The sequence below is a fragment of the Microbacterium sp. NPDC079356 genome, assembly GCF_049545465.1.
Classification (GTDB): Bacteria; Actinomycetota; Actinomycetes; order Actinomycetales; family Microbacteriaceae; genus Microbacterium; species Microbacterium gawkjiense.
In genome coordinates this window covers 725,829-781,693 of record NZ_JBMWDN010000001.1, presented here as the reverse complement: position 1 = coordinate 781,693, position 55,865 = coordinate 725,829, and the positions used below count along the sequence as shown (strand labels likewise).

General features: G+C 70.4%; 51 protein-coding genes, 1 tRNA gene and 1 pseudogene (2 of these 53 cut by a window edge). 35 read left to right on the top strand and 18 right to left on the bottom strand.

Going from position 1 to position 55,865, the window contains the following annotated elements; all coding sequences use genetic code 11:
* The 4 genes and pseudogenes from ACPEH0_RS03955 to ACPEH0_RS03940 all read left to right on the top strand — a co-directional run.
* Positions 1 to 354 (top strand): annotated as a pseudogene (locus tag ACPEH0_RS03955) (ATP-dependent Clp protease proteolytic subunit) (its annotated part extends 243 nt beyond the left edge of the window); the annotation flags it as partial.
* 20 nt (positions 355 to 374) lie between these two features.
* Positions 375 to 1,040 (top strand): ATP-dependent Clp protease proteolytic subunit, encoded by a 666-nt coding sequence (locus tag ACPEH0_RS03950; RefSeq protein WP_366212957.1) that lies wholly within the window; start codon positions 375 to 377, stop codon positions 1,038 to 1,040.
* Positions 1,041 to 1,169: 129 nt separating this feature from the next.
* Positions 1,170 to 2,438 (top strand): ATP-dependent Clp protease ATP-binding subunit ClpX, encoded by a 1,269-nt coding sequence (gene clpX / locus ACPEH0_RS03945; protein WP_366212958.1) that lies wholly within the window; start codon positions 1,170 to 1,172, stop codon positions 2,436 to 2,438.
* 39 nt (positions 2,439 to 2,477) lie between these two features.
* Positions 2,478 to 3,041 carry a dihydrofolate reductase family protein gene (locus ACPEH0_RS03940; RefSeq protein ID WP_366212959.1) on the top strand — a complete coding sequence of 188 codons (564 nt, stop codon included), beginning with the start codon at positions 2,478 to 2,480 and terminating at the stop codon, positions 3,039 to 3,041.
* Between the two features lie 6 nt (positions 3,042 to 3,047).
* Here the strand turns inward: ACPEH0_RS03940 and ACPEH0_RS03935 are convergent, their stop codons facing one another.
* Complete coding sequence (locus ACPEH0_RS03935; RefSeq protein WP_366212960.1) at positions 3,048 to 5,105, bottom strand: M3 family metallopeptidase; 2,058 nt, start codon at positions 5,103 to 5,105, stop codon at positions 3,048 to 3,050.
* 97 nt (positions 5,106 to 5,202) lie between these two features.
* On the opposite strand from ACPEH0_RS03935, the gene ACPEH0_RS03930 reads away from it, so the two are divergent.
* Entirely contained in the window at positions 5,203 to 5,802 is a 600-nt protein-coding gene (locus ACPEH0_RS03930) for an ArsR/SmtB family transcription factor (protein WP_217531503.1), read from the top strand.
* On the top strand, positions 5,799 to 6,014 hold the full coding sequence (locus tag ACPEH0_RS03925; RefSeq protein ID WP_217531502.1) for a hypothetical protein: 216 nt from the start codon (positions 5,799 to 5,801) through the stop codon (positions 6,012 to 6,014). Before ACPEH0_RS03930 ends, ACPEH0_RS03925 begins: the two co-directional genes overlap by 4 nt.
* Positions 6,015 to 6,021: 7 nt before the next feature.
* On the opposite strand, the gene ACPEH0_RS03920 is transcribed toward ACPEH0_RS03925, so the two are convergent.
* Both ACPEH0_RS03920 and valS read right to left on the bottom strand, forming a co-directional pair.
* A complete protein-coding gene (locus ACPEH0_RS03920; protein ID WP_217531501.1) occupies positions 6,022 to 6,270 on the bottom strand; it encodes a hypothetical protein in 249 nt (82 codons plus the stop codon).
* Position 6,271: 1 nt separating this feature from the next.
* The gene (gene valS, locus ACPEH0_RS03915) at positions 6,272 to 8,848 is read right to left on the bottom strand and encodes a valine--tRNA ligase (RefSeq protein WP_366212961.1); all 2,577 of its coding nucleotides are present in this window, start codon (positions 8,846 to 8,848) and stop codon (positions 6,272 to 6,274) included.
* A gap of 273 nt (positions 8,849 to 9,121) precedes the next feature.
* Here valS and ACPEH0_RS03910 point away from each other — a divergent pair, with 273 nt between their 5' ends.
* Positions 9,122 to 9,955 (top strand): type IV toxin-antitoxin system AbiEi family antitoxin domain-containing protein, encoded by an 834-nt coding sequence (locus ACPEH0_RS03910; RefSeq protein ID WP_366212962.1) that lies wholly within the window; start codon positions 9,122 to 9,124, stop codon positions 9,953 to 9,955.
* A 140-nt stretch (positions 9,956 to 10,095) separates the two neighbouring features.
* On the opposite strand, the gene ACPEH0_RS03905 is transcribed toward ACPEH0_RS03910, so the two are convergent.
* From ACPEH0_RS03905 to ACPEH0_RS03895, 3 genes are read right to left on the bottom strand one after another with little or no spacing between them, the layout of a single operon-like run.
* Positions 10,096 to 10,905 (bottom strand): MetQ/NlpA family ABC transporter substrate-binding protein, encoded by an 810-nt coding sequence (locus ACPEH0_RS03905; protein ID WP_366212964.1) that lies wholly within the window; start codon positions 10,903 to 10,905, stop codon positions 10,096 to 10,098.
* Between the two features lie 45 nt (positions 10,906 to 10,950).
* On the bottom strand, positions 10,951 to 11,643 hold the full coding sequence (locus ACPEH0_RS03900; RefSeq protein ID WP_366212965.1) for a methionine ABC transporter permease: 693 nt from the start codon (positions 11,641 to 11,643) through the stop codon (positions 10,951 to 10,953).
* A complete protein-coding gene (locus ACPEH0_RS03895; RefSeq protein WP_217531496.1) occupies positions 11,640 to 12,383 on the bottom strand; it encodes a methionine ABC transporter ATP-binding protein in 744 nt (247 codons plus the stop codon). Before ACPEH0_RS03895 ends, ACPEH0_RS03900 begins: the two co-directional genes overlap by 4 nt.
* 48 nt (positions 12,384 to 12,431) lie before the next feature.
* Here ACPEH0_RS03895 and ACPEH0_RS03890 point away from each other — a divergent pair, with 48 nt between their 5' ends.
* Positions 12,432 to 12,845, top strand: a complete 414-nt coding sequence (locus ACPEH0_RS03890; RefSeq protein WP_217531495.1) for an OsmC family protein — start codon at positions 12,432 to 12,434, stop codon at positions 12,843 to 12,845.
* Here ACPEH0_RS03890 and ACPEH0_RS03885 read toward each other — a convergent pair.
* Entirely contained in the window at positions 12,842 to 13,354 is a 513-nt protein-coding gene (locus tag ACPEH0_RS03885) for a GNAT family N-acetyltransferase (protein ID WP_217531494.1), read from the bottom strand. The genes ACPEH0_RS03890 and ACPEH0_RS03885 overlap by 4 nt on opposite strands.
* Positions 13,351 to 14,013: a hypothetical protein gene (locus tag ACPEH0_RS03880; RefSeq protein WP_217531493.1), complete on the bottom strand. Its 663-nt coding sequence runs from the start codon at positions 14,011 to 14,013 to the stop codon at positions 13,351 to 13,353. The genes ACPEH0_RS03885 and ACPEH0_RS03880 overlap by 4 nt, the downstream gene beginning before the upstream one ends.
* 221 nt (positions 14,014 to 14,234) lie before the next feature.
* On the opposite strand from ACPEH0_RS03880, the gene ileS reads away from it, so the two are divergent.
* The 4 genes from ileS to ndk are packed head-to-tail and all read left to right on the top strand — an operon-like array spanning position 14,235 to position 19,771.
* The gene (ileS, locus tag ACPEH0_RS03875) at positions 14,235 to 17,612 is read left to right on the top strand and encodes an isoleucine--tRNA ligase (RefSeq protein WP_366212967.1); all 3,378 of its coding nucleotides are present in this window, start codon (positions 14,235 to 14,237) and stop codon (positions 17,610 to 17,612) included.
* A complete protein-coding gene (locus ACPEH0_RS03870) occupies positions 17,609 to 18,961 on the top strand; it encodes a bifunctional folylpolyglutamate synthase/dihydrofolate synthase (protein WP_366212968.1) in 1,353 nt (450 codons plus the stop codon). Before ileS ends, ACPEH0_RS03870 begins: the two co-directional genes overlap by 4 nt.
* Positions 18,958 to 19,353 (top strand): DUF4233 domain-containing protein, encoded by a 396-nt coding sequence (locus ACPEH0_RS03865; protein ID WP_366212969.1) that lies wholly within the window; start codon positions 18,958 to 18,960, stop codon positions 19,351 to 19,353. Before ACPEH0_RS03870 ends, ACPEH0_RS03865 begins: the two co-directional genes overlap by 4 nt.
* 1 nt (position 19,354) lies before the next feature.
* A complete protein-coding gene (gene ndk / locus ACPEH0_RS03860) occupies positions 19,355 to 19,771 on the top strand; it encodes a nucleoside-diphosphate kinase (protein WP_064002219.1) in 417 nt (138 codons plus the stop codon).
* A gap of 53 nt (positions 19,772 to 19,824) precedes the next feature.
* Here ndk and ACPEH0_RS03855 read toward each other — a convergent pair whose 3' ends face one another.
* Complete coding sequence (locus ACPEH0_RS03855) at positions 19,825 to 20,430, bottom strand: vitamin K epoxide reductase family protein (RefSeq protein ID WP_366212971.1); 606 nt, start codon at positions 20,428 to 20,430, stop codon at positions 19,825 to 19,827.
* Positions 20,431 to 20,732: 302 nt separating this feature from the next.
* On the opposite strand from ACPEH0_RS03855, the gene ACPEH0_RS03850 reads away from it, so the two are divergent.
* Positions 20,733 to 23,006, top strand: a complete 2,274-nt coding sequence (locus ACPEH0_RS03850; protein ID WP_366212972.1) for an Rne/Rng family ribonuclease — start codon at positions 20,733 to 20,735, stop codon at positions 23,004 to 23,006.
* A 9-nt stretch (positions 23,007 to 23,015) separates the two neighbouring features.
* Here ACPEH0_RS03850 and ACPEH0_RS03845 read toward each other — a convergent pair whose 3' ends face one another.
* Positions 23,016 to 23,288 (bottom strand): DUF4031 domain-containing protein, encoded by a 273-nt coding sequence (locus ACPEH0_RS03845; RefSeq protein WP_217531489.1) that lies wholly within the window; start codon positions 23,286 to 23,288, stop codon positions 23,016 to 23,018.
* Positions 23,289 to 23,499: 211 nt separating this feature from the next.
* Between ACPEH0_RS03845 and rplU the strand changes: the two genes are divergently transcribed.
* The 12 genes from rplU (at position 23,500) to ACPEH0_RS03785 (ending at position 31,386) form a co-directional block, all read left to right on the top strand.
* Positions 23,500 to 23,808: a 50S ribosomal protein L21 gene (gene rplU, locus ACPEH0_RS03840; protein WP_064002215.1), complete on the top strand. Its 309-nt coding sequence runs from the start codon at positions 23,500 to 23,502 to the stop codon at positions 23,806 to 23,808.
* Between the two features lie 21 nt (positions 23,809 to 23,829).
* A complete protein-coding gene (gene rpmA / locus ACPEH0_RS03835) occupies positions 23,830 to 24,087 on the top strand; it encodes a 50S ribosomal protein L27 (RefSeq protein ID WP_064002214.1) in 258 nt (85 codons plus the stop codon).
* Positions 24,088 to 24,158: 71 nt separating this feature from the next.
* Complete coding sequence (obgE, locus tag ACPEH0_RS03830; protein WP_217531488.1) at positions 24,159 to 25,664, top strand: GTPase ObgE; 1,506 nt, start codon at positions 24,159 to 24,161, stop codon at positions 25,662 to 25,664.
* On the top strand, positions 25,661 to 26,491 hold the full coding sequence (gene proB / locus ACPEH0_RS03825; RefSeq protein WP_064002212.1) for a glutamate 5-kinase: 831 nt from the start codon (positions 25,661 to 25,663) through the stop codon (positions 26,489 to 26,491). Before obgE ends, proB begins: the two co-directional genes overlap by 4 nt.
* A gap of 42 nt (positions 26,492 to 26,533) precedes the next feature.
* Entirely contained in the window at positions 26,534 to 27,793 is a 1,260-nt protein-coding gene (locus ACPEH0_RS03820; RefSeq protein WP_217531487.1) for a glutamate-5-semialdehyde dehydrogenase, read from the top strand.
* 44 nt (positions 27,794 to 27,837) lie between these two features.
* On the top strand, positions 27,838 to 28,062 hold the full coding sequence (locus ACPEH0_RS03815) for a hypothetical protein (RefSeq protein WP_217531486.1): 225 nt from the start codon (positions 27,838 to 27,840) through the stop codon (positions 28,060 to 28,062).
* 10 nt (positions 28,063 to 28,072) lie between these two features.
* Complete coding sequence (nadD, locus tag ACPEH0_RS03810; protein ID WP_064002209.1) at positions 28,073 to 28,669, top strand: nicotinate-nucleotide adenylyltransferase; 597 nt, start codon at positions 28,073 to 28,075, stop codon at positions 28,667 to 28,669.
* The gene (locus ACPEH0_RS03805; RefSeq protein WP_366212973.1) at positions 28,666 to 29,898 is read left to right on the top strand and encodes a hypothetical protein; all 1,233 of its coding nucleotides are present in this window, start codon (positions 28,666 to 28,668) and stop codon (positions 29,896 to 29,898) included. Before nadD ends, ACPEH0_RS03805 begins: the two co-directional genes overlap by 4 nt.
* A complete protein-coding gene (gene rsfS, locus ACPEH0_RS03800) occupies positions 29,898 to 30,275 on the top strand; it encodes a ribosome silencing factor (RefSeq protein WP_366212974.1) in 378 nt (125 codons plus the stop codon). Before ACPEH0_RS03805 ends, rsfS begins: the two co-directional genes overlap by 1 nt.
* Positions 30,276 to 30,347: 72 nt before the next feature.
* Positions 30,348 to 30,423, top strand: a tRNA-Ala gene (locus tag ACPEH0_RS03795).
* Positions 30,424 to 30,523: 100 nt separating this feature from the next.
* Positions 30,524 to 30,937 carry a hypothetical protein gene (locus ACPEH0_RS03790; protein WP_366212975.1) on the top strand — a complete coding sequence of 138 codons (414 nt, stop codon included), beginning with the start codon at positions 30,524 to 30,526 and terminating at the stop codon, positions 30,935 to 30,937.
* A gap of 125 nt (positions 30,938 to 31,062) precedes the next feature.
* Complete coding sequence (locus ACPEH0_RS03785) at positions 31,063 to 31,386, top strand: hypothetical protein (protein ID WP_254632211.1); 324 nt, start codon at positions 31,063 to 31,065, stop codon at positions 31,384 to 31,386.
* Here ACPEH0_RS03785 and ACPEH0_RS03780 read toward each other — a convergent pair.
* Entirely contained in the window at positions 31,369 to 31,575 is a 207-nt protein-coding gene (locus tag ACPEH0_RS03780) for a hypothetical protein (RefSeq protein WP_217531482.1), read from the bottom strand. The genes ACPEH0_RS03785 and ACPEH0_RS03780 overlap by 18 nt on opposite strands.
* Before the next feature lie 159 nt (positions 31,576 to 31,734).
* Between ACPEH0_RS03780 and nagE the strand changes: the two genes are divergently transcribed.
* On the top strand, positions 31,735 to 33,654 hold the full coding sequence (gene nagE / locus ACPEH0_RS03775) for an N-acetylglucosamine-specific PTS transporter subunit IIBC (RefSeq protein WP_366212976.1): 1,920 nt from the start codon (positions 31,735 to 31,737) through the stop codon (positions 33,652 to 33,654).
* 8 nt (positions 33,655 to 33,662) lie between these two features.
* On the opposite strand, the gene ACPEH0_RS03770 is transcribed toward nagE, so the two are convergent.
* From ACPEH0_RS03770 to ACPEH0_RS03755, 4 genes are read right to left on the bottom strand one after another with little or no spacing between them, the layout of a single operon-like run.
* Positions 33,663 to 34,469, bottom strand: a complete 807-nt coding sequence (locus ACPEH0_RS03770) for a 3-methyladenine DNA glycosylase (RefSeq protein ID WP_254632219.1) — start codon at positions 34,467 to 34,469, stop codon at positions 33,663 to 33,665.
* Positions 34,470 to 34,527: 58 nt separating this feature from the next.
* Complete coding sequence (locus ACPEH0_RS03765; RefSeq protein ID WP_366212977.1) at positions 34,528 to 35,235, bottom strand: SOS response-associated peptidase; 708 nt, start codon at positions 35,233 to 35,235, stop codon at positions 34,528 to 34,530.
* 10 nt (positions 35,236 to 35,245) lie between these two features.
* Positions 35,246 to 36,292, bottom strand: coding sequence for an App1 family protein (locus ACPEH0_RS03760; protein ID WP_359918883.1), 1,047 nt, complete (start codon positions 36,290 to 36,292; stop codon positions 35,246 to 35,248).
* A gap of 4 nt (positions 36,293 to 36,296) precedes the next feature.
* Positions 36,297 to 36,974, bottom strand: coding sequence for a DedA family protein (locus ACPEH0_RS03755; protein ID WP_366212978.1), 678 nt, complete (start codon positions 36,972 to 36,974; stop codon positions 36,297 to 36,299).
* Between the two features lie 33 nt (positions 36,975 to 37,007).
* On the opposite strand from ACPEH0_RS03755, the gene ACPEH0_RS03750 reads away from it, so the two are divergent.
* From ACPEH0_RS03750 to holA, 5 genes are all read left to right on the top strand, one after another.
* A complete protein-coding gene (locus ACPEH0_RS03750; RefSeq protein ID WP_217531476.1) occupies positions 37,008 to 38,291 on the top strand; it encodes an anthranilate synthase component I family protein in 1,284 nt (427 codons plus the stop codon).
* 68 nt (positions 38,292 to 38,359) lie between these two features.
* Entirely contained in the window at positions 38,360 to 40,939 is a 2,580-nt protein-coding gene (gene leuS / locus ACPEH0_RS03745; protein ID WP_366212979.1) for a leucine--tRNA ligase, read from the top strand.
* A gap of 171 nt (positions 40,940 to 41,110) precedes the next feature.
* Positions 41,111 to 41,701 (top strand): ComEA family DNA-binding protein, encoded by a 591-nt coding sequence (locus ACPEH0_RS03740; protein ID WP_217531539.1) that lies wholly within the window; start codon positions 41,111 to 41,113, stop codon positions 41,699 to 41,701.
* Positions 41,698 to 43,995, top strand: a complete 2,298-nt coding sequence (locus ACPEH0_RS03735) for a ComEC/Rec2 family competence protein (protein ID WP_366212980.1) — start codon at positions 41,698 to 41,700, stop codon at positions 43,993 to 43,995. Before ACPEH0_RS03740 ends, ACPEH0_RS03735 begins: the two co-directional genes overlap by 4 nt.
* A gap of 41 nt (positions 43,996 to 44,036) precedes the next feature.
* Complete coding sequence (gene holA, locus ACPEH0_RS03730) at positions 44,037 to 45,071, top strand: DNA polymerase III subunit delta (protein WP_217531473.1); 1,035 nt, start codon at positions 44,037 to 44,039, stop codon at positions 45,069 to 45,071.
* Between the two features lie 63 nt (positions 45,072 to 45,134).
* Here holA and rpsT read toward each other — a convergent pair whose 3' ends face one another.
* The 3 genes from rpsT to ACPEH0_RS03715 form a co-directional block, all read right to left on the bottom strand.
* Entirely contained in the window at positions 45,135 to 45,395 is a 261-nt protein-coding gene (gene rpsT / locus ACPEH0_RS03725) for a 30S ribosomal protein S20 (protein WP_064002194.1), read from the bottom strand.
* 128 nt (positions 45,396 to 45,523) lie between these two features.
* Positions 45,524 to 46,258: an alpha/beta fold hydrolase gene (locus tag ACPEH0_RS03720; protein ID WP_217531472.1), complete on the bottom strand. Its 735-nt coding sequence runs from the start codon at positions 46,256 to 46,258 to the stop codon at positions 45,524 to 45,526.
* 83 nt (positions 46,259 to 46,341) lie between these two features.
* A complete protein-coding gene (locus tag ACPEH0_RS03715) occupies positions 46,342 to 51,072 on the bottom strand; it encodes an ExeM/NucH family extracellular endonuclease (RefSeq protein WP_366212981.1) in 4,731 nt (1,576 codons plus the stop codon).
* A gap of 213 nt (positions 51,073 to 51,285) precedes the next feature.
* On the opposite strand from ACPEH0_RS03715, the gene lepA reads away from it, so the two are divergent.
* The 4 genes from lepA to hrcA form a co-directional block, all read left to right on the top strand.
* On the top strand, positions 51,286 to 53,136 hold the full coding sequence (gene lepA, locus ACPEH0_RS03710) for a translation elongation factor 4 (protein ID WP_064002191.1): 1,851 nt from the start codon (positions 51,286 to 51,288) through the stop codon (positions 53,134 to 53,136).
* Positions 53,137 to 53,145: 9 nt separating this feature from the next.
* Positions 53,146 to 53,796 (top strand): DUF1990 family protein, encoded by a 651-nt coding sequence (locus ACPEH0_RS03705; protein WP_363380194.1) that lies wholly within the window; start codon positions 53,146 to 53,148, stop codon positions 53,794 to 53,796.
* Entirely contained in the window at positions 53,796 to 55,013 is a 1,218-nt protein-coding gene (gene hemW / locus ACPEH0_RS03700) for a radical SAM family heme chaperone HemW (RefSeq protein ID WP_363380197.1), read from the top strand. The genes ACPEH0_RS03705 and hemW overlap by 1 nt, the downstream gene beginning before the upstream one ends.
* A 70-nt stretch (positions 55,014 to 55,083) precedes the next feature.
* A protein-coding gene (gene hrcA / locus ACPEH0_RS03695; protein ID WP_253034724.1) for a heat-inducible transcriptional repressor HrcA crosses the window boundary here: on the top strand, positions 55,084 to 55,865 show its 5' portion. The gene runs 253 nt beyond the window's last position; only the first 782 of its 1,035 coding nucleotides appear in the window; the start codon lies at positions 55,084 to 55,086; the stop codon falls past the right edge of the window.

The window sequence follows — 55,865 nt, the reverse complement described above, 5'->3', positions numbered from 1 at the left end:
ATCGTCACCGTCGGCATCGGCATGGCCGCCTCGATGGGTCAGCTCCTGCTGACCAGCGGCACGAAGGGCAAGCGCTACATCACGCCCAACGCCCGTGTGCTGCTGCACCAGCCCCACGGTGGCTTCGGCGGCACGGCCAGCGACATCCAGACCCAGGCCCAGCTGATCATCTCGATGAAGAACCGTCTCGCGGAGATCACGTCCGCGCAGACCGGCAAGTCCGTCGAGCAGATCAACGCCGACGGCGACCGCGACCGCTGGTTCACGGCAGAGGAAGCCCTCGAGTACGGCTTCGTCGACCACATCCGCGAACACGCCGCCGACGTCGCCGGCGGTGGCGGGACCGAGAACTGATCGCCCGGAGGACGAAGAGAATGCACACCCCCACTTTCGGTCGCCCGCAGGGCGTCGCCATGCCCTCGAGCCGCTACATCCTGCCGCAGTTCGAAGAGCGCACCGCGTACGGCTACAAGCGCCAGGACCCGTACAACAAGCTGTTCGAGGACCGCGTCATCTTCCTGGGCGTCCAGGTCGACGACGCATCCGCGGACGACGTGATGGCGCAGCTGCTGGTCCTCGAGTCGATGGACCCCGACCGCGACATCATCATGTACATCAACTCGCCCGGTGGCTCGTTCACGGCCATGACGGCGATCTACGACACGATGCAGTACATCTCGCCCCAGGTGTCGACGGTCGTCCTCGGACAGGCGGCCTCGGCGGCATCCGTCCTGCTGGCCGCGGGTGCCACCGGCAAGCGTCTCGCGCTGCCGAACGCCCGGATCCTCATGCACCAGCCGGCCGTCGGCGAGTCCGGTCACGGGCAGGCGTCGGACATCGAGATCCAGGCGGCGGAGATCCTCCGCATGCGCACCTGGCTCGAGGAGACGATGGCCCGTCACACCAACCGCACCGTCGAGCAGGTCAACAAGGACATCGACCGCGACAAGATCCTCTCGGCCCAGGAGGCGCTCGAGTACGGCATCGTCGACCAGGTCCTGACCTCGCGCAAGCGCACCCCCGCCGCCATCACCGCGTGATGCCGGCACCCGACGCCCCGCCGATCCGTCGGCGGGGCGTCGTCGTCCACACTCGCGTCGCAATCCACCCCGTGCCCGGATCTGCGATTAGGCTCGTCTCCACCGGCACGAGATCCTGAGGGGGACACCATGGCACGCATCGGTGAGAGCGCCGACCTGTTCAAGTGTTCCTTCTGCGGCAAGAGCCAGAAGCAGGTCCAGCAGCTGATCGCCGGCCCCGGCGTCTACATCTGCGACGAGTGCGTCGAGCTCTGCAACGAGATCATCGAAGAGCGCATGGCCGAGTCCGGCGACGGTGAGGTCAAGGACTTCGACCTTCCCAAGCCGCGCGAGATCTTCAGCTTCCTCGAGGAGTACGTCGTCGGTCAGGACTCCGCCAAGCGCGCCCTCGCCGTCGCCGTCTACAACCACTACAAGCGCGTCCGCGCCCGCAGCACGATCCAGTCCGCCGAGCAGCGCGCCGACGAGGTCGAGATCGCCAAGAGCAACATCCTGCTGCTGGGACCGAGTGGATGCGGCAAGACGTACCTCGCGCAGACGCTCGCCAAGCGGCTGAACGTCCCCTTCGCGGTGGCGGATGCGACGGCCCTCACCGAGGCCGGCTACGTCGGCGAGGACGTCGAGAACATCCTCCTCAAGCTGCTGCAGGCCGCCGACTTCGACGTCAAGCGCGCCGAGACGGGCATCATCTACATCGACGAGGTCGACAAGATCGCCCGCAAGGCCGAGAATCCGTCGATCACCCGTGACGTCTCGGGTGAGGGTGTCCAGCAGGCACTGCTGAAGATCCTCGAGGGCACCGTCGCCTCGGTGCCGCCGCAGGGCGGCCGCAAGCACCCGCACCAGGAGTTCATCCAGATCGACACGACGAACGTCCTGTTCATCGTGGCGGGCGCGTTCGCGGGGCTCGAGGACATCATCTCGTCGCGTGTCGGCAAGCACGGCGTCGGCTTCGGCGCTCCGCTGCAGGACAAGGAGCAGGAGCTGGACGTCTTCCGCGACGTCCTCCCCGAGGACCTGCACAAGTTCGGTCTCATCCCCGAGTTCATCGGCCGTCTGCCCGTCGTCACGACGGTGTCGCCGCTCGACCAGACCGCGCTGATCGAGATCCTCACCGGTCCGAAGAACGCGTTCGTCAAGCAGTACCAGCGGATGTTCGAGCTGGACGGTGTCGAGCTCGAGTTCGAGGATGACGCCCTCCGCGCCATCGCCGATCTCGCCGTCGCCCGCAAGACCGGCGCCCGCGGACTCCGGGCCATCCTCGAGGACGTCCTCGGTCCGATCATGTTCGAGATCCCCTCCGCGGAGGACGTCGACAAGGTCGTGGTCACCCGCGCCGCCGTCCAGGACGGCGCGCCCCCCACCCTCGTGCTGCGCCAGAAGCGCAAGAGCGCCTGACGCCCGCGGATGTCGTAGGCCGGGGGTAGCGTCCCCGTCATGGGACGCATCCTCTACGACACCGCCACGACGGCCAACGGATTCATCGCCGACGAGGAGAACTCCCTCGCCTGGCTGTTCGCCGTCGAGGACGGCGACACTCCGGACGACGCCCTCCTGCCGTCCGGGGCGACCGTGCTCGTCGAAGGATCGACGACCTACGAGTGGGTGCTGGCGGAGTCCGACATCCTCGCCCACCCCGAGCGGTGGACGCAGTTCCACGGCGACCGTCCGACGTTCGTGTTCACGACGCGGGACCTGCCGAGACCCGCGGGCGCCGACATCCGCTTCGTCCGGGGACCGGTGGCATCCGTCCTTCCCGACATCCGTGAGGCCGCCGGCGACGGCGACGTCTGGATCGTCGGCGGGGGAGACCTCGCCGGTCAGTTCCTCGACGTCGGCGCGCTCGACGAGATCGCCGTGTCGGTCGCGCCCGTCTTCCTCACCGGCGGCGCACCGCTGTTGCCGCGTCGACTCGAGTCCGACCGCCTGCGGCTCGTGTCGGCCGAGGCGGTCGGACAGTTCGCGCGACTCGTCTACCCCGTCGGCTCGGCGGCGGGCTGAGCCCGGTCAGCCCGTGAGACCGCGGCGCTCGAGCAGCGGCTCGATCCGCGCGTCGCGACCGCGGAAGTCGCGGTAGGCCTCGAGCGGGTCCTTCGACCCGCCCACACCGAGCAGGCGATCGCGGAACCGGTCGCCGTTCGCACGGGTGAGGCCGCCGTTCTCGCGGAACCATTCGACGGTGTCAGCGTCGAGGACCTCGCTCCAGATGTAGGAGTAGTAGCCCGCGCTGTACCCGCCAGAGAAGATGTGGGCGAAGTAGGTCGACGAGTAGCGGGTCGGAACAGCGGGATTGTCGAGGCCGATGTCGGCGAGTGCTGTCGCCTCGAGGGAGTCGACGTCGATCTCGGATGCCGTGTCCTCGACATCGAGGCTGTGCCACGCCTGATCGATCCAGGATGCGGCCAGGTACTCGCTGGTGGCGAAGCCCTGGTTGAAGGCCTCCGATTCGCGCAGCTTCGCCACGACCTCCGCCGGGAGCGGCTCATCAGTGTCGATGTGGCGGGCGTACGAGGCCAGGATCTCAGGCCAGAAGATCCACATCTCGTTGACCTGGCTCGGGAACTCCACGAAGTCGCGGAAGACCGCCGTGCCGGCGAAGTGCGGGTAGGTCACCGTCGCGAACAGTCCGTGCAGCGCGTGACCGAATTCGTGGAAGAGCGTCGTGACCTCGTCGAGGGTCAGCAGCGTGGGGCTGCCGGGCGCGGGCTGCGGCACGTTGAGGTTGTTCACGACGATCGGCGCCGTGCCGCGCAGGGCGGACTGCGAGAGGATGGAGTTCATCCACGCCCCGCCGCGCTTCGAGTCGCGGGTGTAGAGGTCGAGGATGTAGAGCCCGAGATGCGAGCCGTCCTCGTTCCGGACCTCGAACACGCGCGCCTCGGGGTGGTAGGCGGGCAGATCGGGGCGCTCGGTGAAGGTGATGCCGTACAGGTCGGTCGCCGCGCGGAACACACCGTCGACGAGCACGCGCTCGGCCTCGAACCAGGGCCGCAGCGCGGTGCGGTCGAGGTCGTACCGTGCGGCGCGGACCCGCTCGGTGTAGAACGCCCAGTCGTGCGCCGCCAGGTCGAACCCACCGCCGTCGCGGTCGATGATCTCCTGCAGTGCCGCCTGCTCCTGCCGGGCGTTCTCCGCCGCCGGCACCGCGAGGCGGCGCAGCAGCGCGTGCACCGCCTCGGGCGAACCGGCCGTCTCGTCCGCGGTGACGTACGCCGCGTGCGAGTCGTACCCCAGCACCCGGGCGCGCTCCGCGCGCAGCCGGACGATCTCGGTGAGGACCGCGCGGTTGTCGTTCTCGTTGCCGCGTCGCCCTCGCGAGCGGGAGGCGGTCATCAGCTTCTCGCGGCTCGCGCGGGACGTGAGCGAGGAGAGGTAGGGATGCCCCGTGAACAGCGTCAGCGTGACGACGAACTTTCCGTCGAGGCCGCGATCGGCGGCGTTGCGTGCCGCGGCCGACAGCTCGCCGCCGGTGAGGCCGTCGAGTTCCGCGGCGTCGTCGAACACGACAGCGAGCTCGTTGGTGTCTGCGAGGAGGTTCTTCTCGAAAGTCGTCGTCAGCACGGAGAGCTGCTGGTTGAGCTCCGTGAGGACGGTCTTGTCGGCCTCGTCGAGTCCGGCACCTGCGTTCGTCATCTCGCGGTGGGTGCGCTCCACGAGGTAGCGGTCCTCCCCGGTGAGGCCGAGGTCGTCCAGCTGCGCGTGGACGGCGGCGACCCGCGCGTACAAGCGGGCGTCGAGGGTGACGGCGTCGTGGTGCGCGGCCATGAGCGGCGCGAGCTGCTCATCGATCTCCTGAATCTCGGCCGTCGCGTCGGCGGAGCTGACGGTGTAGAAGGTGCGTGCGACGCGTCCCAGCAGCTCGCCGGAGCGCTCGAGGGCGACGAGCGTGTTCTCGAACGTGGGCTCCTCCGTCGAGGCGGCGATGGCCTCGATCTCCGCGCGGTGAGCCGCGAACGCCTGCTCGAAAGCGGGCAGGTAGTGCTCAGGGCGGATGCGGGGGTAATCCGGCAGATCGAACGGGAGAGGGGAGGGCGAGAGGAGCGGGTTGGCAGCGGCATCCGGCATCGTTCCAGCGTACGTCGCGGCCGGGAACCGCGGCGTGCAAAGGAACCGTTGCAAAGAAAAACTTGCAAAGCTAGCCATGCAAAGGTATCTTTGCATCATGATCGAACAGCGACAGGTGCGCGAAGACCGCAAATTGGATGCCGGGGCCCTCCGTGCCCTCGCGCATCCACTGCGTGTGCAGCTCTTCGACATCCTGTCGCAGTACGGCCCCCAGACGGCGAGTTCGCTCGCCGAGCGCACGGGGGAGTCGTCGGGGGCGACGAGCTACCACCTGCGGGCGCTGGCCAAACAGGACCTCATCCGCGAGATCCCCGACCGGGGTTCGGCGCGGGAGCGGTGGTGGGAGCGTGCGGACAAGTCCGTCTCCTTCGACAGCCCCGAGGCCCTCGCGTCGCCGGCCATCCGGTCCGCCACGCAGCTCATCATGAACGAGTTCCTCGGTCGCCGGCACCAGCAGTTGATGCGTCACGTCAGCGAGGGCATCGCGTCGCCCGACAAGGAGGACGACGCCGCGATGATCTCCACCGCGAACATCCACCTCACGCGCGATGACGCCATGGCGCTCATCGAGCGTCTGTCCGCCGTCGTCGACGAGGCCGTCGCCCGTGCCCGCGGGCGCGAAGAAGAGCCCGACCGACTGCCGTTCACCATCCGGGTGGACGTGTTCCAGCTTCCCGAGGACGGAGACGGACGATGACCACGATCACCATTCCTGTGCTGGACGTCGCCGCGCGTCCGACCCGGCTCGAGGCGGCACTGCTCGCGGCGTCGGCCTCGGTGCAGCGCGCCGTGGCCGCACGGATGATGCGCCGCGCCGAGCAGGCACTGACGCAGTCAGCCGCCGACGAGCACGTCGAGCGCACCCGCGCCGACGTCGCCGCGCACCTCGCGCGTCACCCGCGCGGCTGAGCCCCCGTCAGGCCATACCGTCGTCGTCGAGATGACCGACGACGATCTCGCCCTCGCGGCCCACACGCACGACGACCCCTGTCTCGAGCTCCGCGACCGGGCGTCCCTCGAGCCAGGTCAGCGTCCATCGTGGGCGGGGCTGGCCGAGCGGATCCTGGTCGATCGTGGCATCGACGGCCGCGATCTGCTCTCGCAGGATCTCCGGCACGGCGGACGGCGGCTGGTCGCCGCTGGTCCAACGGGTTCCGAGCTGCATGTCAGGCCTCCTGCGGGGTGAGGACGATGTCGCCGACCGACACCGTGTCGCCGGTCGCGTACGAGACCTGCACGATGCGTCCGACGGCGGCCAGGTCGCCCTCGGCCGAGCGGATGGCGTCGAGTGCGGCATCCGGTCCCGTGATGGTCAGCGACGCGACCGGCGTCTTCTGCGAGGCCTTCGCCTCGGTCTTCGCGCGGCGCACGCTGATGAGCGCTTCGCCCACCGTCCGCAGCACGGCCGGGTCGCCCTCGATGCCGAGCGGTTCGGGCCACGAGGCGGTGTGCACCGACCCCGCCTCGAACCACGACCAGGCCTCCTCCGCGGCGAACGAGAGCACCGGCGCGAGCAGACGCAGGAGCGTCGACAGGGCCATGCGGAGCGCGAGCGCTGCCGACGCCTGACCGGCGTCGGCCTGGTTGTACGCACGCTCCTTGACGAGCTCGAGGTAGTCGTCGCAGAAGGTCCAGAAGAACGCCTCGGTGACTTCCAGCGCGCGGGCGTGGTCGAAGGCGTCGAACGCCTTCGTGGCATCCCGGACGACCTGGTCGAGGGTCGCGAGCATCGACGCGTCGAGCGCGTGCGTGATGCGAGCGTCCTCGGGGACGGGGAACGAGAGCATGAACTTCGCCGCGTTCAGCACCTTGATCGCCAGGCGGCGGCCGATCTTCACCTGCGTCGGGTTCTGCGGGTCGAACGCGGCGTCGGCGCCGAGACGGCTGGAAGCCGCCCAGTAGCGGACGGCGTCGGTTCCGTGCGCGTCGAGGATGTCGGCGGGCGTGACGACGTTGCCCTTGGACTTCGACATCTTCTTGCGGTCGGGGTCGACGATGAAGCCCGAGATGGCGGCATCCGTCCACGGCGCGCGGCCGTCCTCGAGCACCGAGCGGACCATGGTCGAGAACAGCCACGTGCGGATGATGTCCTGCCCCTGCGGGCGCACGTCGAACGGGGCGACCAGGTTCCAGAGCTCGGGGTCGCGCTCCCAGCCGCCCGCGAGCTGCGGGGTCAGGGACGACGTCGCCCAGGTGTCGAAGATGTCGCGCTCGGCGTCGAAGCCGCCGGGCACGCCGCGCTGGTCCTCGGTGTAGCCGTCGGGCACGTCCGTCGTGGGGTCGACCGGGAGACGCGAGAGATCGGGGGTCAGCACGCGGTCGTAGTCCCGCTCGCCGTTCTCGTCGAGGCCGTACCAGACCGGGATCGGCACACCGAAGAAGCGCTGGCGAGAGACGAGCCAGTCGCCGGTGAGGCCGTTCGTCCAGTTCTCGTACCGCACACGCATGAAGTCCGGGTGCCAGCCCATCCCGCGGCCCATCTCGATGAGCTTGTCGCGGAGTTCCGCGTCGCGGGCGCCGTTGCGGAGGTACCACTGGCGCGTCGAGACGATCTCGAGGGGACGGTCGCCCTTCTCGTAGAACTTCACGGGGTGCGTGAACGGCTTCGACACCTCGAGCAGCTCGCCGGACTCCTGCAGCAGCTCGACGATGCGCTTCTTGGCGCTGAACACCGTCTTGCCGGCGAGTTCCGCGTACGCCGCCTTCGCGGCATCCGTCACGAGCACGTCGGGGGCCTCGTCGATGATGCGGCCGTCGCGGCCGAGGATCGTGCGGTTGGGCAGGTCGAGCTCGCGCCACCAGATGATGTCGGTCACGTCGCCGAACGTGCAGATCATGGCGATGCCCGTGCCCTTGTCCTTCACCGCGAGGGGGTGGGGGAGGACCGGCACCTCGACGTCGAACAGCGGGGTGCGCACGGTGGAGCCGAAGTACGGCTGGTAGCGCTCGTCGTCGGGGTTCGCCACGAGTGCCACGCACGCGGGGAGCAGCTCGGGCCGCGTCGTCTCGATGTGGATGTCGCCCGAACCGTCGCTCTTGTGAAAGGCGACGCGGTGGTACGAGGCTTGCTGATCGCGATCCTCGAGCTCGGCCTGCGCGATGGCCGAGCGGAAGTCGATGTCCCAGAGGGTGGGCGCCATGGCCTGGTAGGCCTCACCGCGGTCGAGGTTCCGCAGGAACGCGAGCTGGCTGGTGCGGATCGTGTCGTCCGAGATCGTGCGGTACGTCTGCGTCCAGTCCACCGACAGACCGAGCTTGCGGAACAGGTCCTCGAACTGCTTCTCGTCCTCGATCGTCAGCTCCTCGCAGAGCTCGATGAAGTTGCGACGGCTGATCGGCACCTGGTCGGCCGGCTTCAGGCTCTTCGCGTCACCGCGGAAGGGCGGCGTGAAGTCCGCGTCGTAGGGCAGCGAGGTGTCGCAGCGCACGCCGTAGTAGTTCTGCACGCGTCGCTCGGTGGGCAGACCGTTGTCGTCCCAGCCCATCGGGTAGAACACCGTCTTGCCGCGCATGCGCTCGTAGCGCACCTTCACGTCGGTGTGGGTGTAGCTGAACACGTGCCCGATGTGGAGCGAGCCGGATGCCGTCGGGGGAGGCGTGTCGATAGAGAAGACGCCCGCGCGCCCCTTCGCCTTGGCCGCGTCGCGGTCGAACAGGTACGTGCCCGCGTCGGACCACGCGGCATCCCACTTCTGCTCGAGGCCTTCCAGGGCGGGCTTGTCGGGAATGTGCGCATTCGTCATGGTGGGGCTCCTCGAGCGATATGTGCGGCACTGTGTGAGCGTGCCTGAGTGTGGGTGCCGAGCCAGTCTACCGCCGAGGCGTCAGCCGGACGGGTGACGGTTCGCGAGGAGATGGAGGTTATCGAGGAGCGGATGCCGGGATCCGGGCCTCGGGACGCGTCATCTCCTCGCGAACCTCCGCCGCTTCCCCCCCCGGTGCGCACCGGGCCGCGCCCGTGCACACCGTTCCGGCGGTGCCGGTTCCTCGGCCGGTCAGGGCCGCAGGCTGTGCGGATGAGGGTGACGGATGCGGTGGCGCAGCGAGGTGGGATCGTCCGATCGGCGGTGTTGCGCCGACTCGGCTTCAGTGAGCGCGCGATGCGCACGGCGGTGGACGCCGGGGAGCTCGTGCGGCCGCGACGAGGGTGGGTCGCCCTCCCGGCGAGCGACCCCGCGCTACGCGCCGCGGCCGCTGCAGGGGTCGTCCTCTCGTGCGTCACGCAAGCGCAGCGGCTGGGGCTGTGGGTGCTGCACGCGGAAGCGGCGCACGTCGCGGCATCCGCTCATTCGGGATCCGTCCGGACCGAGGACCCGGGCACGGTCGTCCACTGGTCCGAGCCGATCGTGCCGCGCGCACCGGACGCGCTCGTCGACCCGATCGAGAACGTCCTCGCGCTCAGCGCGAGCTGTCTGCCGTTCGAGGAGGCCCTCGCGATGTGGGAGTCCGCGATCGAGCGGGGACTGGTCCAGCTGCCCGCGCTCCGTCGGCTGCCGTTCCGCGGACGGGCACGCGAGGTCCTGGCCCAGGTGACACCCTTCTCCGGTTCGGGCCTCGAGTCCTTCATCCCGCCGCGGCTCGCGTGGCTGCGGGTGCCCATCGTGCCGCAGGCCTGGATCGCCGGACATCGCGTGGACTTCCTGCTGGGCGATCGCCTCGTCCTGCAGATCGACGGCGGCACCCACGTCGGCGCGCAGCGCGACAGGGACAACGCCCACGACGCCGAACTGATGCTGCTCGGGTACCACGTGATCCGCGTCGGGTACGCGCAGGTCGTGCATCGCTGGCACGTCGTGCAGGACGCCGTCGCGCGCGCGGTGGCGCAGGGGCTGCATCTCGCTGAGCGGTGACGGTGACGCTGTCGGTGACGGTTCGCGAGGAGATGGAGGTTATCGAGGAGCGGATGCCGGGATCCGCCCCTCGGGACGCGTCATCTCCTCGCGAACCTCCGCACAGCGACGCGCCGCGCGCCGCGGCCGGCGTCAGCGCGTCAGAACGCGGCCTCGATCGTCTCGTTGCCGTCGATGATCTCGCGCACCGGGTCGCTCGTGAACGCGTCGATGAGCGCCTCGGTGGAGGCGGCATCCGCGTCCTCTTCGGGGACGACCAGCTGCAGGGCGAAGCGGTCGTCGAGCTCGGTCAGCAGCCCGTCGTCCTGCGGGGTGAGGCCGAGGGCCGCGATGTGGGACGGCCACTGGAAGACCAGGTCGGCCTCGTCGTACGCCGTGTTGAGCTGGTTGATCTGGAGCTCGAGGAACTGCAGGTCCTTCGGGTTCTCGGCGATGTCGTCCACGGTCGCCTCGTACGGGTCGACGCCCTCGGCGAGGGTGATGATCTTCGCGTCGGCGAGCATCTTCAGCGCACGGCCGGTGTTGGAGGCGTCGTTCGGAATGGCGACGGTCGCCCCCTGGGGCAGGTCGGCGATGTCGTCGATCGTCTTCGAGTAGAACGCGATCGTGAAGTTGTAGATCGGCTGGACCGCTGTCAGCGACGCGTCGTTCGCGGCGTTGAACTCCTGCATGTAGGGCTCGTGCTGCGAGAAGTTCGCGTCGATGTCGCCGGCGGCGAGCATCTTGTTGATCGTGACGTAGTCGGCGACCTCGACGAGCTCGATGGCGTAGCCGTCCTCGATCTCGTCGGCGGCGGCCTCGACGATGTCGGTCATGGGCGAGGTGACGGCGCCGACCCGCAGCCTCTGCACCTGCTCACCGCCGGGTGCGGCGGGTGAGGCACAGCCGGCCAGGAAGGCGACGGTGGCGGCCGTGAGGGCGGCGGCGAGGGTGAGGCGGCGCGGGGACATGGTGCTCCTTGTGGGATGGGGGTGGATGCCGGTGGTGGCGGACGCTCAGCGATGGTCGAGGCGGACCGAGATCCGCTGCCCGACCGCTTGGATCACGAGGACGATGGCGAGGATGACGAGGATCGTGAAGTACATGAGCGCGTCGTCGTACTCCTGGTAGCCGTACCGCAGCGCGAAGTCTCCGATCCCGCCGCCGCCGACCACGCCGAGGACGGTCGAGTAGGACAGCAGGCTGATGCTCGCCGAGGTCAGCGCGTACACGAGACCCGGCAGCGCCTCGGGCAGGAAGAAGCGCCACACGGTCTGCGGCACCGTGGCCCCGAGGGTCTGCGCGACGCGGGGGATGCCGGGGCTCACCTCGCGGAGGATCTGCTCGACCAGCCGGCCGTACACGGCGACGGCGACGACGCACAGCGAGAACGTCGCCGCGGGCGTGCCGAAGGTGGTGCCGTAGATCGCCCGGGTCGCCGGCACGAGGAACACGACCAGCAGCAGGAACGGGAACGAGCGGATGACGTTGATGAGGACGTTCGCGACGGTCCACACGACCCGCTGCGGGCGGATGCCCCCGGGGCGGGTGAGGTAGACGGCGGCGCCGAGGGGCAGGCCGAGCAGCACGGCGGCCGCCAGCGAGACGCCGAGCATGTAGCCGGTCTCGCCCAGGGCCTCGATGAGGTCGTCGCCGCGCTCGGCCAGCGACGCTCCGAGCGAGGCGAGGACGTCGTCGGGGTCGTTCATGCGCCGAGCTCCCGTCGCGCGCGATCGAGGTACGTCTCGCGCTCGCCGCGTGCGGTCGGGGAGACCGCGAGGATCTCGACAAGCCGGCCGTCGTCGAACAGGGCGACGCGGTCGCAGATCGAGCGGACGACGTCGAGGTCGTGGGTGACGATCACGACGGTCGTCCCGAAGCGATCGCGGGCGTCGCGCAGAAGATCGAGCACCTCGCCGGCGGTAGCCGCGTCGAGCGCCGACGTGGGCTCGTCGCAGAGCAGCAGCCGGGGGCGCGTCACGAGGGCGCGGGCGATGCCGACGCGCTGGCGCTGACCACCGCTCAGCTGGGCGGGATACGCGTCGGCCCGGTGGTCGAGCCCGACGAAGCGCAGCGCATCATCGACGGCCTGGGCTGACCGCTCGCTCCGGGGACGGAGGGCGAGCGGGAGGTCGACGTTCTGCCGCACGGTGCGATTCGCGAGGAGATGCACGCCCTGGAAGACGACGCCGATCTCGCGCCGCAGGCTGCGGAGCCCCGTTCGACCGAGCCGTCCGACATCCTGGCCGAGCACGCTGACCGTGCCGGAGGTGGCGGCGACCTCACCCGTCAGCACCGAGAGGAGGGTGCTCTTCCCGGCGCCGCTCTCGCCGATGACGCCGAGGATCTCGCGGTCCGCGACGGTCAGGTCCACGTCCGCGAGACCGCGGACGCCTCCGGGGTACTCCACACCTGCGCGAGCGAGCTCGACAGGGGGCGCAGGCAGCACGGACGGACCTCAGAACGTTGTTGGATGAAGTCCAATTATAGTTCTGCCATGAGCACCAGGTACCGGACCGAGGCGATCAACGACGACGGCGGGACGGGTGTCAGCCGGGTCGTCGGCGGCCTGGAGGTCGCGGTCTCGAACCCGCTGAGCCCCGATGCGGACCTGTCGCGCAGCAATCCCGAGCAGTTGCTCGCCCTCGCCTGGGCCACCTGCCTCGACGCCACCCTGCAGGCGATCGTGAAGGCCGCGCACCGGACTCGGGTCCGCGTCGAGGTCGAGCTCCACGACTCCCCGGAGCGCGGCGGCTACGAGTTCCACGTCACCGCTTTCGTCTCCGCCGAGGGACGCACCCTCGCCGAGACAGAGGAACTCGTCGCTGCCGCCCACCATCGATGCCCGATCTCCCGCCTGCTGCAGGGTGCGGCGACCGTCGGCATCCGTGCGGAGGAGTGGGCCTCCTAGCGGTCCACGGCGAAACCGAGGTGCGGCATGTCGACGCCTCGGTAGCGGGTGACGAAGCGGCGACGGACCGTCATCCCGAGGCGGATGGCGACGTTCATGGACGCGATGTTCGTGTCGCGGACTTTTGCCCACACGGTCGGGGCGTCGAGGTTGCGGAAGGCCCAGTCGCGTGACGCCGCGGCGGCCTCGGTCGCGTATCCCCGATGCCAGTGCGCCCGCTGGAAGAGGTACCCGACTTCCAGGACCTCGACGTCTTCGATCCGCTGGCGGGTGATCCCGCACTGGCCGATCATCCCGCCCGGCTCGGCGGCGAGCTCGACCGCCCAGAGCCCGAACCCGTCCTCCTCGTAACGTTGCAGGTTGCGATCGAGCCACGCCCGGCACTCCGCCTCGGCGAAGGCCCCTTCGTAGGCGGTCATCGCAACCGGGTCGGTGAGGATCGTCCGGAGCGCCGGCAGATCGTCTTCGCCCATGTCTCGGAGAACCAACCGGGCAGTACGCAGCCTCATTCGCCGGTCCGGACGTCGATCCCGAGGGATGCCGCGAGCGCGAGTGCGTGCGAGGCCGCCTGGTCGGCGGTCACGGTCACGCCGCGCAGCATCCGGACATCCGTGAACGACAGCACCTCGGCGCCGCGCAGGTCGACGTCGCTCGCCTGCCACTCCCGCAGGTCCATCTCGTCGACGGCCGTGTCGGCGAACCGCAGGCGCTCGACGCGGGCGCCCGGCAGGTCGAGGGTGCCGATGCGGCATCCGCTCACCTCGACGTCGCGCAGGGTCGCGCCCCCACCCGTCAGGTAGTCGACCCGCACGCCGTCGAGGACGAGCCCGTCGCACCGCGCTCGCGAGAGGTCGAGCGTGCCGATCCGCCCGCCGCGCACCACGACCGTCCGCCACGTCCCCTCGCGGGCGACCAGCTCGGCTGTCGACACCGCGTCGAGGACGACGTCCGCCAGGATCGCGCCGGTCAGATCGAGGGAGTGGACGGATGCCGGGGCCACGACGCTCTCGCTGATGCGGCTGTGCGCGGCATCCGTCGTTCCGGGGTCGAGGTCGATGCGCGCCTCGGAGAACGCGCCCGACCGGCGCAGCGTCGCGGGTTCGAGCGCGCGGGGCAGATCGGGATCGGGGATGCGGGGCGGCTCGGGACGGGTGCGGGGGCGGGCCATGACGCCAGGCTATGCCGACGGTATGATTGTGGACATCAGCACCGATCCGGCCATCACCGGGGAGCTCTCGGAAGAACAGCGGTCCGCCGCCCAGTAGAACCGAGCGGGGCAGGCCCGTCATCGCCGCAGGTGAGTGGGTGCCCCCGGATCCGGGTGGCATCAAGCGGGGTGGTACCGCGGTCTCCGGATCGTCCTCGCAGGAGCAGACCTGCAGGAGTGACATGACCTACCCCCGACCTTCCGCCTTCGGCCCGGCCGCCGACGCGCCCGCGGCCGTCGTCCCGAGCCCGCGCTTCCCCGACCTCGAGCGCGAGGTCCTCGCGTTCTGGGAGCAGGACGACACGTTCCGCGCCTCGATCGCGCAGCGCGACGGCGCCGACGAGTGGGTGTTCTACGACGGTCCGCCGTTCGCCAACGGCCTGCCGCACTACGGGCACCTCCTCACCGGGTACGCGAAGGACCTCTTCCCGCGCTTCCAGACCATGCGCGGCAAGAAGGTCGACCGCGTCTTCGGGTGGGACACGCACGGCCTCCCCGCCGAGCTCGAGGCGATGAAGCAGCTCGGGATTACGGAGAAGAGCGAGATCGAGGACATGGGGATCGCCGCCTTCAACGCGAAGGCGCGCTCCTCCGTGCTCGAGTACACGCAGGAGTGGGAGAACTATGTCACCCGGCAGGCCCGCTGGGTCGACTTCGAGCGCGGCTACAAGACGCTCGACACCGGGTACATGGAGTCGGTGCTGTGGGCCTTCAAGGAGCTCTACGACAAGGACCTCGCCTACGAGGGCCACCGCGTGCTGCCCTACTGCTGGCGCGACGAGACGCCGCTGTCCAATCACGAGCTGCGCATGGACGATGACGTCTACAAGATGCGCCAGGACCCGTCGGTGACGGTGACCTTCCCGCTCGTCGGCGCGAAGGCCGAGACCCTGGGCCTCACCGCCGTCCGCGCACTCGCCTGGACGACGACGCCGTGGACCCTGCCGACCAACCTCGCGCTCGCCGTCGGACCCGACATCGAGTATGTGGTCCTGCCCGGCGGTCCCGCCGGCGCCGCCGACGTTCACGAGGACGCCCTCGAGGGGCAGTCCCACCGCTACCTGCTCGCCGCCGACCTCCTCGCGAACTACGCGAAGGACCTCGGCTACGCCTCCGCCGAGGAGGCGCGCGCCGCCGTCGACCAGACCGTCCGCGGAGCGGAGCTCGCCGACGTCGCGTACGACCGCCTGTTCGACTACTACGCCGACGAAGAGACGTGGGCCACGCAGAACGCCTGGCGCATCCTCGTCGACGACTACGTCACCACGACCGACGGCACCGGCATCGTCCACCAGGCCCCGGCATACGGTGAGGACGACCAGCGTGTGACGGGGGCCGCCGGCATCCCGCTCATCATGAGCCTCGACGACGGCGGACGCTTCCTGCCGCAGGTGACCGACGTCGCCGGCGAGCTGTGGATGGACGCGAACCGTCCCCTCATCCGCCTGCTGAAGGCCGAGGGGCGCCTCTTGCGCGAGGCGTCGTACGAGCACTCGTACCCGCACTGCTGGCGCTGCCGGAACCCCCTCATCTACAAGGCCGTCTCGAGCTGGTTCGTGCGGGTCACCTCGATCAAGGACCGCCTCGCCGAGCTCAACGAGCAGATCACGTGGGCGCCCGAGAACGTCAAGCACGGACAGTTCGGCAAGTGGCTCGAGGGCGCGCGCGACTGGTCGATCAGCCGCAACCGGTTCTGGGGCTCGCCGATCCCGGTGTGGAAGAGCGACGACCCCGAGTACCCCCGCGTCGACGTCTACGGTTCGCTCGAGGACCTCGAGCGCGACTTCGGTCGCCTGCCGGTGAACGAGGCCGGCGAGGTGGACCTCCACCGCCCGTTCATCGACGACCTGACCCGGCCGAACCCCGACGACCCGACCGGGCAGTCCACGATGCGCCGCATCGAGGACGTGTTCGACGTGTGGTTCGACTCCGGCTCGATGCCGTACGCGCAGGTGCACTACCCGTTCGAGAACCGCGAGTGGTTCGACGAGCACGCCCCCGCCGACTTCATCGTCGAGTACATCGGGCAGACCCGCGGCTGGTTCTATGTCATGCACGTGCTCTCGGGTGCGCTGTTCGACCGTCCCGCGTTCTCGGGCGTCGCCTGCCACGGCATCGTCCTCGGCAGCGACGGGCAGAAGATGTCGAAGTCCCTGCGCAATTATCCGGACGTCAGCGAGGTCTTCGACCGCGACGGCTCCGACGCGATGCGCTGGTTCCTGATGAGCTCGTCCGTCTTGCGCGGCGGCAACCTCGTCGTCACCGAGGAGGGCATCCGCTCTGGCGTGCGCGAGTTCCTCCTGCCGCTGTGGAACGCCTGGTACTTCTTCTCGACGTACGCGAACGCGGCCGGCGGACCCGACGGCGAGGGGTACGAGGCCGTCTGGCGCACGGACTCCACGAACGTCCTCGACCGTCACATCCTGGCGCTCACCGGCGACCTCGTCCGCGACGTCGCCGCCGACCTCGAGGCGCTCGACTCGACGATGGCCGCCGCCAAGCTCCGCGAGTTCGCCGAGGCGCTCACCAACTGGTACATCCGCCGCTCCCGCGACCGGTTCTGGGTGGGGGTGGATGCCGCCGACCCGAGCACGACCGAGGCGTTCGATACGCTCTACACGGTGCTCGAGACGCTCACCCGCGTCGCAGCGCCCCTCATCCCGCTCGTCGCTGAGCGCGTCTGGCAGGGACTCACCGGGGGTCGCAGCGTGCACCTCGAGGACTGGCCCGACGCCGCGCGGTTCGCCGCGGCATCCGACATCCGCGAAGCCATGGACACCGTGCGCGAGGTCTCGTCGGTCGCCAACGCGCTGCGCAAGAAGGAGGGCAAGCGCGTGCGTCTGCCCCTCGCGTCGCTGACGGTCGCCGTGACGGGCGCCGACGGACTCGCGCAGTTCGAGGACATCGTCCGCGACGAGCTCAACGTCAAGGCGGTCGAGGTCGTCGAGCTCACCGACGGCCTGGCCGAGCAGTACGGCATCAGCCAGCGTCTCGCGGTCAACGCGCGCGCCGCGGGGCCGCGCCTGGGCAAGCAGGTGCAGCACGTCATCAAGGGCGCCAAGGCGGGCCTGTGGAGCGAGGAGGGCGGCGTGGTCGTCGTCGACGGCATCGCGCTCGAGCCGGGGGAGTACGACCTCACGCTCGAGGCGGGCGGCGTCGCCGAGGGCACCGCGATCGCGCTCCTTCCGCGCGGCGGCTTCGTCCTGCTCGACACCACGACGACGCCCGAGCTCGAGGCCGAAGGCCTCGCGCGCGACGTCATCCGCGCCGTGCAGGACGCCCGCAAGGCGGCCGGATTCGAGGTGAGCGACCGCATCGCGCTGCAGCTCACCTTCGCCGACCGTGCCGACGCCGAAGCCGTCGCCGCGGCGTTCGACGTCGCCGACGTCGCGGGCGAGACGCTGTCGGTCGCCGACCTCGTCGCGACCGCCGACGGCGACACGCTGCGCGGCGAGGCCCTGCGCTCGAGCCCCGAGTACACGGTATCCGTCCCCGCCGGCACGTACGCGAACGCCGGCGACCTCACCATCGGCGTCCGCCGGATCGGAGCGACCTCATGAGCGACCGGACCCGAGCGGATGCCGTGTACGCGGCGCTCCTGCAGCGGCAGGGCGAGCGGTGGGTCGAGCCCCGCGTCGAGCGCACCCGTCGTGCCCTCGAGCTCCTCGGCGACCCGCAGCGGACCTACCGCGTCATCCACGTGACGGGCACGAACGGCAAGACGTCGACGAGCCGCATCGCGGAATCGATCGTGCGCGCCCACGGCCTGCGCACGGGGCTGTTCACCAGCCCCCACCTCGAGCGGTTCACGGAGCGGATCATGATCGACGGCGAGCCGATCGCCGACGCCGCGGTCGCCGACGCGTGGGACGAGATCGCTCCGATCGTCGCGCTGGTGGACGAGGAGCTCGACGGCAAGGGCGAGCCGCCGCTCACCTTCTTCGAGCTGCTCACCGTGCTCGCCTTCGTTTCGTTCGCCGACGCCCCCGTGGACGTCGCCGTGATCGAGGTGGGCATGGGCGGTGCGTGGGACTCGACGAACACGGCCGACGGCGACGTCGCGGTCCTCGCCCCCATCGACATCGACCACGCCGACAAGCTCGGCGACACGATCGCCGAGATCGCGACGGTGAAGGCCGGGATCATCAAGCCGAACGCGGCTGCCGTCTCGGCGGCGCAGCAACCCGCCGCCCTCAGCGTGCTGACGACGGCCGCGCGGGCTCAGGGTGCGTCCCTGGCCGTCGAGGGCGAGCAGTTCGGCCTGCTCGACCAGAAGCTCGCGGTCGGCGGTCAGCTGCTCACGGTCCGCGGACTCGCCGCGACCTACGAGGAGCTGTATCTGCCCCTTTACGGCGCGCACCAGGGGCGCAACGCCGCCCTCGCGATCGCCGCGGTCGAGTCGCTCATCGGCGGTGGCACGCAGCCGATCGCCCCCGATGTGCTGGCCGACGGACTCGGCGCCGCCACCTCGCCGGGGCGCCTGCAGCTCGTGGGAGTCGCGCCCACCGTGCTCGTGGACAGCGCCCACAATCCGCATGGCGCGCGATCGCTCGTCGCAGCGCTCGGCGAGTCGTTCGACTTCGACGAGTGGGGCCTCGTTCTCGGCGCCTTCGCCGACAAGGACGTCGCCGGCATCGTCGGCACGCTCGCGCCCGCCGTCGCGCACGTGTTCGCCACGGCGCCCGAGTCCGACCGGGCGGAGGAACCGGATGCCGTCGCCGACCTCGTCGAGCAGACCGAGACACCCGTGACGGTCCACCGCGACCTCGCCGATGCCGCCGAGGCCGCGCGTGCGTGGGCCGCGGCATCCGACCGCCGGGCCATCGTCATCGCCGGCAGCGTCGTGCTCGCCGGCGAAGCCGTCGTGCTCGCCGAGGCGGAGGACTGGAAGTCGGGGTACGAGGCGTGAGCGGGCCGCGCGGGCGCCGCCGGCGCGGCGCCCGGGAATCGCTCCTCTCGGTCATCCTCGGGTTCGAGTCGATCGTCGCGTTCCTGGCCGGTCTCGCGGTCTACGGCCTGCGCGCGCTGCCCGAGGGCATCGAGCCGTGGTGGGGGATCGTCGGCGGCGTCGTCCTCGGCCTCCTGATGATCGCCCTCGCAGGGGTCACCCGGTACCGCTGGGCGGTCATCGCCGGCGGCGCTCTGCAGGTCGTCATCGCGCTCGGGGCGATCCTCGTGCCCGCGCTCCTCATCGCGGCGGCCGTTTTCGGCGCGTTGTACGTCTATGGCACCATCAAGGGCGGCGCGCTCGATGCGCGCAACGCCTCACTCGCCGCCGAGGCGGAGAAGAACGGAGACTGACATGGCCACCGAACAGACCCTCGTCCTGGTGAAGCCCGACGGGGTCGCCCGCGGACTCACCGGCGCGATCCTCGCCCGCATCGAGGCGAAGGGGTACTCGCTCGTCGACATCCGCCTCGTCGAGCCCGACCGTGAGCGTCTCGAGCAGCACTACGCCGAGCACGCCGGCAAGCCCTTCTACGAGCCGCTGCTCGAGTTCATGATGTCGGGGCCCTCGGTCGCCATCCGCCTCGCCGGCAACCGCGTCATCGAGGGGTTCCGCTCCCTGGCCGGCACCACCGACCCGACCACGGCGGCACCGGGCACCATCCGCGGCGACTTCGGCCGCGACTGGGGTCTCGCCGTCCAGCAGAACCTCGTCCACGGCAGCGACAGCGTCGAGTCCGCGAACCGCGAGCTCGCCATCTGGTTCGACTGACCCGCGGTCAATGAGAGCGCCCGTCCCGTCATCGGGGCGGGCGCTTCGTCGTGTCAGCGCGTGAACTCCGAGATCCAGTCCAGCTGCACCTGCGCGATCACCCCGATGATGGCGAAGGCGACGATCGCCATGAGCGGCGTCCACGCCATCAGGGCGTCCGCGCGACGGCGTGCGGCCGCGGAGGCCGGCAGCGCGCCGACCCGCACCAGATGCACGGCGACGGCGAAGAACGTCGGGATCGTCACCGACCACGTGACCATGCACCAGGGGCAGAGGGTCGCGAGCACGAAGATGCTCTGCGAGATGAGCCAGAGGACGAAGGCGAAGGCGGCGGTGACGCCGACCCCGAACAGCACCCAGAACCACCGCGCGAAGCGCGCGCCGGCCAGCAGCGCCGCACCGACGATGATCGGCGCGACCCAGCCCGTCAGTCCGAGGATCGGGTTCGGGAACCCGAACACCGACCCCTGCGCCGATTCGAGGTTCTTGCCGCATTGGACGAGCAGGCTGATGTCGCAGGATGCCGCCGACCCGGGATTCTCGAGGAGATGGAAGCGCTCGGTGGTCAGCTGGAAGGCGGCGAACCAGCCCACGACGCCGGCGAAGATGAGCCACAGGGCGAACACGGTCGGGCGGGAGGTGCGGCTCGGGGAGGGCATGCGGGCGATTATCGCACCGCGCGTGATCCGCTCCCTGAGGCGCCGGCCGTGCAGATCCGAGGGCGTCGGTCACGGCTCCGGCTCGGGAAGTGGGATAATGGGGGTCGACGTCCCCGCGGCCGCGCCGCCAGGATGTCACCAGAAGACTTCGGGCGAGCAACGCCCGCGCAGCATCACCCCGCCGCGAGTGCGGGGATCGGCTGCAGACCAGATGAGTTCGCGGCACACCTCCGAGACCGGAGCGGAGCCGCCCGATTTTCGCCGGACGGCACGCGGAGCCGTCGGCTGGGAGTAAGCCAGAGATGGCAGATGAGACGAACGACACGACAGCATCCGATGCGACCGAGGGCGTTCTGACGCCTCACGACGCCGACGGCGGGACCGAGACCGGTCAGCCCGTCGAGGCGGAGTCGCAGCCCGCCGAGCCGACCGAGGACGCGCCCGCGGAGGAGGCGCCCGCGGAGGAGGAGCCCGTGACCGAGACGCCCGCGGCGGAAGCGCCGGCGGCACCGGAAGAGCCCGCCGCCCCCGCGATCCCCACCGCCGTGAGCCTCGGTCTGCTCCCGGAGCGGTTCGTCTCCGCGGTGTCGACCGCGCTGCACTTCTACGCCCCCGAGGTCGCCCCGCTCCCTGCCCTGTCGCGCGACGATCGTGACGACCGCGACGACGCCGGAGCCGAGGCATCCGGGGGATCGCGTCGCCGCAACCGCCGGCGCGGCGGCGGCAACACGTCCGAACAGAACGACGAGCCGGCGGCGCCGCGTCGTCGCGTCGTCGAGGTCATCACCGAGCCGCAGCGCATCAAGGGCTCGACGCGCCTCGAGGCCAAGAAGCAGCGTCGCCGCGACGGACGCGAGGCGGGCCGTCGGCGCGCCGTCGTCACCGAGGCGGAGTTCCTCGCGCGCCGCGAGTCGGTCGACCGCGACATGATCGTTCGTTCGCGCGGCGGCCGCATCCAGATCGCCGTGCTCGAGGACAACGTCCTCGTCGAGCACTACGTCGCGCGCAACCAGGATGCCTCCCTCATCGGCAACGTCTATCTCGGCCGCGTGCAGAACGTGCTCCCCAGCATGGAGGCGGCCTTCGTCGACATCGGTCGCGGTCGCAACGCCGTGCTGTACTCGGGCGAGGTGGACTGGGATGCCGTCGAGACCGGCAACCAGCCGCGCCGGATCGAACTCGCCCTCAAGTCCGGCGACCGCGTCCTCGTGCAGGTCACCAAGGACCCCGTCGGCCACAAGGGTGCGCGACTGACCAGCCAGATCTCGCTCCCCGGCCGCTACCTCGTGTACGTGCCCGGCGGAGCGATGAACGGCATCTCGCGCAAGCTCCCCGACACCGAGCGCGCCCGCCTCAAGAAGATCCTCAAGGAGGTCCTCCCGGAGTCCTCGGGCGTCATCGTGCGCACCGCGGCGGAGGGAGCCACCGAGGAGCAGCTCACCCGCGACGTGCAGCGCCTCACCTCGCAGTGGGAGCACATCAGCACGCAGGCTCAGACGGGCCAGGCGCCCGCGCTCCTGCACTCCGAGCCCGACCTGCTCGTCAAGATCGTCCGCGACGTCTTCAACGAGGACTTCCGCAAGATGCTCATCCAGGGGGATGAGGCGTACCAGACGATCACGTCCTACCTCACGGGCGTCGCCCCCGACCTGCTCGAGCGCATCGAGAAGTACGAGGGGGAGCAGGACCCGTTCGACGTGTTCCGCGTGACGGAGCAGATCGAGAAGGCGCTCGACCGCAAGGTGTGGCTGCCCTCCGGCGGATCGCTCGTCATCGACCGCACCGAGGCCATGACGGTCGTCGACGTCAACACCGGCAAATTCGTCGGCACGGGCGGCAACCTCGAGGAGACCGTCACCAAGAACAACCTCGAGGCTGCGGAGGAGATCGTCCGCCAGCTGCGGCTGCGCGACATCGGCGGCATCATCGTCGTCGACTTCATCGACATGGTGCTCGAGTCCAACCGCGACCTCGTCCTGCGCCGCCTCGTCGAGTGCCTGAGCCGCGACCGGACGAAGCACCAGGTCGCCGAGGTCACCTCGCTCGGCCTCGTGCAGATGACCCGCAAGAAGATCGGCCTCGGGCTGCTCGAGACCTTCAGTGAGGCGTGCGAGGTGTGCGCCGGTCGCGGCGTCATCGTGCACCACGACCCGGTCGTCAAGCACCGCACTTCGTCGGGCGGGGGCAACGGCAACGGCAACAACCGGCGCCCGCGTCAGAACGGCGGCTCCGCGCCGGCGCAGAACGGCGCCGCCGCCGCACCGGCACCCGGCGGCACGCACGTGATCACCGAGGGTGTGAAGTCCGCGCTCGCGCAGATCGCGGCATCCACCATCCAGCCGCACGAGGAGCCCGCCGCCGTCGTCGCGGAGGAGCCCGTCGCTGAGCGTCCCGAGCGGCCCAAGCGCCCGCGCCGCAAGAAGGCGGAGCCCGCCAAGACCGACGCCGACCGCCTGCTCGACTCGGTGCTCGAGGCGCTGCCCGAGCCGAAGGCGCCCGGTCAGGGGCGCGCGCGTCGTCGCGTGACGACCGCCGCGCTGACCGGCACGCCCGTCCAGACCCCGACCGAGGACTGAACGCGCACGTCACCGTCCGCGGCGCTCGCGGGCGGTGACGCGCAGTCCCGAGGCGATCAGCCGACGGACCAGGTCGTGCGCACTCACGCGTTCCGCGCCGCCCGCCACGAGGCGGTCGATCGCGTCCTCGGGGACGTCGTAATGGTCGCGGTCGAAGGCGCGGGGCGGGATGCCGTGGGTCGCCGCGAAGGCGTGGAGCTCGTCGAGGTCGTTGTCCGACACCATGTGGGCCCAGAGCCTGCCGTGCGCCGGCCACATCGCGGAGTCGACGAGGATGGCCATCCGCCGATCATATGACCGCACCGCGCGAGGGGGACCGGCCGCGGCGCGCCGGGCCGCGCTTTTGCCCTGACTGCGGCGATCGGGTATTCTGGCTCCTTGGTGCGTCACGTGTCGCAGGCAGTTGCGACGCAGAGCCTGGCTTCCGCACCACGACTTCCAGTCTCATCAGACAATCGGAGCCGAGCGCTCCACAGAAGAAACAAGGTGTGAAGTGGTTTACGCAGTTGTGCGCGCCGGTGGCCGTCAGGAGAAGGTCCAGGTCGGCACCATCGTCGTCCTCGACCGTCAGGCGGCGAAGGTCGGCGACAAGATCGAGCTCCCCGCCGTCCTGTTCGTCGACGGCGACGCCGTGACGACCGACGCCGACAAGCTCGCGAAGGTCAAGGTCACCGCCGAGGTCCTCGGCGAGGAGCGCGGCCCGAAGATCGTCATCCAGAAGTTCAAGAACAAGACCGGCTACAAGAAGCGCCAGGGCCACCGCCAGGACCTCACGCGCGTCAAGATCACCGGCATCAAGTAAGAAGCCGAGAGGACACGAGAGATGGCACACAAAAAGGGCGCAAGCTCCACCCGTAACGGTCGTGACTCCAACGCACAGCGCCTCGGCGTGAAGCGTTTCGGCGGCCAGCAGGTCCTCGCCGGCGAGATCATCGTCCGTCAGCGCGGCACCCACTTCCACCCGGGCGCCGGTGTCGGCCGCGGTGGCGACGACACGCTGTTCGCGCTGGCCGCGGGCGCGGTCGAGTTCGGCACGAAGGGCGGCCGCAAGGTCGTCAACATCGTGTCGGTCGCCGAGTAATCGGACGCAATCCTTCACGAGGGGCGGGCTACGGCCCGCCCCTCGTCTTTTCCCCTGATAGGAGACATCGCATGGTGACGTTCGTCGACCGCGTGACGCTGCATCTGCGCGCGGGCAAGGGCGGCAACGGCTGCGTCTCTGTCAAGCGCGAGAAGTTCAAGCCGCTCGCCGGCCCCGATGGCGGCAACGGCGGGCACGGCGGTGACATCGTCCTCGTCTCCGACCCGCAGGTGACGACGCTCCTGTCGTACCACCACTCGCCGCACCGCTCGGCCGGCAACGGCGGGTTCGGCATGGGTGACCACCGCTCCGGCGCGAACGGCGAGCCCCTCGAGCTCACCGTCCCCGTCGGCACGGTCGTCAAAGACGACAACGGTGAAACCCTCATCGACATGGCGACCCCCGGCATCCGCTTCGTGGTCGCGCCGGGCGGGCAGGGCGGTCTCGGCAACGCGGCGCTCGCGAACCCCAAGCGCAAGGCCCCCGGCTTCGCGCTACTCGGCACGCCCGGCTGGGAGGGCGATGTCCACCTCGAGCTGAAGACGGTCGCCGACGTCGCCCTCGTGGGCTTCCCGTCCGCCGGCAAGTCGAGCCTGATCGCGGCGATCTCCGCCGCGCGGCCCAAGATCGCCGACTACCCGTTCACGACGCTCCACCCGAACCTCGGGGTCGTCCAGGCCGGCGATGCGCGGTACACCGTCGCCGACGTGCCCGGCCTCATCGAGGGTGCCAGTGAGGGCAAGGGTCTGGGACTCGAGTTCCTGCGTCACGTCGAACGCTGCACGGCGCTCGTGCACGTCCTCGACTGCGCGACGCTCGAGCCCGGTCGCGATCCCCTCAGCGACCTCGACGTGATCCTCGCCGAGCTCGGGGCCTACCCCGTGCCCGAGGGCCAGGTGCCCCTGCTGGAGCGTCCGCAGCTCGTCGCACTCAACAAGCTCGACGTCCCCGAGGCGAAGGACCTCGCCGACCTCGTCCGGCCCGAGCTCGAAGCGCGCGGCTTCCGCGTGTTCGACATCTCGACCGTCAGCCGCGACGGTCTGCGTCAGCTGACCTTCGCGCTCGGCGAGATCGTCGAGGAGCACCGCGCGGCCCTCGCTGCCGCGCCCGCGCCGGAGCGCGTCGTGATCCGCCCGAAGGGATCGACGAAGGACTTCGAGATCCGCGTCGAGGGCGGCACGTACGGCAACATCTTCCGCATCCTCGGCGACAAGCCGGTGCGGTGGGTGCAGCAGACCGACTTCCAGAACGAGGAGGCCGTCGGATTCCTGGCGGACCGCCTCGAGAAGCTGGGCGTCGAGGACGGCCTCTTCAAGGCCGGCGCGCAGGCCGGGTCGACGGTCGTGATCGGCCCCGGTGACGGCATCGTGTTCGACTGGCACCCGTCCCTCGGGTCCGCGGCCGAGCTCATGACCGCGCCGCGCGGCACCGACCCCCGACTCGATCTGAACCCGCGTCGGACGACGTCCCAGCGCCGTGACCGCTATCACGAGCGGATGGATGCGAAGGCCGAGGCCCGCGCCGAGCTCGAGTCCGAGCGCCTCGCGGCCCGCGGGGAGGACGAGGACGCGTCGTGACGCTGCAGGACCGCGCGGGCCTCGCCGGCGCACGCCGTGTCGTGGTGAAGGTCGGGTCGTCCTCGATCAGCGGTGAGAACGCCGGCAAGATCGGACCGATCGTCGATGCCCTCGCCGAGGCGCACGCGCGCGGCACCGAGGTCGTGCTGGTCTCCTCCGGCGCCATCGCCACCGGCATGCCGTTCCTGCTCCTCGACGCGCGTCCGAGCGACCTCGCCACGCAGCAGGCGGCCGCCGCGGTGGGGCAGAACGTCCTCATCTACCGCTACCAGGAGGCGCTGCGCCCGTTCGAGATCGTCGCGGGTCAGGTCCTGCTGACGGCGGGCGACCTCGAGAACCCGACGCACCGCTCGAACGCGCGACGCGCGATGGAGCGATTGCTGGGTCTGCGGATCCTGCCGATCGTCAACGAGAACGACACCGTCGCGACCCACGAGATCCGCTTCGGCGACAACGACCGGCTCGCCGCCCTCGTCGCCCAGCTGATCGGGGCCGACGCACTCGTGCTGCTGAGCGACATCGAGACGCTCTACACCCGCCCGCCCGACGAGCCCGGCGCCGTCCCCATCACGCGCGTCGACTTCGGTGACGACCTCGCCGGGTACCAGTTCGGCTCCGTCGTCGTGAACAGCGTCGGCACCGGGGGAGCGGCCACGAAGGTGTCGGCGGCCCGGCTCGCGTCCGCTGCGGGGATCGCGGTGCTCGTCACGAGCGCCGATCTCGTGCACGCGGCGCTCCGCGGCGACGAGGTGGGCACGTGGTTCGCGCCGAACCCGCATCCGGCCGCGCCGTCGATCACCGGGTCCGTGCGGGTTCCCGAGGCCTGACACGGGGGGAGCGGCGGCATCCGTCCGCTCTAGACTTGGCGGATGACGATCACCGCGACCACCCCCCAGGAGCGCATGCACGCGGCGCGCACCGCGTCCCGGTCCCTGGGTCTGTTGACGGATGCCGCCAAGGCCGACCTCCTGCGCTCGATCGCCGCCGCGATCGAGGCGAACATCGCGCCCATCGTCGCCGCCAACGCCGAGGACCTGGCGCGCGGCCGCGCCGACGGCCTCTCGACCGGCCTGCTCGATCGGTTGACGCTCGACGATCAGCGGGTGCGCGCCCTCGCTGCCGCCGTGCGCGACGTCGCCGAGCTCCCTGACCCCGTGGGTCGCGTGCTCGATGAGCGCGTCCTGCCCAACGGATTGCACCTGCAGAAGGTGTCCGTCCCGTTCGGGGTGATCGGCTCGATCTACGAGGCCCGCCCCAACGTGACCGTCGACATCGCCGCCCTCGCGCTGCGGTCGGGCAACGCCGTGGTCCTTCGCGGCGGGAGCGCTGCGCAGTCCTCGAACGCGGCCCTCATCGCCGTCATGCGCGGCGCCCTCGCCGAGGCCGGCGTCGACCCCGAGGCCATCCAGACCGTCGACGACTTCGGTCGGGACGGCGCGCGGGCGCTCATGCGCGCCCGCGGACTCGTCGACGTCCTCGTCCCGCGCGGCAGCGCGCAGCTGATCGAGACGGTCGTCACGGAGTCGTCGGTGCCGGTCATCGAGACCGGTGCGGGCGTCGTGCACATCGTCCTCGACGAATCGGCTCCGCTCGAGTGGGCGACCGACATCGCCGTCAACGCGAAGGTGCAGCGCCCCAGCGTATGCAACGCCGTCGAGACTCTGCTGGTGCATCGGGGCGCCGCCGAGCGCCTCGTGCCGCCCGTGGTGGCCGCTCTGCAGGCCCAGGGGGTCACCGTCCACGGCGACGACGCCACCGCGGCACTGGCGGCCGATGTGGTCCCCGCGACGGAGGCCGACTGGGCGACCGAGCACATGAGCCTCGACATCTCGGTGCGTGTCGTCGACGACCTCGACGAGGCCCTCGCGCACATCCGGCGCTACTCGACACAGCACACCGAGTCGATCATCACGGCCGACGACGCGGCCGCGGAGCGGTTCCTCGCCGAGGTGGATGCCGCGGTCGTCATGGTCAACGCGTCGACCCGTTTCACCGACGGCGGCGAGTTCGGCTTCGGCGCTGAGGTGGGCATCTCGACGCAGAAGCTCCACGCGCGGGGCCCCATGGGCCTCCCGGAGCTGACGACCACCAAGTGGCTGGCGCGGGGCGCCGGGCAGATCCGCTCCTGACCACCTAAACTGTTCCTGCACCCGACCCCTCGAACGGAGCCCGAATGAATCTCGCGACGACCATCGTTTCCGCTGCGGCGGAGGCCGAGCACCAGGGCGGCAACGTCATGGCCACGACCTTCGTCTACGGTGTGGTGGCCTTCGTGCTCTTCCTGCTGCTCGCGCTCGTGTCGGTGTCGTACCGCAACGTGGCGAACCGCCACGCGCACAAGGCCGAGGCGTACGCCGCGAAGAACCCCGTGCAGCAGGCGGGCCACGGCCACCACTGAGGCCGTGTCCATGGCAACCACGCGCGCACCGCGTATCGGTGTGATGGGCGGCACGTTCGACCCGATCCATCACGGCCACCTCGTGGCGGCGAGCGAGGTCGCTCAGTCGTTCGATCTCGACGAGGTCATCTTCGTCCCGACCGGTCAGCCATGGCAGAAGTCGGGCGTCTCCTCGGCGGAGCACCGGTATCTGATGACCGTCATCGCGACGGCATCCAACCCGATGTTCACCGTGAGCCGCGTCGACGTCGACCGGACCGGGGCGACCTACACGATCGACACCCTGCGGGACCTCAAGGCGCAGCGGCCCGACGCCGACCTCTTCTTCATCACCGGGGCCGACGCCATCGCGCAGATCCTCGGATGGCGCGACGTCGCCGAGCTGTGGGAGCTCGCGCACTTCGTGGCGGTGTCGCGTCCGGGGCACACGCTCAGCGTCGACGGGCTGCCGGCTGAGGACGTCAGCAAGCTCGAGATCCCCGCCCTGTCGATCTCCTCCACCGACTGCCGCGCTCGCGTGAGCCGTGGACACCCCGTCTGGTACCTCGTCCCGGATGGCGTCGTCCAATACATCGCGAAGCATCACCTGTATCGGAGCAAGGCATGAGCACACCTGACCAGCCGAGCACTCCGCCGCTCACCCGGCGCCAACTGCGCGAGCTGCGCAACACGGCATCCACGCCCATCATCACCCCCGAGCAGGCGCAGGCGGATGCCGAGATGTCGGATGCCGCCGCGGAGGAAGCGGCCGAGGCGGCCGCCGCCCACGAAGCCGAGGTCGCGCCCGAGCGGACGCCGATCGCGCTCGACGGTCTCTCCGACCTCGACCCGGACGCGCGTCCCGTCACGCGGCGACAGGCGCGTCTGCTGGAGAAGCTGCGCACCGGCACCGTCGAGGTGATCCCGACCGACACCGGCGACGTCCCCACCTCGGAGACCGAGGCCGACGCCGGAGATGAGGCGCCCGAGGATGCTCCCGACGTCGTCGACGCCGAGGACATCGAACACCTCGAGGAGCCTGCAGCGGCGGACGAGCCTGCTGTCGATGAGCCCGCGGACGAGATCGAGGCCGAGCCGCTGCACGGAGCCGTCGACGAGGACGCGCACGGAGCCGTCGACGAGGTCGCGCACGATGTCGACGAGGACGCGCACGATGTCGACGACGAGGAGCCCGCGGCCCACGGCGACGAGTCTGCGGAGCACGAGAATCTCGCCGAGGAGGAGCGCGCACAGGACGACGCGCCCGCAGAGGCGGGAGCCGACGAACCGGCCGACGCCGCCGCCGCCGAACCCGCGGAGCGCAAGGAGACGGAGGCGCACGACGAGGAGCAGGAGCCGGCGCGCGTCGTCGCGCCCGATCTCGGCGCGCAGCTGCTCGAGGACGGGGCGGCGCACGTCGAACTGCCGCCGTCGTTCGACCACCTGCTGACCCGGGGAGGGAGCGGGTCCGCCTCCGCGCCGAACGCCCTCATCCTGTCGCAGACGCCCGACACCGGCTCGCTGTCGGTCCCGATCCTCGGTACCGGTGAGTTGATCATCACGGGCAGCTACCAGCTGCCCGACACGTTCGGCTCGACCGGTGGAGCCCCCGGGGTCTCCGACGGGAAGGATGCCGACGCCGCCCTCATGGACGGGGAACTCCCGCCGGCGTCGTCGCCCACCCCGATCGCCGCGTCGGCCGCGATCAGTACGATCAAGAGTGCGGATGACATCATCCGCCCCCCGGCGCCCGAAAAGGGCAGCCGCCTCATGATGACACTCGCGATCTGCGCCGGAGCCCTCGGGCTCGCCATCGCGACAGTGCTCGTCCTCATCCTTGTGAACGGAAGTTTCTGATGGTCGCTGCAGAGCACACGCACGAACTCGTCCAGGTGGCCGCCTCCGCCGCCGACAGCAAGGGCGGCACGGATCTCGTCGCCTTCGACGTCTCCGGTCCGCTCCCGCTCATCGACGCGTTCCTCCTCGTGACGGGAAACAGCGAGCGCAATGTTGCCGCCATCGCCGACGAGGTCGAGGACAAGATGCTCGAGGCCGGGCAGAAGCGTCTGCGCCGCGAAGGGCGCGACGAGTCGCGTTGGGTGCTGCTGGACTTCGGCGACCTCGTCGTGCACGTCTTCCACGAGGAGGAGCGGGTCTTCTACGGGCTCGAGCGCCTGTGGAAGGACTGCCCGGTCATCCCTGTGGCGATCGCGGAGCCGACTCCGAGCGAGTGACGATGTCGCCTCGTGTTCAGAGCACTCCTCGGCGTGTAGTAAGCTGAATGAGTTGCCGCGAGCGGCGACCAAGGGCCTGTGGCGCAGCTGGTAGCGCACCTGCATGGCATGCAGGGGGTCAGGGGTTCGAGTCCCCTCAGGTCCACCAAACACCCCGGTTCGCCGGGGTTTTTGTGTTTCGCGGAAAGGTGGGCGTCCACCCTGGGCATGAGATGGTGAGCGCATGGCACCGGCCGCAGGAGGAACCCGTGGAGCGCACGTCGACCCAGATGAAGATGATCCTGGCTCTGTTCGCCGCGGTCCTCATACTGTCCGCCCTCGCGGCGATCAGAGCCGTTTGGATCCCGCAGCCGGAGCTCAACCCTTTCGCGACGAATGGGGAGCTCATCGGGTACTTCTTCGCGCTGCACTCCGCCGGTGGGTTGGTCGCCTTCATCATCGTGCTGCTGCTCGCGGACAAGGGTGACGGCGATTCCGCACCGTTGACTGCTGCATTCCTCGCGAATCTCGTCCCGGCCAGTGTCGGTCTCGCCGTCGCCGGCTTTTTCGGCAACGGGGGCACCGTTGCGATCTTCGTTGCTGCGGTGGCGCTCGTCGGTACTCTCACCTTCTGGCTCGTCCTCCGCGCTTTTCGTCGTCCTTTCGGGCCTCAGCACCCGTAACACCTGGGCTCGGCGAGCGGGGCCGTACCGGTGGGACGTGCGAACGACACGTCAACGGCTGTCGTGATTTGCCGGGCCCGTGACGGGCGGGATGCCACCATGGTGCGCATGACCCGGGGAACCCGATGAACACTCCCCTGCCCTCGACGCTACGGCTGATCCTGATGAGGCCGCGCGATCCGCACGAGCCGGGGCGGGCGGCATCCTCTCTCAAGTTGCTTTTCGATCTCGTGTTCGTCGTCGCGGTGAGCATCTCGGCGGATCAGCTCCACCTCACGCTCGCGGAGGATCGCGTCCTCGACGGCGTGATCAGCTACGCAGCCGTGTTCTTCAGCATCATCCCCGTCCCGATCGCGTTGACCGCCGTCATCCTGGCAGGGGTCGTCGCCGTCCTGGTCTGGCGCTCGCCCGTCGCGTCGAGCCGGGAGGTATCAGAGCCCGTCGTCTGAGTCCGGGTCGTCCTGCGCGAGCTGCGCATCGACGGTGAGGTCACCGTCCTCGGGGACGTGGAACCGCTCGTCGGGGTCGACGGCCGCCCCGTTGTCGGATGCGCCCTCGGGGGCGGGCGGGAGGCCCTCCTGTTCACCGCCGATGAAGCGGTCGAGCTCGGGGGAGTGCGAGGTGCTGTCAGCGCTCACGATGATCCTTTCGACTCCGCCAGTCTCGCGGCGCAGGCGACGAGGGTCGAGGGCTTGACGTCGGCGTCGATGCCGACCGCGTGCCCTCTGACGTTCGACGCTCGCGGTGAGTAACCTCGTGCCTGGCTCCGCCCTCGCGGAGCTGAGAACGGAGAAACGATGAAGTTCTTCCAGAGGCTCGGCCGGTCGCTCATGCTGCCGGTGGCCGTCCTTCCCGTCGCCGCGATCCTGTCCGGCATCGGCTATTGGATCAAGAACGCCAACGGCGGCGCCGACAACATCGGCTCCGCGTTCCTGAGCGCGGCCGGCGGCGCGCTCCTGGACAACCTGGGGCTGCTGTTCGCCGTCGGTGTCTCGATCGGGATGGCGAAGAAGTCCGACGGCACCTCCGCCCTCGCCGGCCTCGTTTCGTGGCTCACCGTGACGACCATGCTGCGCCCGGCCACGATGGCGGCCCTCACCGGAGCCGCGGTCGAGGACGTCGACCCCGCGTTCACGAAGATCCAGAACGTGTTCGTCGGCATCATCTGCGGCCTGATCGGGGCGTGGTGCTACAACCGCTTCAAGGACACGAAGCTGCCGGACGCGCTGTCGTTCTTCTCGGGCAAGCGCTCCGTCGCGATCGTCACCGCCGGGCTCTCGCTGGTCCTCGCGATCGTGCTCATGTTCGTGTGGCCGTTCGTCTACGGAGGCCTCGTCGGTTTCGGCGAGTGGATCGTCACGCTGGGGCCGGTGGGCGCCGGTATCTACGGATTCTTCAACCGGCTGCTCATCCCGCTCGGGTTGCACCACGCGCTCAACTCCGTGTTCTGGTTCGACGTCGCGGGCATCAACGACCTCAACAACTTCCTGCAGGGCTCCGGCGGGGACGGTGTCTATGGCGTCACCGGGCAGTACATGACGGGCTTCTTCCCCATCATGATGTTCGGCCTGCCCGGCGCGGCGCTCGCGATGTACGTGACCGCCAAGACGACCCGGCGCAAGGTGGCCGCCGGCATCCTGCTCTCGGGAGCCATCTCGTCGTTCTTCGTCGGCGTCACCGAGCCGCTCGAGTTCTCGTTCATGTTCCTCGCGCCGTGGCTGTACCTCATCCACGCGGTGTTCATGGGCATCTCGCTGTTCGTCTCGGCGATCCTCCCGGTGCGCATGGGCTTCGGCTTCTCGGGCGGATTCATCGACCTCGTCCTGGGGTGGGCGAATCCGCTCGCCGAGAACCCCTGGATCATCCTGATCATGGGACCGATCTGGTTCGCGATCTACTTCGTGGTCTTCCGCTGGATCATCCGACGGTTCGATCTCAAGACGCCCGGTCGCGAGGACGACGACGCGCTGGAGGACGAGGGGACGGATGCCGCGCCGCGCGGCGACTTCCATGCGACGGCGGAGCGGTTCGTCGAGGCCCTGGGCGGTCGCGAGAACATCGTCGAGCTCGACAATTGCGCGACGCGTCTGCGCATGGAGATCGCTGACGTCGCGCGGGTCGACGACGCCGCCCTCAAGCGCGCCGGTGCGGCGGGGACGATCAAGCCGGGTGGGCACTCCGTCCAGGTCGTCTACGGATTGAACGTGCAGTTCGTGAAGGACGCGATGGAGGACGTTTTGGCGGGTCGCGCCGTGTCGGCGGCGCCCGCACCCACGACCGGCACCGCTGTCGCACAGGCGACGCAGGCTCCGGATCTCGTCCGGCTGCGCCCGCCGGTGGCCGGGCGCGTGCTGGCGCTGTCGGAGGTCCCCGATGAGATGTTCGCCGGCGGGACGATGGGGCCGGGAGTCGCGATGGACCCGACGGGCGACGTGATCTCGGCGCCCGCTGATGGCCGCGTCGAGAGCGTGTTCCCGACCGGGCACGCGATCGGTCTGCGCCTCGACGACGGGACGGAGCTGCTGATCCACGTCGGGATCGACACCGTCGCGATGGAGGGCGACGGATTCGAGACACTCGTGACCGCCGGTCGGCGCGTGACGGCGGGTGAGCCGCTGGTGCGCTTCGACCGGGCGAGGATCGTGGCCGCGGGGCTCTCGCCGATCACGCCGATCGTCGTCCTCAACAACCCGGCGGCGCGCGTCGAGCTCGGGTGAGACCGGGGTCAGCCGATCCGTGCGAGGAGCGCCGCACGGATCGGCTGCGCCCTCGCCGTGAACTCGCGCTGGGCGGCGACGTAGTCCGCCTTCCCTTCGGGTGTCTCGACGGGGACCGCGCTGTACCCCCACCCGGTCAGATCGTAGGGCGACGCACGCATGTCGAGTTCCCGGATGTCGCGCGCGAGCTCGAACGCATCGAGCATCAACTCGCCGGGCACGAGCGGCCCCAGTTTCACGGCCCACTTGTAGAGATCCATGCCTGCGTGCAGACATCCCGGCTGTTCCATCTGCGGCTGCGTCTCCCGCGTCGGGGCGAAGCGGTTGCGGGGCACGGCGTCGGGCGTGAAGAACCGGAACGCGTCGATGTGCGTGCACCGCACATCGTGCGCCTCGACGACGGCATCCGTCCCTTCCGCGCCGAGTCGGAGGGGGACCGGATGCCGCGTGTCCCGGTCGCGGTACACCATCGCCCACTCGTGCATGCCGAAGCAGCCATACGATGCCGTGCGTCCCAGGGCGCCCGCGAGGATGCCGCGGATCGCTCGGACGAGCGGGCGTTTCTCGGTGAGGAACGCCTCGGTGTCCGCGCCGACGACGCCGCCCTCGGCGCGGTACCACCGCCAGGCCGCGTGGGGTGCGTCGGCCGCGTCGTCGAGCGCGACGTCCCGCCCGGGATGCCACCGCCGCAGCAGGGAGGGTTTGTACGAGTAGTACGTGTACAGGAAGTCGTCGACGGGATGCGTCTCGCCGCGCGCCGCCCGCTGACGGCGCCCGGCGGTGAGCGCATCCGTGCGGGCGGCGTGCGCCCGCATCCGCTCGGTCCAATCGGACCGGTCGAGCACGGTCGCGGTGGCGGTCGTCACGAGCGGGTCAGACGGGCTCGATGAGGTCGGGCGAGTCGTTGCGGACGTTCCCGACGGCGTTCGAGACGACATGGTCGGTCAGGCCGGCGACCACCTGGTCCGCGGCGTCGACGGCCGCGTCGAGCAGGTCGCCCACGTTGTCGACCTCGGTGTCGAGCCAGGCGTCGGCGAAGTCGGCATCGAGGAACAGCGGCATCCGATCGTGGATGGAGCCGAGCGGATCGATGGCGGCGCGCGTGAGGATGGTGAACGAGAGCAGCCAGCGGCTCGGATCGTCCTCGGCCTTCGCGGGATCCTTCCACCATTCGTAAAGCCCGGCGAACAGCAGGGGCGAGCCGTCGGCGGGGTGGATGAAGTAGGGCGTCTTGCCCTCGTCGGTGGTCTGCCACTCGTAGTAGCCCGTCGCCGGCACGATCGCGCGGCGCTTGATGAGGGCCTGCCGGAACATCGGCTTGTCCTCGAGTTCCTCGGAACGCGCGTTGAACGCCCGCGCACCCACCTTGACGTCCTTCGCCCACGACGGCACGAGACCCCACCGCGCCGGCTCGAGGCGCCGCGTGGGCGGATCGGTCTTGGCCGAGTCGAGGACGATCGCGACCTGCGCCGTGGGAGCGATGTTGTAGGACGGCGCCGGGAGGTCGTCGCTCTCGACGTCGACGCGCAGCACGCCGACGAGCTCGGAAGCGACATTCGCGACGACGAAGCGACCACACATGTCGGACAGCCTAGGAGGAGGGGGGGACATCGCGGACGATGTCGACGTCCGTCAACCGTTCCAGCAGTTCCGCCCCGTCATCGCCGGTCACCCACGGCACCCCGGCGGCGCTGTGATCGTCGACCGCCGTGCGGCCACCCGCGAGGACCGCTTCCGCCGGTGTCAGCCGCCGGATCGCGACCGCCGCGACCTGTTCGGGATGCTGGATCGTGAACTGCGTATAGATCTCATCGTCGTGCTGCCCGTCGTCGCCGATGAGGAGCCAGTCGATGTCGGGGAACTCGTCGGCCAACCGGCGAAGGCTCTCCTGCTTGTGCAGCTTGCCGCTGCGGAACCAGCGGTCGTGCGTCGGCCCCCAGTCGGTGAGGAGCATCGCGCCCATCGGGAACAAGTGCCGCCGCTGGAACCGGACGAGCGTCGGCGCGACGTTCCAGGCTCCCGTCGACAGGTACAGGACCGGCGACCCGGGGTTCTCGCGGGCGAGCCGTTCGAGCAGCACGGCCATGCCGGGCACCGGCTGCCGGGCGTGCTCGTTGAGGACGAAGGAGTTCCACGCCGCCACGAAGGGGCGGGGGAGGGCCGTCACCATGACGGTGTCGTCCACGTCCGAGATGATGCCGAATCGGATGTCGTCCCCGACCACGAACACGCGCGCCTCGACGGGCTCGGCCTCCTCGACCCGCATCGTGACCGTCTGCCATCCGGGCGGCAGCGTGGCGGGCAGGACGGCGTCGATCACGCCGCCGCGGTCGGCGGTGACCTCGTGCGGCACACCGTTCACGGTGACGGTGACCGTCGCGTGTGCAACCGGGACCGATGCGAAGCTGCGCCATCCGCGCACGCCCGCGTAATCGCCGCGTTCGCGCCTCTTGTCCTTCGGGGGGATGAGGACCCTGCCGAGCACCCGCACCCACTGGGTGCTCCCGTACCCCGGGAACGCGGCGACGGTCGCCGTCCGCCCGCGTGCGCGGGCGCGTTTCTCGCGCCACGCGTGGAACCTGTACTCCAAGCGCGCGAGCCAGAGCACCTTCATCGGGGGCGAAGCGGGGGAAGCCATCGCTTCAGTCTTTCACGTCGTCGGCGTCGACCCCGGCGGGCTCCTCCTCGGCGAGGTGACGGGCCTCGCGCGCGCTGATGAAGCGCTTCGCGACGTAGACCAGCAGGAGGAACGCCGCGATCACGCCGACGAACAGGTACCCCGCGTAGTGCAGGTTGTCGGAGAGCTCGCGGTAGCCTTCGGCGGCCGCCGCCGCCACCGATACGTAGGCGACGGACCACACGGCGCACGCGGGCACGGTCCAGGCGAGGAACCGCCGGTAGGCGAAGCCGCTCATCCCGACCGTCAGCGGTACCAGGGAGTGCAGGACCGGCAGGAACCGCGACAGGAAGATCGCCGGCCCGCCCCGCCGCCGCAGGTACAGCTCAGCGCGCGCCCAGTTGCGCTCACCGATGAGCCGGCCGACGCGGGAGAAGCGGATGCGGGGACCCAGCCAGCGGCCCAGCGCGAAACCGATGCTCTCGCCCGCCAACGCTCCGATGAGGACCGCCGCGACGAGCCACGCGCCCTCGGGGAAGGTGTCGACCGCCGTGCCGGCGACGATCACGATCGAGTCGCCGGGGACGATCAGACCGACCAGAACGCTCGTCTCGAGCATCATGGCGACGCCGGCGACGATCGTCCGCACGACCGGGTCGACAGCCTGAACGGTGCCGAGCAACCAGTCGAGGATCTCGTTCACGACCTCAGATTATCCGCCGTCTACCCTGAAGGGATGTCGAGTGACCTGCCGCACCGCGTCCTCTCGGGGTGGGTCGATCCTGCGGTCGCGTTCACGGGGCTGTTCGCGGCGGGCGACGCCTTCTGGCTCGACGCCGGTCCGGACGCGTCCGACGGATGGAGCTGGGTGGGCAGCGGCATCCCGTCGTCCTCTCCACGCGACGTGATCGTCGCGGGCAGCGGTGACCGCGCCGCGGGGCCGTTCCGCGGCGGCTGGGTCGGATGGGCCGGGTACGACGCCGCGGCGGCCCGGGCGGGTGCGCCGGCCGCGGTCGACGCGGGCCCGGAAGAACTCTGGCTGCGCGTCGAGCGGATGCTCGGGTTCGACCACTCCTCGCGTCGTGTCCTCGCCTTCGCCCCGGCCGATCAGTTGGCCGCGTTCGTGTCCGAAGTCGAATCGGTCGCCGAGTCGCCGCTGCCGTCGGTCGGTCCTGCTCCACAGGTCGAGGTCACCGTGCGCCACGAGCCGGGGGAGTACGCGGAACTCATCGAGCAGTGCCGGGACGAGATCCGCGAGGGGCGCGCGTATCAGCTGTGCCTGACGACGCGGTTCGAGACGGCGGCATCCGTCGATCCCGTGCACACCTACCTGCGGCTGCGCGCCGCGACGCCCGCCCACCACGGCGGGTTCCTCCGCAGCGGCGGGTGGGCGCTCGCGAGCGCGTCGCCGGAGCAGTTCCTCGCCGTGGACGACGGGATCGTCCGCACTCGCCCCATCAAGGGAACGCGCCCGCGATCCGCGGAGGCGGAGCGCGACACGGCTCTCGCGGCGGACCTGCGCGCCAGCGTCAAGGAGCAGGCCGAGAACGTGATGATCGTCGATCTGATGCGCAACGACCTGCAGCGGGTCTGCGTCCCCGGGTCGGTGGCGGCGGAACGGCTGCTCGAGGTGGAGTCGTACCCGGCGGTGCATCAACTGGTGAGCACGGTGGCGGGTCGGCTGCGCCCCGGGACGACCGTCGGCCAGCTGTGGGATGCCGCGTTCCCGGCGGGGAGCATGACGGGCGCGCCGAAGCTGTCGGCCATGCAGATCCTGCACCGGCTCGAGGCCGCGCCGCGCGGGGTGTTCTCGGGATGCTTCGGGTGGATCGGCGACGACGGCGGGGTGGACCTCGCCATGGTCATCCGCTCGATCGTGGTCCATCCGGACGGCGCGTACGTCGGCGCCGGAGGGGGGATCACCTGGGGGTCCGTCGGCGCGGATGAGGTCGCGGAGGTGGGGATCAAGGCCCGGGCACCGCTCCGCGCCTTGGGGGCGGACCTGCCTCCGGGCTGGTGAAAGTCCCGGTCCGCTAGGCTGAAACGGCGCTTTCGCGCGCCCTCCCGACTTTGCACGATTGGTTCACCGTGTCCTCCAGCACCTCCCACGACGCATCGACTCCCGAGCAGACGAGCTTCGACTCCCGCGCCATCCAGACCAAGTGGCAGACCCGGTGGGCGGAGGCCGACCCCTTCAAGGCGGGCGGCGACGAGGACACCCGACCGCGCAAGTACGTGCTCGGCATGTTCCCCTACCCCTCGGGCGACCTGCACATGGGGCACGCCGAGAACTACGCCTACGTCGACGCGGTCGCGCGGTTCTGGCGCCACCGCGGCTACAACGTCCTGAACCCGATCGGCTGGGACTCCTTCGGCCTGCCCGCCGAGAACGCGGCCATCAAGGGCGGTGCGGGCTCGGATCCCCGAGAGTGGACGTACAACAACATCGCCCAGCACAAGACGAGCTTCCGCGCGTTCGGGTCGTCCTACGACTGGAGCCGCGTGCTTCACACGAGCGACCCCGAGTACTACCGCTGGAACCAGTGGCTGTTCCAGCGCCTCTTCGAGCGCGGTCTCGCGTACCGCAAGCAGAGTGCCGTCAACTGGTGCCCCAACGACCAGACGGTGCTCGCCAACGAGCAGGTCGTCGACGGTCACTGCGAGCGGTGCGGGTACGAGGTCGTCAAGAAGAAGCTGACGCAGTGGTACTTCAAGATCACCGAGTACGCCGACCGTCTGCTCGATGACCTGAATCAGCTCGAGGGGTTCTGGCCGCACAAGGTTCTGCAGATGCAGCGCAACTGGATCGGCCGATCGGTCGGTGCGGACATCGACTTCGAGATCGAGGGGCGCGACGAGAAGATCACCGTCTTCTCCACCCGTCCCGACACGCTGCACGGTGCGACCTTCATGGTCGTCGCCCCCGACTCCGACCTGGCTGCCGAGCTCGCCGAGGGCGCCTCGCCCGAGGTGCAGCAGCGCTTCCGCGACTACCTCGACACGGTGCAGAAGACGAGCGAGATCGAGCGGCAGACCGCCGACCGTCCCAAGACGGGTGTCTTCCTCGACCGCTTCGCGATCAACCCGATCAACGGCGAGCGTCTGCCGATCTGGGCGGCGGACTACGTCCTCGCCGACTACGGTCACGGCGCCGTCATGGCCGTGCCCGCTCACGACCAGCGCGACCTGGACTTCGCCCGCGCGTTCGACCTTCCGGTGAAGGTCGTCGTCGACACGACGGCGCCGGTCACGGGCGCCATCCCGGTCATCGAGGTCGACGAGGACGGTGTGCCGATCGGTGATGACCTCGAGTCGATCGACCCCGCTCGTACCGGCACCGCGCTGACGGGCGACGGGCGCCTGATCAACTCGGGTTCGCTCAACGGTCTCTCCAAGCGCAACGCGATCGCGCGCGCGATCGAGGAGCTCACCGCGGCGGGCACCGGTCGGGCCGCGAAGACCTACCGCCTGCGCGACTGGCTGATCTCGCGCCAGCGCTTCTGGGGCACGCCCATTCCGATGATCCACACCGAGGACGGCCGCATCGTGCCCGTCCCCGACGAGCAGCTGCCGGTCGTGCTGCCCGACGCGAAGGGTCTCGACCTGAAGCCGAAGGGCACGTCGCCGCTGGGCGGCGCGACCGAGTGGATGACGACGGTCGACCCCGAGACGGGGGAGCCGGCGCTCCGCGACCCGGACACGATGGACACGTTCGTCGACAGCTCGTGGTACTTCCTCCGCTTCCTGGCCCCGAACGGGGCGACGGAGCCGTTCCCGACGGCCGAGGCATCCAAGTGGGCCCCGGTCGACTCGTACATCGGCGGCGTCGAGCACGCGATCCTGCATCTGCTGTACGCCCGGTTCATCACAAAGGTCCTCTTCGACATGGGCCTCGTCGACTTCACCGAGCCCTTCACGAGCCTCATCAACCAGGGCATGGTGCTGCTCGATGGATCGAAGATGTCGAAGTCGAAGGGCAACCTCGTCGAGTTCGCGTCGAGCATGGACGACCCGGGAGCGGATGCCGTGCGTGTCGCGATCGCGTTCGCCGGGCCCGTGGAGGACGACATCAACTGGGAGGACGTCTCGACGACGGGTGCCCAGAAGTTCCTCGCGCGCGCCCTGCGGATCGCCGCGGACGTCGCGAGCCCCACGGATGTCGTCTGGGCCGAGGGCGATGCCGCTCTGCGCCGCGTCACGCATCGCCTGTGGGCCGATGTCGTCGGCCTCGTCGAGCAGTCGAAGTTCAACGTCGTCGTTGCGCGCCTCATGGAGCTCGTCAACGCGACCCGCAAGACGATCGACTCGGGCGCCGGTGCGGCCGACCCGGCGGTGCGCGAGGCCGCCGAGGCCGTGGCGATGGTCCTGGACCTGTTCGCCCCGCACACCGCGGAGGAGATGTGGGAGATCCTCGGCTACGAGCCGTTCGTCGGTGTGGTGCCGTGGCGTCAGGCCGACCCGACGCTCCTCGTCGAGGAGTCCGTCACGGCGGTCGTCCAGGTCAACGGCAAGGTGCGCGGCACGCTCACCGTCCCCGCGAAGATCTCGGGCGAGGAGCTCGAGCAGCTCGCGCGCGCCGACGAAAAGGTCCGTCGTGCGATCGGCGACAAGGAGATCACGCGCGCCGTCGTCCGGGCGCCGAAGGTCGTCAGCTTCACCGTCGCGTGAGTCCGGCCGCGGGCGGCTGGAGCGGTGGCGTCGCGATGCGCAGATTCGGATATCGTTCGCGGGACCTCATCCGACTGCGACGATTCCTCCACGACACGCGATCCGTGATAGCCGTCCACGGCTGACGGGCGGCGGATGATCGCGCACGTGGCCGCGGGCGATCCTCGACGCATGGGTGCGCAGACGGTGCCGGTGTCGCGTCGCCGGCTGGGGATCGGTGCCGCCGTCGCCCTCGTGGTCGTGGTCGCGGCGGTCACGATCGCGATCGGCATCGTCCGGACCGGGGCGGAGGCTGCGGTCGAGACCGTGCCGGATGCCGTGTCCGAGACCGTGGCCCCCGCGACCGTTTACGTGCACGTGTCGGGCGAGGTCGCCGAGCCCGGGTTGTACCGGCTCGACGAGGGCGCGCGTGTCGTGGATGCGGTCGCCGCCGCCGGGGGATTCACCGATGCGGCATCCCGCGAAGGCGTCAACTTGGCGCGACCCGTCAGCGACGGCGAACAGCTCGTGGTTCCCGCCGAGGGGGAGGAGGAATCGGATGCCGCGGGTGCGACGGCGCCCGAGGGCGACGGTCGCGTGAACCTCAACACCGCGGACCTCGCGGCCCTCGACACCCTGCCGCGCGTGGGTCCCGCGATCGCGCAGCGGATCCTCGACTGGCGCGAGGACAACGGCCGCTTCACGAGCGTGGACGACCTTCTCGCGGTCCCCGGCATCGGCGAGAAGATGCTCGCCTCGCTCCGCGACCTGGTCACGGTGTGAGTGTCCGGACGGCGCGACGCCGCGACCTGCGTCTGCTCCCGGTCGCCGGCACGGCGTGGGCGGGTGCGGGGGCGGCGATCACGTTCCCGGAGCACGCGGTCGTGTGGGCGGTCGTCCTGTGGGGCGTCGCCGTCGCGTTCCTCGGTGTCGCGCTGCGCCGCGCGAGACCCACGGCGCTCGCGCTCGTCGCGGTCTCCCTCGCCGTGGCGGCGGCTGCGGCATCCCACGTCGCGCTCGCGCAGCCGGCGCGGGACGCACTGGCCGGTCTCGAGGTCGACGGGGGCCGCAGCGTCACGTTCGAGGTCGACGTCGTCGGCAAGGTGGAGCGCTCCGCCACGGGGTACCGCTTCGATGCGATCACGCGGTCCGCGACCGTCGGCGATGACGACCGGGCGGTGTCGGCACCCGTCGTCGTCCGCGCGCCCGAGCGTGCACCGGGTCTCGACTTGGGCGCTCGCGCGACGGTCACGGGCACGGCGTTCCGGGCGGACCCCGGCGACCGTGCGGTGCTCGTCGTCGAGGCATCCGCCCTCGTCGTCGACCGGCCTCCCTCGGGCCCGTTGGGCGTGGCCGCGACGTTGCGCACCGGTCTCGTGTCGGCCGTCGACGGGCTGCCCGATCCCGGCGCGGGCCTCGTCCCCGGACTCGCCGTCGGCGACACCTCGGCCGTGAGCGACGAGCTCGACCAGCAGATGAAGGCATCGTCGCTGTCCCACCTGACGGCGGTCTCCGGAGCGAATTGCGCGCTCGTGGTCGGGATCGCGTTCGGTATCGCAGCGCTCTGCGGGGCGCGGCGCGGCATCCGCGTCGCAGCCGGGCTCGTGACGCTCGTCGCGTTCGTCGTCCTCGTCTCGCCGGAGCCGAGTGTCGTCCGAGCGGGCGCGATGGCCGCGATCGCGATGCTCGGCCTGCTGCTCGGGCGGATCGGCGCGGGTGTCTCGGTGCTGTCGGCGTCGGTGTGCCTGCTCCTCGTGCTCGATCCGTGGCTCGCGGCATCCCTCGGGTTCGCACTCTCGGCCGTCGCGACCGGATCCTTGCTGCTGTTCGCGGGACCGCTTGCCGACGGACTGTCGAGGTGGATGCCGTCGCCCGCCGCACTCGCGCTGTCGGTGCCGCTCGCCGCGCAGCTGGCCTGCGGGCCGCTGCTCGTGCTCATCGAGCCGACGGTTCCCCTCGTCGGGGTGCTCGCGAACCTCCTGGCGGGTCCCGCCGCGCCCGCGGCCACGGTGCTCGGCCTGCTCGCCTGCCTCGCGTTGCCCGTTCCGGTCCTCGCACAGGGGCTCGCGGCGATCGCCTGGCTGCCCGCGGCCTGGATCGCAGGGACGGCGGACCTCGCCGCACGCCTGCCCGGGGCATCCCTGCCCTGGCTCGAGGGGATGCCGGGACTCCTCGCACTCGCCGCGACAGGAGCGGCGATCGGGGCGGTGATCGCGGCGCGGCATCCCCGTCTGCGGCGCGTGGCGGCGTGGAGTCTCGCCGGCGTCGTCCTCGTGGTCGCCGCCGCCGGCCCGGTGCGGACGCTGCTGGACCGCACCCGCGTGCCGGACGCGTGGGCGATCGCGGCGTGCGAGGTCGGGCAGGGCGACGCGGTCCTGGTCCGTGAGGGCGACGCCGTCATGCTGATCGATACCGGACCCGAGCCTGCGGCGTTGGCGGGATGCCTCGACCGGTTCGCGATCGACCGCGTCGACATCCTCGTGTTGACCCACTTCGACATGGACCACCGTGGCGGCGCCGACGCTCTGCTCGGGCGCGCCGATCTCGTCCTGCACGGCCCGGTCCCCGATGCGGAGGCCGCGGACCTGCTCGCGCGGTTCACCGCGCGCGGCGCCCGGACGCAGCAGGTGTCCGCGGGCCAGAGCGGCGCGCTGGGGGAGTGCCACTGGCGCGCGCTGTGGCCGAAGCCGCGGGATCCGGTCTATCCCGCCGGGAACGACGCGAGCGTCATCATCGACGTGACCGGATGCCGCGTCCCCGACGCGATCTTCCTCGGCGACCTGTCGGCTCAGCCGCAGCGCTCCCTCGCGGCGACGGGCGCCGTCGATCGCCGCTATTCCGTCGTCAAGGTCGCCCACCACGGCAGCGCCGACCAGGACGCCGGCCTGTACCGCGATCTCGACGCTCGCGTCGCCCTCGTCACCGTGGGCGAGAACACATACGGCCATCCCCGGGACGAGATCCTCGATCTCCTGCACGAGGAACAGGCGACCGTCGCGCGCACCGACACCTCCGGCGACCTCGTCGTCTGGCGCGGCGACGCCGGCCTGCGCCTCTGGCGCTCGCGCGAGGGCTGACGCTCCCGTCACCGTCCGCCGCCCTCGGTAGGCTGGACACCATGCCGAGCCCCCGTCGTCCCGCCGCGAAGACGACGAAGTCGGCGATCCCGCAGATCTCCTGGCGGGCGCCGCAGCCGGCACCGGTCGTGCTCGTCTCCGGTCCCGAAGAGGTCTGCGCCGAGCGGGCGACCGCCGGCATCCGCGATTACCTGCGCGCCGAGGATCCGAGTCTCGAGGTCACCGACGTCCGCGCCGACGACTACGCGCCCGGCACGCTGCTGGCCGTTTCGTCGCCGTCGCTGTTCGGCGAGCCGCGGCTCGTCCGGGTGTCGGGCGTCGAGAAGTGCTCCGACGCCTTCCTCGCCGAGGCGATCCGCTACCTCGAGGCGCCGCAGGACGGCGCGACGATCGTCCTCCGCCATACCGGCGCGAGCGTCCGCGGCAAGAAGCTGCTCGACACGATCCGCGCGGGCGTCGGCGGCGGTGTCGAGATCGCCTGCCCCGCCGTCAAACGCGACTCCGACCGCTTCGACTTCGCCGCGGGCGAGTTCCAGGCCGCGAAACGACGCATCGCCCCGCCCGCCCTCCGTGCCCTCGTCTCTGCGTTCTCGGACGATCTCACCGAGCTCGCGGCCGCCTGCCAGCAGCTCATCTCGGACGTCGAGGGCGACATCACCGAGCAGGTCGTCACCCGCTACTACGGTGGTCGCGTCGAGACCACCGCGTTCGCCGTTGCAGACACGGCCATCGCGGGTCGCTACGGCGACGCCCTCATCACCCTCCGGCACGCTCTCGCCTCGGGCGCCGATCCGGTCCCGATGGTCGCCGCCATCGCGTCGAAGCTGCGCACCATGGCGCGCGTGGCCGGCTCCCGCGAACCGTCCGGCGCCCTCGCCGCGCGCATCGGCATGAAGGACTGGCAGGTCGACCGGGCCCGCCGCGACCTCGCCGGCTGGACGGAATCGTCGCTCGGCATCGCCATCCAGGCGGCCGCGCGAGCGGATGCCGAGGTGAAGGGCGCCTCGCGCGACGCCGTCTTCGCGGTCGAGCGGCTCGTCACCGTCGTCGCGACGCGCGCGCCCTACGGCGCCTGAGACCACGCCCGGGAACGACGAAGGCCCGCCCCCAGGGGGACGGGCCTTCGGAAGAGTTGCGGCTCAGAGAGCGGCGACCTGCTTGGCGATCGAGGACTTGCGGTTGGCCGCCTGGTTCTCGTGGATGACGCCCTTGCTGACGGCCTTGTCGAGCTTCTTGGTGGCCTTGAGCAGCGCCTTCTCGGCAGCGGCCTTGTCGCCGGCCGAGATGGCCTCACGGGTCTGACGGACGACGGTCCGCAGCTCGCTCTTCACGGCCTTGTTGCGCTCGCGGGCCTTCTCGTTGGTCTTGTTGCGCTTGATCTGCGACTTGATGTTCGCCACGTTCGACGTATCTTTCGTTCGGAGTTATCGGTTGGAAGTGCCGGCGACAGAAGAGGGCTGTCACGCAGCGGTCGTGTGAGGGAGGAACCCACACGCAAGCCAAAAACCGATTCTATCAGGTGCGCGCCTCATCCCGAAGTCGGCCGGTCCCGCGCCATCGTCGCCAGCGCCAGGTCCACGATCGCGTTGAACACACGGGGCCGCATCGCGGTGACGAGATGGGATGTCCGGGGCACGACGATGAGCTCCGCCTCGGGCTTGAGCTTCGTGAACAGGCGCTCGTTGAGCCGCAGCTGGTCCCACTGCCCGTTCACGAACCACATCGGGACCGAGATCCGCTGCAACGCGACCACGAGATCGAGGACCGACAGGCTGCGCAGAGCGATGTCCTGCGTGTCGTACGCGTAGCCGCCGGCGCCGAAGTCCGCCCGCGTCTCAGGTGGGAGCGTCCGGTCGAGCACGAGGTCGGCGAGCGGCTGACCGCGTCGGGGCAGGCGATCGAACCCCCGCGCCAGTGCCCGATAGATCGCGAGTCCGGCGCCGCGGGGGATCGACGTGCAGCCGGCGGCGATGAACGCATCCACGGGCGGGGGCTCCTCACGGCCCATGTACTCGATCGCCACGAGCCCACCCATCGAGTGCGCGACCAACAGCACGGGGCCGCGGGCCGCGGCATCCCTCACCGCGGTGTCGATCGTCTCGAACGCGCCGTCCAGCGTGAACGTCTCGCTCATCCGGCGACCGTGCCCCGGCAGGTCGACGGCGATCGCGCCGACACCCGCCGCGGCGAGATGCTCCACCTGCGCGCGCCACATCGTCGCGGAAGTCCGGATGCCGTGCACGAACACCACCTGAGGCGTCATCCCCTCAGCCTACGAATCCGGAGACCCTTCGACGCGAGAACGGGGGCGGATCCATGGATCCGCCCCCGTTCCGGTCCGTCCGGTCAGAAGAGGACGCGGACCTTCACCGGCGTGCTCTCCGATCCCTCGGCGACGGTCGGGTCGTCGGGGACGAAGGTCGCCGTGTAGGTGTGCGTCCCGCGGGACAGCCGGCCGAGCGTCGTCGACGCGGTGCCGCGGCGGACCTCCGCCGTCGCGATCACGGTGTCGCCCTCGCGGAACTCGACGACGCCCTCGGCGCGGCCGCCCTCCTGCGTGACGATCGCGACGAGCGTCGTGGGCAGGAACCGGTTGATGTGGACCGGCGTGACGGCCACCAGACGCGTCTTCGTCGCCGCGGCGGGCTCCGCCGCCTCCTCGACGGTGACGGGCACCTGCACGACCGTGCCGCTGGGGGCGGCGGTCACGGTCAGCTGCGCGGCGCCGGCGGGCGTTCCGGCGGGCAGGGTGACGCTGACGGATGCCGCGCCCTCCGACACCGGCGCCGTGCCGAGCACCTGCTCGCCCAGGCTCACCGAGACCTCGACGTTGGCGGGAGCGCCCTTGCTGGTCAGGTCGAGCCCGGCCACCTGGAACGACACGGTCTCGCCCGCCGCGACCGTCTCGGGCACGCCCGAGACCTGCACGCCGTGCTTCGCGAACGAGGGGGCGACGGGCGAGCCCTCGGCGAGGTAGTCGACCCACGCTTCGTAGTCGAGCAGACCCGTGTCGACGTAGTCCTCGCCCTCCGTGAAGGCGCGGAAGTTGTCGCCGCCGGCCGCGAGGAACGAGAACGTGCCGATGCGGTAGGTCCCTTCGGGATCGATCGGAGCCCCGTCGACCGTCACGGACGTGATGCGCTCACCCTCCGGCAACGCCGGGTCGTAGGTGTACGAGACGTTGTCCGAGAGTCCCAGCTGCAGGTAGGGGCGCTGGGGGACGTTGCCCGCGGCATCCCGCTGCCACTGCTGCTCGAGCATCGTCGTGAACTCCTCACCCGTGAGGGTGACCAGCGCGAGCGTGTTGTTGAACGGGAGCACCGCGTTCGCCTGGCTGAACGAGATCGATCCGTCCGCGAGACCCGCGACCGCACCGGCGCCGAACTCGGCCTGCGTGTCGAACAGATCGGCGCGCAGACCACCCGGGTTGGTGACGCCGATGACGGCGCCGTTCGGCAGGTCCGCGAGGCTGTCGCGGAGCATGTTGGCGACGGTGTTGCCGAGCGTCGACTCCGCCGCCCGGTTGTCGCGCGATCCGCCGGTGTAGACACCGTCGACGTACGATCCGCCGCTGTAGGCGGTCGTGATGTCGCCCGAGACCTGACCGACTTCGGTGTTGCCGACCGCGGCGGCGTTCGCCAGCGCGGCCTTCGTGATGCGGTCGACCTCCGCGACCCGCGGGTAGGCGGCGACGAGGTCGGCGGCGGGGGTTGTCGTCCGGGCGACGTTGCGCTCGGTGTGCGCCGAGACCTCACCTGTGGCGGCATCCACCGTCAAGGTGATCTCACCGATCTTGGCGCCGTACGAGCCGGTCTGCACGACGGGACGCGTCCGGTCCGTGCCGGGAATCGGTGCCGACCACGCGTACTCCTTGTGCGTGTGACCGGTGAAGATGGCGTCGACCTCGGGGGAGGTGTCCTCGATGATCGCTCCGAAGGCGCCGCCCGCGGCGACCTCCTCCTCGAGGGTCGCGCCGTCCGGCGTGCCGGCTCCGGCGCCCTCGTGGTAGAGCGCGACGATGACGTCCGCCTCGCCGTTGGAGGCGTCGCCGTCGGTCAGCTGCGCGGCGACGCGGTTGACCGCCTCGACCGAGTCGCCGAAGTCCACCGACTCGATGCCGGTCGGCGTGACGAGCGTCGGGGTCTCCTCCGTGACGGCGCCGATGACGCCGACCGTCAGTCCGTCGGCCTCCAGCAGCGCGTACTCGTCGAGCGCCGGGGTCGTCGTGCCCTTCTCGTAGACGTTCGCACCCAGTTGCGGCGCGTCGAACGCGTCCGACACCCGACCCGACAGGTCGGCGAAGCCGCGATCGAACTCGTGGTTGCCGACCGCGCTCGCCTGCAGACCCAGGGCGTTCAGGACGTCGATCGTGGGCTCGTCCTGCGCCACGGACGACGCGAACAGCGAGGCGCCGATGTTGTCGCCGGCCGACAGGAACAGGGTGGGCCCGGATGCGGCCTTCCGCAGCTCTTCGACGGTCCCCGCGAACGCGACGGTGTTGCCGTCGATGCGTCCGTGGAAGTCGTTGATCCCGAGAAGGGTCAGCTGCACGGGGGCGGCATCCGCGTCCATTCCGACGATGACCGGATCGTGGTCGCTCGAACGGAACGGGTCGGCCGAGTAGAACTCGGTGCCGTGGGTGCGGAAGCGGCTGTACTCGAGGGCGATCGACTCTCCGGAGTTGATGTTCCAGATGTCCGCGCCGGTGGCGCGGGCGAGCGCCGCCTCGTTCAGCAGGACGTGGTCGAGCGAGCCCGAGAGCCCCGAGAAGCTGTACGACGACGAGTCGAGGTCGAACGCCTGCTCGGCATCCGCGTACCCGGCCTCGTAGAGCACCTGCAGCGGGTCCTCCTGGCTGTACGAGTTGAAGTCGCCGGCGAGGGCCACCGCATCCACGTCGCCCTGGATCTCCGCGACCCAGTCGCGCAGTGCGGTCGCCTGACGGACCCGCGACTCGTTCGAGGATCCCTGACCGTCGCCCGTGTCGGCGTCGCCGGGCCACGGACCCGCGGAGCCCTTGGACTTGAAGTGGTTGACGACGAACAGGAACGGGTCGCCTCCCGCGGCGGGCTCGAACACCTGCGCGAGGGGCTCCCGCGCGTTGCCGAACGCCTCGCCGTCGGCGCTCTGGTCACCGAGGGCGCGCGCGGCGCCCACGGGGGAGACGAGGGCGGGCTGGTAGATGATCGCGTTGGTGATCACGTCCTGCTCGGATGCCGGGGGGAGATCCGCCGACGAAGGAACGAAGGCCCAGGTGTCGGCACCCGCCTCCGCGTTCAGCGCGTCGACGAGCGTGGCGGTCGCCTCATCCTTCTCCTCGCCGAGAGCGGCCGAGTTCTCGATCTCCATGAGACCGATCACGGCGGCATCCACCGAGGTGATGGCCTCGACGAGCTTGGTCTGCTGACGCTCCAGGTCGGCGGCGTCCCACGCGCCGCGCTGGGCGCATCCGTCACGGACGGTGACGCCGTCGCCGAACCGGTCGGGGTAGGCCTCGCAGCTCGCCGAGTCCGTGCCGAGGGTCGTGAAGTAGTTGAGGACGTTGAACGACGCGATCGACAGGTCCCCGCCGACGTCCTCCGGCGCGTCGGTGCGGACGTTCTCGAAGACGACCTCGTCGGCTCCCGTGCCGTCGCCGACGAGCGGCTCGGTCGGGTTCAGCTTCCACGTGCCGTTGCGGTAGTCCACGATGAGCGGCGCCGAGAAGGTGACGCCCCCGCCGACCGTCACCGGCTCGGTGAGCGAGACGTAGGCGGGGGTCAGCGCGCGGTTGGCGCCCGACGTGTAGTCGATCCCGGCGCCGTCGTCGAGGCGCACACCGCGCGCGGCGTTGTCGGCGGCCACCGCGGCCGCGGCGTCACTGCCCGGGCGGGCGGCGTCGGTGGGCTGACGCAGAGGGGTGTCGCCGGCAGCCAGACCCACCTCGCCGAAGCGGTTCGTGCTGTAGGTGTCGCTGACGGTGAACGCGCCTTCCGGGGCGACGAGCATCGACTCGAGCGACTCGCGCTGCGCCGCCGTCGTCGGCCAGCCGACCGTCGCGGGCGTGGGAGCCGCGGCGTCGTCGATGACGTCGGCGTCGCCCGGCTCCACGGTGATCTCGGTCAGCCCGTCGAACTCCGACACGACGCCGGTGACCGACACGGTGTCGCCGAGCGCGACCTCGCGGACGGCGCCCGGGGCGTAGACGAAGACGGCGTCCGACGCGGTGTGCGCGTCGAGATCGAGTGTGCCGCCCGTGCCGGGCGTCTGGATGACGTAGCCGTTGTAGCCGCCGGTGGGATAGTGCGCGGTGACCACGCCGGTGGTGGTGACGGTGCGGCCGGTCAGCGGGGACGCATCCGTCGTGCCCTGGATCTCGGCGATCGTCGCCGCCTGCGGCTCGGGGTCGGGCTCCGGCTCGGGGTCGACGTCCGCGCCGAGCCCGGTGGGCGTGGGGGCGCCGGCGGCGAAGTCCGCCGCGTTGTCCGCGGTGTTCGAGGCGTCCTCGTCGCGGGAGACGCTCGTCGCGTTCGAGGTCCCGGGCGCCGGCGCGGAGCCGGCGAAGGCCGAGGCGGTGCTGCCCCAGCCGACCAGGTCGACGACCTGGTCCAGATCGGCGATCCCGGTGCTGCCGGTCAGTGCCGCCTCGGTGGACACGAGGGCGACCTTGGCGCCGCTGCCGCTCATCGCGATCGAGCCGTCGACGTCGGCCTCGAACGCGGGGAGCGACGTGTTGCTCCCGAAGGCCTGACCGATGAGCAGGTTCTCGCCGGCGGGGAGGTCGACGTCGCCGAGCTTCGTCACCTGCCAGGTGGCACCGGTCGCAGAGGCGTACTGCACGCTGAACCCGCTGAGGTCGACCGTCTCGTCGCCCGTGTTGGCGAGCTCGATGAAGTCGCGGTTGACGGCGGCGCCGCTGTTGCCGCCGCCGCCGTACACCTCCGAGATGACGACGGGCGCGTCGGCCGACACGGCGGCGTTCGCCGCGCTCGGCACGAGGGCGAGACCCGCGGCCGTCACGGCGGTGACGGTCAGCAGGGCGCCGGTGCGGCGAAAGGCGGACGGTGAGGCGTGCGCAGGAACGGGTGGGTTCGACACGGTGGGATCTCCCGAAGCGGCACGGGCGCGGGGCTTATCGCGCAGGAACCGACCGCCACATTGAGCATTCGGTCGGTCTCGCGGCCCCGCAAGTGTCAGATCGGTTAACTCTTTCTCATGCGGCGGGCCACTGGCGTGTCGCCGCCGTGGCGGGTTATGGTTCCCGATCGTCGGGGCTGGCGCCCGGCCCCGCGCCGGTAGACTCGGCTGGTCATGTCACCCCGCGCCCTTCAGCCCCTGCAGCCCGCGGCCACGCCGCCCGCGCAGCTCCGCAACTTCTGCATCATCGCCCACATCGACCACGGCAAGTCCACCCTGGCCGACCGCATGCTGCAGATCACCGGCGTGGTCGCCGACCGCGACATGCGTGCCCAGTACCTCGACCGCATGGACATCGAGCGCGAGCGCGGCATCACCATCAAGAGCCAGGCGGTCCGGATGCCGTGGGCCACCGCCGACGGCACGTTCGCCCTCAACATGATCGACACGCCCGGCCACGTGGACTTCACCTACGAGGTCAGCCGCTCCCTCGCCGCCTGCGAGGGAGCGATCCTCCTCGTCGACGCGGCGCAGGGCATCGAGGCGCAGACCCTCGCCAACCTCTACCTCGCCCTCGAGAACGACCTCGAGATCATCCCGGTCCTCAACAAGATCGACCTGCCCGCGGCGGACCCGGAGAAGTACGCCGCCGAGCTCGCGAACCTCATCGGCGGCGACCCGGCCGACGTGCTCAAGGTGAGCGGCAAGACCGGCATGGGGGTCGAGGCCCTCCTCGACCGCATCGTCGAGCGCATCCCCGCACCCGTCGGGGATGCCGACGCCCCCGCCCGGGCCATGATCTTCGACTCGGTCTACGACGCCTACCGTGGCGTCGTGACGTACGTGCGGATGGTCGACGGCAAGCTCGAGCCGCGCGAGCGGATCCAGATGATGTCGTCGAAGGCGGCCCACGACCTCCTCGAGATCGGGGTGTCGAGCCCCGAGCCCGTGCCCACCAAGGGTCTCGGCGTCGGCGAGGTGGGCTACCTCATCACCGGTGTGAAGGACGTCCGCCAGTCCAAGGTCGGCGACACGATCACCAACCACCGCAAGCCCGCATCCGAGGCGCTCGCGGGGTACACCGACCCGAAGCCCATGGTCTTCTCGGGCATCTACCCGATCGACGGCAGCGACTACGCCGAGCTCCGTGAGGCGCTCGACAAGCTGAAGCTGTCGGATGCCTCGCTGCAGTACGAGCCGGAGACCTCGGTCGCCCTCGGGTTCGGATTCCGCTGCGGCTTCCTCGGTCTGCTGCACCTCGAGATCATCACCGAGCGCCTCGCGCGCGAGTTCGGACTCGACCTCATCACGACCGCGCCGTCCGTGACGTACGAGGTGATGACCGACACCGGCGAGACCGTGACGGTGACGAACCCGTCCGAGTACCCCGACGGCCGCGTCGCCGAGGTCTCCGAGCCGGTCGTGAAGGTCGGCATCCTCCTGCCGAAGGACTACGTCGGCACCGTCATGGAGCTCTGCCAGTCCCGCCGCGGCACCCTGCTCGGCATGGACTACCTCAGCGAGGACCGCGTCGAGCTGCGCTACAACATGCCCCTCGGCGAGATCGTCTTCGACTTCTTCGACCACCTGAAGTCCAAGACGCAGGGCTACGCGAGCCTCGACTACGAGCCGGCCGGTTCTCAGACCGCCGACCTCGTCAAGGTCGACATCCTGCTGCAGGGCGAGAAGGTCGACGCGTTCAGCTCGATCGTCCACCGTGAGAAGGCCTACGCCTACGGGACGATGATGACCGAGCGGCTGCGCAAGCTCATCCCGCGTCAGCAGTTCGAGGTCCCCATCCAGGCCGCGATCGGCGCCCGCATCATCGCCCGCGAGAACATCCGCGCGATCCGCAAGGACGTCCTCGCGAAGTGCTACGGCGGTGACATCACCCGTAAGCGCAAGCTGCTGGAGAAGCAGAAGGAGGGCAAGAAGCGCATGAAGATGGTCGGCCGCGTCGAGGTCCCCCAGGAGGCGTTCATCGCCGCGCTCTCGGGAGACGTCGAGGGCAAGGACAAGAAGTAGGCTGGCACGATGCGCCGCGGGAGTTTCCAGGCAGGGACCGTCGACTACGCCGCCGTCGGGGCCACGCAGGCCCCCGATCTCATGGGCTATCCGCCGAAGGGCACGACCCCGGCGGAGGCGTCGTGGCGTCTCGGCAGCGGTGAGAGCCGTTTCGTCACCTCGACCGAATCGCTCCTCGGGTGGGGAGCGCAGCGGGGGGCGGGTCTCCAGGTGACCGATGTGCGCCCGGCATCCGGTCCGATGTACTCCGGTGTCGGCTTCGACGCCGACGGCAACGCCATCCAGCCCAGCCGTCTCGACGACGACCAGCGTTTCGACGCCGACGGCGTGCCGTTCGCGAGCGCCGGGACGACCGTGCACCTTCGAGGGCGCGTCGGCGGGATGCGGGCGGATGCCGAACTCCGGGTCATCTCGGTCGTCGACGAGCCGCGTCGGGTCGGGTTCTCGCTCGGCACCGTCGGTGGATCCGTCGTCAGCGGCGAGGAGTCCTTCCTGCTCGAATGGCGCGACGACGACGAGGTCTGGTTCACGGTCCGCGCCTTCGACAAGCCGACCGGCGTGCTCTACCGCCTCTGGCGTCCGCTGGTGAAGCGTCGGCGTCGCGCCCTGTTCCAGGGGTACCTGCAGGCGATGTCGCCGATGTACGCCACCGGCTCCTGATGGGCTCGGCCCTTCCCCTCGGCGATCCCGCTCCTCTCGACGGCGCACTGCCCGCCGACGTGCGCGTGTCGGACGACGTCGACTTCGGCGTCTACCTGCACGTCCCGTTCTGCCGCGTCCGCTGCGGCTACTGCGACTTCAACACCTACACGGCGACCGAACTGCGCGGCGCCCGACAGGACGCGTACGCCGACGAGGTCCTGCGCGAGATCGCGATCTCCCGGCGCGTGCTGGCCGAACGCGGACCGCTCCGCCCCGCGCAGACGGTGTTCTTCGGCGGCGGCACCCCGACGCTCCTGCCGCCCGGCGACCTGGCGCGCATGCTCGACGGCGTCCGGGAGGCCTTCGGTCTGGCGGACGGTGCCGAGGTGACGGTCGAGGCGAACCCCGACACGATGACGGACGCCGTGGCCGAGACCCTCGCGGCCGCCGGTGTGACACGCCTGTCGATCGGCATGCAGTCGGCTGTCCCGCACGTCCTCGCCGCCCTCGACCGCACCCACGACCCCGCGAACATCGCCACCGCGGTCGCCGCGGCACGGAACGCGGGGCTGGCGGTCAGCCTCGACCTCATCTACGGCGCTCCGGGGGAGTCGCTGGAGGACTGGCGGACCTCGCTCGAGACGGCGACGGCCCTCGCACCCGATCACGTCTCGGCCTACGCGCTCATCGTCGAGGACGGCACGAAACTCGAGCGGCAGATCCGCCGCGGCGAGGTGCCCGCTCCCGATGACGATCTGCAGGCCGACATGTACGAGCTGGCCGACGAACTGCTCGCCGCGGCGGGATACGGGTGGTACGAGGTCTCGAACTGGGCGACGAACCGCGCGCAGCGGTCGCGCCACAACCTGTCGTACTGGCGCGGCCAGGACTGGTGGGGGTACGGCCCGGGCGCCCACAGTCACATCGGCGGACTCCGGTGGTGGAACGTGAAGCACCCCGCGGCGTACGCGCAGCGCCTCGCGGCGGGACAGTCGCCGGCGGCCGGACGGGAGCGACCGGATGCCGAGGCCCGCCGCCTCGAGGACATCCTGCTGCGCTCGCGCATCGTCGACGGGGTGGCCGTGGACGAGGCGACGGCCGCCGGGCGGCGGAACGTGGCATCCCTCATCGCCGACGGGCTCGTCGACGGCGCGGCGGCGGTCCACGGCACGATCGTGCTGACCCGCCGCGGGCGGCTTCTCGCCGACGCCGTCGTGCGGGCGCTCACCGAGTGATCCGAGCAGAACGCTCCGCGCGCGGTAGAATTGGCACTCCAAGATCGAGAGTGCCAGCGGAGGAGGGATGATGGTCTCGGAACGCGGTCTTCAGGTGTTGCGCGCGATCGTCCAGGACTACGTGGACACGCGGGAACCCGTCGGCAGCAAGGCGATCGTCGACCGCCACCAGTTCGGTGTGTCCGCCGCCACGATCCGCAACGACATGGCCCTCCTCGAGGACGAGGAACTCATCATCGCGCCGCACACGTCGTCGGGCCGTGTGCCCACCGACAAGGGGTACCGGGTCTTCGTCGACCATCTCGCCGAGGTCCGTCCGCTGACCTCCGCGCAGCGCTCCGCGATCGGCGCGTTCCTGGAGGACACCGGCGACCTCGACGACCTGCTCGTCCGCACGGTCCGCACGCTCACCCGCCTCACCGGACAGGTCGCGATCGTGCAGTACCCGTCGTTCGCCCGGGCGAACGTCTCGCACGTCGAGGTCGTCCACCTCGGCGGCACCCGCATCGTCATCATCGTCGTGACCGACACCGGCCGGGTCTCGCAGCGGGTCGCGTTCCTCGCGACCGAGCCGTCCGCCGAGGAGGCCGAACAGCTCAAGCTCGCGATGGCCGCGCTGCTGACCGGCAAGAGCGTCCGCGACGGTGCCGCGGCGATCGCCCGCATCCTCGAGGAGGAGGCTCCGGCCCCCCGCGAGGAGAACCGGCGGATCGTCCTGCGCGCGATCGGCGAGGAGCTCGACGAGTTCCGCTCCGACCGCATGGTCATGGCCGGGTCCGCGACCCTCGCCCGTCGCGAAGCGGACTTCCGCGGCAGCATCTACCCGCTGCTCGAGGCGATCGAGGAGCAGGT

Excerpts from the sequence above, each read along its gene's own strand:
- ACPEH0_RS03950 (WP_366212957.1), top strand. The coding sequence starts at position 375 with ATGCACACCCCCACTTTCGGTCGCCCGCAGGGCGTCGCCATGCCCTCG.
- clpX (WP_366212958.1), top strand. The coding sequence starts at position 1,170 with ATGGCACGCATCGGTGAGAGCGCCGACCTGTTCAAGTGTTCCTTCTGC.
- ACPEH0_RS03940 (WP_366212959.1), top strand. The coding sequence starts at position 2,478 with ATGGGACGCATCCTCTACGACACCGCCACGACGGCCAACGGATTCATC.
- ACPEH0_RS03935 (WP_366212960.1), bottom strand. The coding sequence starts at position 5,105 with ATGCCGGATGCCGCTGCCAACCCGCTCCTCTCGCCCTCCCCTCTCCCG.
- ACPEH0_RS03930 (WP_217531503.1), top strand. The coding sequence starts at position 5,203 with ATGATCGAACAGCGACAGGTGCGCGAAGACCGCAAATTGGATGCCGGG.
- ACPEH0_RS03925 (WP_217531502.1), top strand. The coding sequence starts at position 5,799 with ATGACCACGATCACCATTCCTGTGCTGGACGTCGCCGCGCGTCCGACC.
- ACPEH0_RS03920 (WP_217531501.1), bottom strand. The coding sequence starts at position 6,270 with ATGCAGCTCGGAACCCGTTGGACCAGCGGCGACCAGCCGCCGTCCGCC.
- valS (WP_366212961.1), bottom strand. The coding sequence starts at position 8,848 with ATGACGAATGCGCACATTCCCGACAAGCCCGCCCTGGAAGGCCTCGAG.
- ACPEH0_RS03910 (WP_366212962.1), top strand. The coding sequence starts at position 9,122 with ATGAGGGTGACGGATGCGGTGGCGCAGCGAGGTGGGATCGTCCGATCG.
- ACPEH0_RS03905 (WP_366212964.1), bottom strand. The coding sequence starts at position 10,905 with ATGTCCCCGCGCCGCCTCACCCTCGCCGCCGCCCTCACGGCCGCCACC.
- ACPEH0_RS03900 (WP_366212965.1), bottom strand. The coding sequence starts at position 11,643 with ATGAACGACCCCGACGACGTCCTCGCCTCGCTCGGAGCGTCGCTGGCC.
- ACPEH0_RS03890 (WP_217531495.1), top strand. The coding sequence starts at position 12,432 with ATGAGCACCAGGTACCGGACCGAGGCGATCAACGACGACGGCGGGACG.
- ACPEH0_RS03885 (WP_217531494.1), bottom strand. The coding sequence starts at position 13,354 with ATGAGGCTGCGTACTGCCCGGTTGGTTCTCCGAGACATGGGCGAAGAC.
- ACPEH0_RS03880 (WP_217531493.1), bottom strand. The coding sequence starts at position 14,013 with ATGGCCCGCCCCCGCACCCGTCCCGAGCCGCCCCGCATCCCCGATCCC.
- ileS (WP_366212967.1), top strand. The coding sequence starts at position 14,235 with ATGACCTACCCCCGACCTTCCGCCTTCGGCCCGGCCGCCGACGCGCCC.
- ACPEH0_RS03870 (WP_366212968.1), top strand. The coding sequence starts at position 17,609 with ATGAGCGACCGGACCCGAGCGGATGCCGTGTACGCGGCGCTCCTGCAG.
- ndk (WP_064002219.1), top strand. The coding sequence starts at position 19,355 with ATGGCCACCGAACAGACCCTCGTCCTGGTGAAGCCCGACGGGGTCGCC.
- ACPEH0_RS03855 (WP_366212971.1), bottom strand. The coding sequence starts at position 20,430 with ATGCCCTCCCCGAGCCGCACCTCCCGCCCGACCGTGTTCGCCCTGTGG.
- ACPEH0_RS03850 (WP_366212972.1), top strand. The coding sequence starts at position 20,733 with ATGGCAGATGAGACGAACGACACGACAGCATCCGATGCGACCGAGGGC.
- ACPEH0_RS03845 (WP_217531489.1), bottom strand. The coding sequence starts at position 23,288 with ATGGCCATCCTCGTCGACTCCGCGATGTGGCCGGCGCACGGCAGGCTC.
- rpmA (WP_064002214.1), top strand. The coding sequence starts at position 23,830 with ATGGCACACAAAAAGGGCGCAAGCTCCACCCGTAACGGTCGTGACTCC.
- obgE (WP_217531488.1), top strand. The coding sequence starts at position 24,159 with ATGGTGACGTTCGTCGACCGCGTGACGCTGCATCTGCGCGCGGGCAAG.
- ACPEH0_RS03820 (WP_217531487.1), top strand. The coding sequence starts at position 26,534 with ATGACGATCACCGCGACCACCCCCCAGGAGCGCATGCACGCGGCGCGC.
- ACPEH0_RS03815 (WP_217531486.1), top strand. The coding sequence starts at position 27,838 with ATGAATCTCGCGACGACCATCGTTTCCGCTGCGGCGGAGGCCGAGCAC.
- nadD (WP_064002209.1), top strand. The coding sequence starts at position 28,073 with ATGGCAACCACGCGCGCACCGCGTATCGGTGTGATGGGCGGCACGTTC.
- ACPEH0_RS03805 (WP_366212973.1), top strand. The coding sequence starts at position 28,666 with ATGAGCACACCTGACCAGCCGAGCACTCCGCCGCTCACCCGGCGCCAA.
- rsfS (WP_366212974.1), top strand. The coding sequence starts at position 29,898 with ATGGTCGCTGCAGAGCACACGCACGAACTCGTCCAGGTGGCCGCCTCC.
- ACPEH0_RS03785 (WP_254632211.1), top strand. The coding sequence starts at position 31,063 with ATGAACACTCCCCTGCCCTCGACGCTACGGCTGATCCTGATGAGGCCG.
- nagE (WP_366212976.1), top strand. The coding sequence starts at position 31,735 with ATGAAGTTCTTCCAGAGGCTCGGCCGGTCGCTCATGCTGCCGGTGGCC.
- ACPEH0_RS03770 (WP_254632219.1), bottom strand. The coding sequence starts at position 34,469 with ATGCGGGCGCACGCCGCCCGCACGGATGCGCTCACCGCCGGGCGCCGT.
- ACPEH0_RS03765 (WP_366212977.1), bottom strand. The coding sequence starts at position 35,235 with ATGTGTGGTCGCTTCGTCGTCGCGAATGTCGCTTCCGAGCTCGTCGGC.
- ACPEH0_RS03760 (WP_359918883.1), bottom strand. The coding sequence starts at position 36,292 with ATGGCTTCCCCCGCTTCGCCCCCGATGAAGGTGCTCTGGCTCGCGCGC.
- ACPEH0_RS03750 (WP_217531476.1), top strand. The coding sequence starts at position 37,008 with ATGTCGAGTGACCTGCCGCACCGCGTCCTCTCGGGGTGGGTCGATCCT.
- ACPEH0_RS03740 (WP_217531539.1), top strand. The coding sequence starts at position 41,111 with ATGGGTGCGCAGACGGTGCCGGTGTCGCGTCGCCGGCTGGGGATCGGT.
- holA (WP_217531473.1), top strand. The coding sequence starts at position 44,037 with ATGCCGAGCCCCCGTCGTCCCGCCGCGAAGACGACGAAGTCGGCGATC.
- ACPEH0_RS03720 (WP_217531472.1), bottom strand. The coding sequence starts at position 46,258 with ATGACGCCTCAGGTGGTGTTCGTGCACGGCATCCGGACTTCCGCGACG.
- lepA (WP_064002191.1), top strand. The coding sequence starts at position 51,286 with ATGTCACCCCGCGCCCTTCAGCCCCTGCAGCCCGCGGCCACGCCGCCC.
- ACPEH0_RS03705 (WP_363380194.1), top strand. The coding sequence starts at position 53,146 with ATGCGCCGCGGGAGTTTCCAGGCAGGGACCGTCGACTACGCCGCCGTC.
- hemW (WP_363380197.1), top strand. The coding sequence starts at position 53,796 with ATGGGCTCGGCCCTTCCCCTCGGCGATCCCGCTCCTCTCGACGGCGCA.